Source organism: Nonomuraea composti (assembly GCF_012034275.1).
GTDB classification, from domain to species: Bacteria; Actinomycetota; Actinomycetes; order Streptosporangiales; family Streptosporangiaceae; genus Nonomuraea; species Nonomuraea composti.
Genome location: NZ_JAATEP010000002.1, coordinates 395319 through 449473, shown reverse-complemented (window position 1 = coordinate 449473; position 54155 = coordinate 395319). Strand labels below are relative to the sequence as shown.

At 73.4% G+C, this 54155-nt stretch carries 56 protein-coding genes and 1 pseudogene (2 of these 57 cut by a window edge); 25 read left to right on the top strand and 32 right to left on the bottom strand.

Translation table 11 applies throughout. The features are described 5' to 3' along the window. The 4 genes in view from HCN51_RS04895 to HCN51_RS04880 are tightly spaced (each overlapping or abutting the next) and all read left to right on the top strand, a layout consistent with a single transcriptional unit that may run on beyond the window. A protein-coding gene (locus HCN51_RS04895; RefSeq protein WP_168007168.1) for a phenylacetate--CoA ligase family protein crosses the window boundary here: on the top strand, positions 1-1513 show its 3' portion. It extends 26 nt beyond the left edge of the window; 1513 of the gene's 1539 nt are visible here — the last part of the coding sequence; the start codon falls outside the window, past its left edge; its stop codon occupies positions 1511-1513. Further along, positions 1510-1956 (top strand): DUF4188 domain-containing protein, encoded by a 447-nt coding sequence (locus HCN51_RS04890; protein WP_168007167.1) that lies wholly within the window; start codon positions 1510-1512, stop codon positions 1954-1956. The genes HCN51_RS04895 and HCN51_RS04890 overlap by 4 nt, the downstream gene beginning before the upstream one ends. Continuing rightward, a complete protein-coding gene (locus HCN51_RS04885; RefSeq protein WP_168007166.1) occupies positions 1953-3020 on the top strand; it encodes a hypothetical protein in 1068 nt (355 codons plus the stop codon). The genes HCN51_RS04890 and HCN51_RS04885 overlap by 4 nt, the downstream gene beginning before the upstream one ends. Further along, complete coding sequence (locus HCN51_RS04880) at positions 3017-3955, top strand: nitroreductase family protein (protein ID WP_168007165.1); 939 nt, start codon at positions 3017-3019, stop codon at positions 3953-3955. The genes HCN51_RS04885 and HCN51_RS04880 overlap by 4 nt, the downstream gene beginning before the upstream one ends. Positions 3956-4020: 65 nt before the next feature. Here HCN51_RS04880 and HCN51_RS04875 read toward each other — a convergent pair whose 3' ends face one another. After that, positions 4021-5700, bottom strand: a complete 1680-nt coding sequence (locus HCN51_RS04875) for an outer membrane protein assembly factor BamB family protein (RefSeq protein ID WP_168007164.1) — start codon at positions 5698-5700, stop codon at positions 4021-4023. A gap of 1 nt (position 5701) precedes the next feature. Beyond that, the gene (locus tag HCN51_RS04870) at positions 5702-6424 is read right to left on the bottom strand and encodes a hypothetical protein (protein WP_168006488.1); all 723 of its coding nucleotides are present in this window, start codon (positions 6422-6424) and stop codon (positions 5702-5704) included. Between the two features lie 352 nt (positions 6425-6776). Between HCN51_RS04870 and HCN51_RS04865 the strand changes: the two genes are divergently transcribed. Further along, entirely contained in the window at positions 6777-7559 is a 783-nt protein-coding gene (locus HCN51_RS04865; RefSeq protein WP_168007163.1) for a TIGR04222 domain-containing membrane protein, read from the top strand. Between the two features lie 6 nt (positions 7560-7565). Here the strand turns inward: HCN51_RS04865 and HCN51_RS04860 are convergent, their stop codons facing one another. Together HCN51_RS04860 and HCN51_RS04855 are read right to left on the bottom strand one after the other, a co-directional pair. Next, positions 7566-8465 carry an ABC transporter ATP-binding protein gene (locus HCN51_RS04860; RefSeq protein WP_168007162.1) on the bottom strand — a complete coding sequence of 300 codons (900 nt, stop codon included), beginning with the start codon at positions 8463-8465 and terminating at the stop codon, positions 7566-7568. Between the two features lie 70 nt (positions 8466-8535). Next, complete coding sequence (locus tag HCN51_RS04855; RefSeq protein ID WP_346433534.1) at positions 8536-9354, bottom strand: nucleotidyltransferase domain-containing protein; 819 nt, start codon at positions 9352-9354, stop codon at positions 8536-8538. Positions 9355-9573: 219 nt separating this feature from the next. Here HCN51_RS04855 and HCN51_RS04850 point away from each other — a divergent pair, with 219 nt between their 5' ends. The 4 genes from HCN51_RS04850 (at position 9574) to HCN51_RS04835 (ending at position 12790) form a co-directional block, all read left to right on the top strand. Further along, a complete protein-coding gene (locus HCN51_RS04850; protein WP_168007161.1) occupies positions 9574-10809 on the top strand; it encodes an RNA polymerase sigma factor in 1236 nt (411 codons plus the stop codon). Between the two features lie 31 nt (positions 10810-10840). Beyond that, positions 10841-11425, top strand: a complete 585-nt coding sequence (locus HCN51_RS04845) for an ArsR/SmtB family transcription factor (protein WP_206066545.1) — start codon at positions 10841-10843, stop codon at positions 11423-11425. Between the two features lie 2 nt (positions 11426-11427). Beyond that, positions 11428-12141, top strand: a complete 714-nt coding sequence (locus tag HCN51_RS04840) for an SRPBCC family protein (protein ID WP_168007160.1) — start codon at positions 11428-11430, stop codon at positions 12139-12141. A gap of 163 nt (positions 12142-12304) precedes the next feature. Next, positions 12305-12790, top strand: coding sequence for a YfcE family phosphodiesterase (locus tag HCN51_RS04835; RefSeq protein WP_168007159.1), 486 nt, complete (start codon positions 12305-12307; stop codon positions 12788-12790). Here HCN51_RS04835 and HCN51_RS04830 read toward each other — a convergent pair. After that, a complete protein-coding gene (locus HCN51_RS04830) occupies positions 12780-13814 on the bottom strand; it encodes an ABC transporter substrate-binding protein (protein ID WP_168007157.1) in 1035 nt (344 codons plus the stop codon). The two genes, HCN51_RS04835 and HCN51_RS04830, sit on opposite strands and share 11 nt — an antisense overlap. A gap of 269 nt (positions 13815-14083) precedes the next feature. Between HCN51_RS04830 and HCN51_RS04825 the strand changes: the two genes are divergently transcribed. Further along, entirely contained in the window at positions 14084-15382 is a 1299-nt protein-coding gene (locus tag HCN51_RS04825) for an FAD-binding oxidoreductase (RefSeq protein ID WP_168007155.1), read from the top strand. Here the strand turns inward: HCN51_RS04825 and HCN51_RS58995 are convergent. The 5 genes and pseudogenes from HCN51_RS58995 to HCN51_RS04805 form a co-directional block, all read right to left on the bottom strand. After that, positions 15334-15894 (bottom strand): hypothetical protein, encoded by a 561-nt coding sequence (locus HCN51_RS58995; RefSeq protein WP_240972400.1) that lies wholly within the window; start codon positions 15892-15894, stop codon positions 15334-15336. The genes HCN51_RS04825 and HCN51_RS58995 overlap by 49 nt on opposite strands. Positions 15895-15988: 94 nt before the next feature. Then, positions 15989-16354: pseudogene (locus HCN51_RS61085) on the bottom strand (nitric oxide synthase oxygenase); the annotation flags it as partial. Continuing rightward, positions 16249-17499, bottom strand: a complete 1251-nt coding sequence (locus HCN51_RS04815; protein WP_168007153.1) for an MFS transporter — start codon at positions 17497-17499, stop codon at positions 16249-16251. The gene HCN51_RS04815 and the pseudogene HCN51_RS61085, both read right to left, overlap by 106 nt. Before the next feature lie 220 nt (positions 17500-17719). Next, positions 17720-18877 (bottom strand): HesA/MoeB/ThiF family protein, encoded by a 1158-nt coding sequence (locus tag HCN51_RS04810; protein ID WP_168007151.1) that lies wholly within the window; start codon positions 18875-18877, stop codon positions 17720-17722. Positions 18878-18994: 117 nt separating this feature from the next. Continuing rightward, positions 18995-21055 carry a prolyl oligopeptidase family serine peptidase gene (locus HCN51_RS04805; RefSeq protein ID WP_240972399.1) on the bottom strand — a complete coding sequence of 687 codons (2061 nt, stop codon included), beginning with the start codon at positions 21053-21055 and terminating at the stop codon, positions 18995-18997. Between the two features lie 408 nt (positions 21056-21463). Here HCN51_RS04805 and HCN51_RS04800 point away from each other — a divergent pair, with 408 nt between their 5' ends. Beyond that, complete coding sequence (locus HCN51_RS04800; RefSeq protein ID WP_168007147.1) at positions 21464-23992, top strand: AfsR/SARP family transcriptional regulator; 2529 nt, start codon at positions 21464-21466, stop codon at positions 23990-23992. Between the two features lie 6 nt (positions 23993-23998). Here the strand turns inward: HCN51_RS04800 and aztD are convergent, their stop codons facing one another. The 9 genes from aztD to HCN51_RS04755 form a co-directional block, all read right to left on the bottom strand. Next, positions 23999-25195 carry a zinc metallochaperone AztD gene (gene aztD, locus HCN51_RS04795; RefSeq protein WP_168007145.1) on the bottom strand — a complete coding sequence of 399 codons (1197 nt, stop codon included), beginning with the start codon at positions 25193-25195 and terminating at the stop codon, positions 23999-24001. 27 nt (positions 25196-25222) lie between these two features. Continuing rightward, positions 25223-26131 (bottom strand): zinc ABC transporter substrate-binding protein AztC, encoded by a 909-nt coding sequence (gene aztC / locus HCN51_RS04790; protein WP_168007143.1) that lies wholly within the window; start codon positions 26129-26131, stop codon positions 25223-25225. Then, a complete protein-coding gene (locus tag HCN51_RS04785) occupies positions 26128-27276 on the bottom strand; it encodes a WD40 repeat domain-containing protein (RefSeq protein ID WP_168007141.1) in 1149 nt (382 codons plus the stop codon). The genes aztC and HCN51_RS04785 overlap by 4 nt, the downstream gene beginning before the upstream one ends. Then, the gene (gene aztB, locus HCN51_RS04780) at positions 27273-28106 is read right to left on the bottom strand and encodes a zinc ABC transporter permease AztB (protein WP_168007139.1); all 834 of its coding nucleotides are present in this window, start codon (positions 28104-28106) and stop codon (positions 27273-27275) included. Before aztB ends, HCN51_RS04785 begins: the two co-directional genes overlap by 4 nt. Positions 28107-28261: 155 nt before the next feature. Next, positions 28262-28879 (bottom strand): VOC family protein, encoded by a 618-nt coding sequence (locus HCN51_RS04775; protein ID WP_168007137.1) that lies wholly within the window; start codon positions 28877-28879, stop codon positions 28262-28264. Between the two features lie 36 nt (positions 28880-28915). Next, positions 28916-29545: a cysteine hydrolase family protein gene (locus HCN51_RS04770; RefSeq protein ID WP_168007402.1), complete on the bottom strand. Its 630-nt coding sequence runs from the start codon at positions 29543-29545 to the stop codon at positions 28916-28918. A 29-nt stretch (positions 29546-29574) separates the two neighbouring features. Then, complete coding sequence (locus tag HCN51_RS04765) at positions 29575-30447, bottom strand: aldo/keto reductase (protein ID WP_168007135.1); 873 nt, start codon at positions 30445-30447, stop codon at positions 29575-29577. A gap of 218 nt (positions 30448-30665) precedes the next feature. After that, positions 30666-30980, bottom strand: a complete 315-nt coding sequence (locus tag HCN51_RS04760; protein WP_168007133.1) for an SMR family transporter — start codon at positions 30978-30980, stop codon at positions 30666-30668. After that, a complete protein-coding gene (locus HCN51_RS04755; RefSeq protein ID WP_168007131.1) occupies positions 30977-31606 on the bottom strand; it encodes an FMN-dependent NADH-azoreductase in 630 nt (209 codons plus the stop codon). Before HCN51_RS04755 ends, HCN51_RS04760 begins: the two co-directional genes overlap by 4 nt. A gap of 79 nt (positions 31607-31685) precedes the next feature. Here HCN51_RS04755 and HCN51_RS04750 point away from each other — a divergent pair, with 79 nt between their 5' ends. Beyond that, the gene (locus HCN51_RS04750) at positions 31686-32237 is read left to right on the top strand and encodes a TetR/AcrR family transcriptional regulator (protein ID WP_080037784.1); all 552 of its coding nucleotides are present in this window, start codon (positions 31686-31688) and stop codon (positions 32235-32237) included. On the opposite strand, the gene HCN51_RS62120 is transcribed toward HCN51_RS04750, so the two are convergent. Then, positions 32215-33447 (bottom strand): cytochrome P450, encoded by a 1233-nt coding sequence (locus HCN51_RS62120; protein WP_168007129.1) that lies wholly within the window; start codon positions 33445-33447, stop codon positions 32215-32217. The two genes, HCN51_RS04750 and HCN51_RS62120, sit on opposite strands and share 23 nt — an antisense overlap. A 213-nt stretch (positions 33448-33660) precedes the next feature. Beyond that, entirely contained in the window at positions 33661-35058 is a 1398-nt protein-coding gene (locus HCN51_RS04740; RefSeq protein WP_168007127.1) for an aminotransferase-like domain-containing protein, read from the bottom strand. Here HCN51_RS04740 and HCN51_RS04735 point away from each other — a divergent pair. After that, positions 35057-36292: an aminotransferase class V-fold PLP-dependent enzyme gene (locus tag HCN51_RS04735; RefSeq protein WP_168007125.1), complete on the top strand. Its 1236-nt coding sequence runs from the start codon at positions 35057-35059 to the stop codon at positions 36290-36292. The two genes, HCN51_RS04740 and HCN51_RS04735, sit on opposite strands and share 2 nt — an antisense overlap. A gap of 49 nt (positions 36293-36341) precedes the next feature. On the opposite strand, the gene HCN51_RS04730 is transcribed toward HCN51_RS04735, so the two are convergent. Next, positions 36342-36896 (bottom strand): GNAT family N-acetyltransferase, encoded by a 555-nt coding sequence (locus HCN51_RS04730; protein ID WP_168007123.1) that lies wholly within the window; start codon positions 36894-36896, stop codon positions 36342-36344. Between the two features lie 68 nt (positions 36897-36964). Here HCN51_RS04730 and HCN51_RS04725 point away from each other — a divergent pair, with 68 nt between their 5' ends. The 5 genes from HCN51_RS04725 to HCN51_RS04705 all read left to right on the top strand — a co-directional run bounded on the left by HCN51_RS04725 (position 36965) and on the right by HCN51_RS04705 (position 42894). Further along, complete coding sequence (locus HCN51_RS04725) at positions 36965-37774, top strand: phosphotransferase (RefSeq protein ID WP_206066544.1); 810 nt, start codon at positions 36965-36967, stop codon at positions 37772-37774. Between the two features lie 174 nt (positions 37775-37948). Continuing rightward, a complete protein-coding gene (locus HCN51_RS04720; RefSeq protein WP_346433533.1) occupies positions 37949-38644 on the top strand; it encodes an LmbU family transcriptional regulator in 696 nt (231 codons plus the stop codon). A 214-nt stretch (positions 38645-38858) separates the two neighbouring features. Next, positions 38859-39341 (top strand): nitrile hydratase subunit alpha, encoded by a 483-nt coding sequence (locus HCN51_RS04715; protein ID WP_168007119.1) that lies wholly within the window; start codon positions 38859-38861, stop codon positions 39339-39341. A gap of 42 nt (positions 39342-39383) precedes the next feature. Next, complete coding sequence (locus HCN51_RS04710) at positions 39384-40841, top strand: radical SAM family RiPP maturation amino acid epimerase (RefSeq protein WP_168007117.1); 1458 nt, start codon at positions 39384-39386, stop codon at positions 40839-40841. A 19-nt stretch (positions 40842-40860) separates the two neighbouring features. Beyond that, positions 40861-42894 (top strand): RiPP maturation radical SAM C-methyltransferase, encoded by a 2034-nt coding sequence (locus HCN51_RS04705; protein ID WP_168007115.1) that lies wholly within the window; start codon positions 40861-40863, stop codon positions 42892-42894. Between the two features lie 6 nt (positions 42895-42900). Here HCN51_RS04705 and HCN51_RS04700 read toward each other — a convergent pair whose 3' ends face one another. The 3 genes from HCN51_RS04700 to HCN51_RS04690 are packed head-to-tail and all read right to left on the bottom strand — an operon-like array spanning position 42901 to position 44849. Continuing rightward, positions 42901-43116, bottom strand: a complete 216-nt coding sequence (locus HCN51_RS04700) for a hypothetical protein (RefSeq protein ID WP_080037775.1) — start codon at positions 43114-43116, stop codon at positions 42901-42903. A gap of 27 nt (positions 43117-43143) precedes the next feature. Further along, on the bottom strand, positions 43144-43950 hold the full coding sequence (locus HCN51_RS04695; RefSeq protein ID WP_168007113.1) for a hypothetical protein: 807 nt from the start codon (positions 43948-43950) through the stop codon (positions 43144-43146). Continuing rightward, entirely contained in the window at positions 43947-44849 is a 903-nt protein-coding gene (locus HCN51_RS04690; RefSeq protein WP_168007111.1) for an ABC transporter ATP-binding protein, read from the bottom strand. Before HCN51_RS04690 ends, HCN51_RS04695 begins: the two co-directional genes overlap by 4 nt. Positions 44850-44962: 113 nt before the next feature. Between HCN51_RS04690 and HCN51_RS61080 the strand changes: the two genes are divergently transcribed. Continuing rightward, positions 44963-46003, top strand: a complete 1041-nt coding sequence (locus HCN51_RS61080; protein WP_206066543.1) for a sulfotransferase — start codon at positions 44963-44965, stop codon at positions 46001-46003. Positions 46004-46060: 57 nt separating this feature from the next. Beyond that, a complete protein-coding gene (gene aztA, locus HCN51_RS04680) occupies positions 46061-46747 on the top strand; it encodes a zinc ABC transporter ATP-binding protein AztA (protein WP_168007107.1) in 687 nt (228 codons plus the stop codon). Positions 46748-46776: 29 nt separating this feature from the next. Here aztA and HCN51_RS04675 read toward each other — a convergent pair whose 3' ends face one another. From HCN51_RS04675 to HCN51_RS04655, 5 genes are all read right to left on the bottom strand, one after another. Then, positions 46777-47382, bottom strand: coding sequence for a TetR/AcrR family transcriptional regulator (locus HCN51_RS04675; protein ID WP_168007105.1), 606 nt, complete (start codon positions 47380-47382; stop codon positions 46777-46779). A gap of 1 nt (position 47383) precedes the next feature. Further along, positions 47384-47767 (bottom strand): hypothetical protein, encoded by a 384-nt coding sequence (locus HCN51_RS04670; protein ID WP_168007103.1) that lies wholly within the window; start codon positions 47765-47767, stop codon positions 47384-47386. A 118-nt stretch (positions 47768-47885) separates the two neighbouring features. Then, entirely contained in the window at positions 47886-48155 is a 270-nt protein-coding gene (locus tag HCN51_RS04665; RefSeq protein WP_080037769.1) for a WGxxGxxG family protein, read from the bottom strand. A 131-nt stretch (positions 48156-48286) separates the two neighbouring features. Further along, on the bottom strand, positions 48287-49147 hold the full coding sequence (locus HCN51_RS04660; protein ID WP_168007101.1) for a 1-acyl-sn-glycerol-3-phosphate acyltransferase: 861 nt from the start codon (positions 49145-49147) through the stop codon (positions 48287-48289). Continuing rightward, positions 49144-49878, bottom strand: coding sequence for a GNAT family N-acetyltransferase (locus HCN51_RS04655; protein WP_168007099.1), 735 nt, complete (start codon positions 49876-49878; stop codon positions 49144-49146). Before HCN51_RS04655 ends, HCN51_RS04660 begins: the two co-directional genes overlap by 4 nt. A gap of 33 nt (positions 49879-49911) precedes the next feature. Between HCN51_RS04655 and HCN51_RS04650 the strand changes: the two genes are divergently transcribed. After that, the gene (locus HCN51_RS04650; protein WP_168007097.1) at positions 49912-50124 is read left to right on the top strand and encodes a hypothetical protein; all 213 of its coding nucleotides are present in this window, start codon (positions 49912-49914) and stop codon (positions 50122-50124) included. A gap of 64 nt (positions 50125-50188) precedes the next feature. On the opposite strand, the gene HCN51_RS04645 is transcribed toward HCN51_RS04650, so the two are convergent. After that, complete coding sequence (locus tag HCN51_RS04645) at positions 50189-50710, bottom strand: DoxX family membrane protein (protein ID WP_168007095.1); 522 nt, start codon at positions 50708-50710, stop codon at positions 50189-50191. Between the two features lie 229 nt (positions 50711-50939). On the opposite strand from HCN51_RS04645, the gene HCN51_RS04640 reads away from it, so the two are divergent. After that, positions 50940-51893 carry an Acg family FMN-binding oxidoreductase gene (locus tag HCN51_RS04640; protein ID WP_168007093.1) on the top strand — a complete coding sequence of 318 codons (954 nt, stop codon included), beginning with the start codon at positions 50940-50942 and terminating at the stop codon, positions 51891-51893. 19 nt (positions 51894-51912) lie between these two features. On the opposite strand, the gene HCN51_RS04635 is transcribed toward HCN51_RS04640, so the two are convergent. Further along, positions 51913-52617 (bottom strand): universal stress protein, encoded by a 705-nt coding sequence (locus tag HCN51_RS04635; RefSeq protein ID WP_168007091.1) that lies wholly within the window; start codon positions 52615-52617, stop codon positions 51913-51915. Between the two features lie 214 nt (positions 52618-52831). On the opposite strand from HCN51_RS04635, the gene HCN51_RS04630 reads away from it, so the two are divergent. The 3 genes in view from HCN51_RS04630 to HCN51_RS04620 are tightly spaced (at most 2 nt apart) and all read left to right on the top strand, a layout consistent with a single transcriptional unit that may run on beyond the window. Continuing rightward, the gene (locus HCN51_RS04630) at positions 52832-53512 is read left to right on the top strand and encodes a CBS domain-containing protein (RefSeq protein WP_240972398.1); all 681 of its coding nucleotides are present in this window, start codon (positions 52832-52834) and stop codon (positions 53510-53512) included. Positions 53513-53514: 2 nt separating this feature from the next. After that, positions 53515-54120: a CBS domain-containing protein gene (locus HCN51_RS04625; RefSeq protein ID WP_168007088.1), complete on the top strand. Its 606-nt coding sequence runs from the start codon at positions 53515-53517 to the stop codon at positions 54118-54120. Next, positions 54117-54155: the beginning of a CBS domain-containing protein gene (locus tag HCN51_RS04620; RefSeq protein ID WP_168007086.1), read on the top strand. Its footprint extends 645 nt past the window's final position; the window shows 39 of its 684 coding nt (coding positions 1-39); the start codon lies at positions 54117-54119; the stop codon falls past the right edge of the window. Before HCN51_RS04625 ends, HCN51_RS04620 begins: the two co-directional genes overlap by 4 nt.

Genomic DNA, 54155 nt, shown 5'->3' with positions numbered 1-54155 from the left:
GCCGCTCACCCCCCGCCAGCGCTGGCGACGAGCCCGGCTCCAGGCCTACTCCTGGACCCTCACCGGCGCGTACCGGCTGGGCGCCCTGCATCCCGCCATCTGGCGGATGGTCGCCCGCGGCTACCATCCCGCGCTCGACTGGGTGGCGGCCCGCCATGCCCGAGTGGCCTGCCAGTTCGCGGCGGTGGACGTGCCCGCCTACCGCCACTTCCTGCGCGCGCACGGCGCCGAGCGGGCGCGCGGGCTGGCCGACTTCCCCGAGACGACGAAGCAGAACTACGCCGGCGCCTACGACGAGGCCAGCCGCTGCCAGGAGGGCCGGCTGCACCGTCCCGGCGTGATCGTGGACGAGTCGTCGGGGTCGAGCGGCAAGCCGTACAACTGGGTGCGCGGGCCGCGCGAGCTGAAGGGCATCTACCGCAACGCCGCCGGCTACATCGAGCTGGTCTTCCCGGGGAAGCGGCTGTTCGTGATCAACGCGTACTCGATGGGCGCCTGGGCCACCGGCACCACCACCGGCGCCGCCATGGCCCGCATCGCGATGGTCAAGAACACCGGCCCCGACCTGGAGAAGATCGCCGACACGCTGGAGCACTTCGGGCCCGGCTACGACTACGTGGTGGCGGCGTACCCGCCGTTCCTGAAGCATCTGCGCGACCGCCTCGACGAGGCGGGCTTCCCGTGGCGGGAGTACCGCATCCGGGGCATGGTCGGCGGCGAGGGCATGACGGAGGCGCTGCGCGACTACCTGGAGGAGCGCTTCGAGGAGGTCCGCTCGGGTTACGGCGCCAGCGACCTGACGATCGGGATGGGGGCGGAGAGCGGCTTCAGCGTACGGCTGCGCAAGCGCCTGGCCACCGACCAGCGGCTGCGCGACCTGCTGCTCGGGCCGGGCGAGCAGCGGCTGCCGATGATCTTCCACTACAACCCGCTGGAGACGTTCCTGGAGGTCAACGCCGACGGCGAGCTGCTGTGCACGATCAACACCAAGAGCTGCCTGCAGCCCAAGCTGCGCTACAACGTCGGCGACGAGGCGCGGCTGCGGACGCTCGCCGACGTGCGGCGGGCGCTCGGCGCGGACGAGTACGCGCGCATGTGGACCGACGAGCGGATGAACCTGCCGCTGCTGTTCCTGTTCGGCCGCAAGGACTCGACGATCTCCTACATGGGGGCGAACCTCTACCCGCAGGACGTCGAGTACGGCCTCTACCAGGGCAACCCGTACGCCGGCGCGATCCACCGCTTCTGCCTGTCGCTGGAGGAGCTGCCCGGCCTGGAGTACCGGCCGGTGATCAACCTGGAGGTACGCGGCGAGGTGGACGAGCGGGCGCTGGCCGAGATCTGCCGCAAGGGCGTCGTGGCGCACCTGAGCGCGCTCTCGCGCGACTTCGCCGAGTCGCTGAAGGAGGACCCGACGGCCGCCGACCTGCGGATCAGGGTGTTCGGGCCGGGCGAGGGGCCGTTCGCGGGGCTGACGAAGATGAAGAACGTCTATCTGGTGAAGGACGCATGAGGACCACCGATTTCAGCAGGACGCCGCCGCAGGGGCAGGCGACGGCGATGTTCGTCGGGGCGACGCGCTACCGGGGGCCGCTGTCGATCCTGACGCTCACGCTGACGTGGTTCCGGATGGTGCGCGACATGAAGCGCATGCGCGGCTACCGCTGGCACAAGATCTACTGGGAGTTCCCGTACACGCTGGGCACGCTGGCCTTCTTCGAGGACCGCGACGCGCTGCTGCGCTTCGCCCGCACCCGGCACCACCGCAGGCTCATGCAGTGGGTGACGGACGGCACGAAGAACGCGACCGGCGGCTACATCCGGCTCTACAACGCCGAGCCCGAGGGCTACAGCAACGGAATCTGGCGGGCCGAGGGCGGCGAGATGGCGCACATCGAGACGTTCACGCCGCTGTCCACCGAGCCGGGCGACGGCCCCGCGGTGCGGCGCCCATGATCCCCGTCGAGTCCCGGCGGGACCTGCGCGACTTCCTCACCTTCACCGACGAGCTGTACGCGGGCGAGGAGCGGTTCGTCCCGCCGCTGCGCGCCACCGTGCGCGGGTGGCACCGGCGCGGCGTGCGCCTGTTCGTGCTGCGGCGGGGCGGGCGGGTGGTCGCGCGGACGACGCTGCACACCGACGCCGCGTTGGATGCCCGGCTGGGGCGGGAGACGCAGTTGTTCGGGCTGACGGAGTTCGCCGAGGAGGCGGCGGAGGAGCTGTTCGACGGGATCTGCGCGGCGGGGGCGGCAGCGGGCAGGAAGGCGGTGTTCGGGCCGGTGTCGCTGCTGCCGAACCAGGCGGGCGGGGTGATCACCTCGGGGTTCGGGGAGCGGGGGTTCATCGACAGCGCCTGGAACCGGCCGTACTATCCGGCCGCCTACGAGGCGTACGGGTTCGGCCGGCGGTTCGAGTCCGACACGTGGATCTGCCCGGTGCCGCCGGAGCCGGTGTTCGCCTTCGACGACGCCCGCATGGAGGCCGAGGAGCTGCGGGTGCACCGGGGAGATCGGCGGCGGGTGCGCGAGCAGCTGCCGATCCTGCGGGAGATGCTGAACGCCAGCTTCGCCCAGCTCGGCTACTACACCGAGATCTCGGCCGGGCAGCTCGCCGAGCAGACGGACGGGCTGGCGTACCTGCTGGACGAGGCGCTGCTGCTGTACCTGACGAAGGCGGGACGGCCGGTCGCGTTCGTGCTGTGCCTCCCCGACATTTCGCGATTCATCGCGAAAATTCGTGGGAACCTGCACTTTTTCCACCAGCTCCAGCTGCTCGCCACCCGCTCCCGCTACCGCCGCGAGGCCGTGCTCATCGTCAAGGGCACCGTCCCCGGCGAGCAGGGGCACGGCTACATGCGGCTGCTGTCACGGGAGCTGCACGAAGGGCTGCGGCGCGGCGGCTACCACACGCTGCGCAGCACGTACGTGGAGCGCGACAACCCCGGCTCGGCCGCGCAGTACCTCGCGATGGGCGGGCGGCCCCTGCACGGCTACACCTTCTACGACAAGGACCTCCCGTGAGACAGCTCCGGGCACTGGAGCCCGACTTCTGGCGCGCCCCCAGCGCGCACAACACCCAGCCGTGGACGCTCACCTACGGCGACGGGCAGGCGGCCGTCGGCTGGGACCCGGCCAGGGCGCTGCCCATCAGCGACCCGACGGGCCGCGACCTGCGGCTCAGCCTGGGGGCGTTCATCGAGTGCTGCCTGATCGTGTGCGCCGACGCGGGCCTGCCCGTCGCCTACCGCCCCGACCCGGGGCCGCTGCGGGCAGGCTTCCTGTACGGGGCGGAGCGGCCGTACCAGACGCCCTTCACCACGGCGGACGTGCGGGCCCGCGGCGCCAACCGCGGCGAGTACCACGCCGGGCGGCTGCCGGACGAGGTGGCCGGCGCGCTGGAGGGGACGCGCCGGCTGCCCTGCCGCGACCTGGCGGACCTGCTGCACGCCGCCGACCTGCACCAGTTCGGGGACGGGGAGGTGACGCGGGAGCTGCGCGCCTGGCTGCGGCTGACCCGGCGGCACCGCCGCTACTTCCTCGACGGCCTCAGCGACCGGGCGCTGGCGCTCACCCGGCTGGAGGCGCTCGGGCTGCGGGCCTCGCTCGCCCTGTACCCGGCGCTGCGGCGGCTGGGGCTGCCCCGGGCGCTGGCCGGGGCGTCGCGGGGGCTGCTCGACTACGACGGGGACGTCCTCGTGCTGGTCGGGCCGGTGGAGGAGGAGGTCGAGATGGGGCGGCTGCTGATGCGGCACTGGCTGACGTTGTCGAACCTCGGATACACCACGCACCCGCTGAGCCAGATCATCGACTGCCCGGCCACCCGCCAGGAGCTGGCGCGGCGCCTCGGCGTGGCCGACCCGCGCACGCTGCTGCACGTCGCGCGGGTGGGCCGGCCCCGGGCGCCCGCCACGCCATCGGCCCGGCTCACCGACCGCGAAACGCCTGTGCAGTCGTGAGCACGAAGCCGGCCCGCGAGGCGCCTGCCCAGTCGTGAGCGCGAAGCCGTGCCGTCGTCGGCCGCTCATCCAGCCCGCAGGTGGTCGCGCAACCTGGGCGCCAGCAGCCGCACCGCCTGCGCGGTGGAGGCGTGGAGCGTGACGACGAACGGGCCCGCGCTGACGATGGCCGTATGACCCGTGCCGGCGGGATGGTCCGTCTCCCGATACCAGATGCCCGGCTCCGTGCCGATGGTCCGGTCGAGACCGTAGCGGACCTCCTCCTCGGCCGTCCGCCGGGCCTCGGCCTCGGACGCCGCTGCCCAGCCGATCGTCACGGAGACCACGTCGCCGTCGTCCGCCGGGGGGATCCAGTCGCAGGAGACGGGACGGGGCACCGGGGGGCGCGGGTGTGGCGACGTCAGGTATCCGTCGCCCAACAGGCGGAGGTCACGGTCGGCGAGCAGGGCACAGGCGTCCGGCCAGCCCGCCAGGGGAACGCCGCCCGGCCGCGCCCGGGGAGCGCGTACCAGGTGGTAGGCCGAGATGACGGTGGGCGCGCCCTCCACGGACGGGGTGCGCGTGATGACCAGCCCTCCCGCCTGCCCTTCGACGATCGTGGCACTGGCCGTCGCGTCCAGCGGGAGCCGGGTCGTCCGGCCGGTGAGCGCGTCCACCGCCTGGAGGTGGGCGACCAGCGGCCACGGCTCGGCATAGCTCAGCGGGCTGTCGCTGTAGCCGGGCACCCGCACGACCTGGCTTCCGATGGCGAGCAGCGCGGCCGTGTTCGCCGTCTCACCGGTCCACCGGACGTCACCGGTGCCCGGATCGAGGCCGCGCAGCTCGTACGGACCGAAGCTGCCCCGCGTCGTGGCGACGACCGGCACGCCCGCGCTCGTGACGATCGTCTGCCCGTAGGAGCACGGCCAGTCGAGCGTGCCGGGCAGCCGGGCGCCGTCCCACGTGAACAGGCGGACCGCGTCGCCGAGACAGGCGAGGACGGTCCCGTCCGCCGCGACCGCCACGGAAGTGCCCGGGGCGCGCTCCTCGTCTCCCGGCGGCCACTCCTGCGCGCGCGGGTAGGGCAGCTCCCGGCTCCAGCGGGGCCGGCCGGTCGCCGGGTCCACGGCCCTGATCTGTACGCTCCGGCCTGCGCACACGTCCAGCACGGCCACCCGCTCATCGGCGGCGGCCGCCGTCGCGGTGCAGCCGCGTTCGAGAGGTCTGGCCGCGATCGCCGCCCCCGTCCTGGCGTCCAGCAGCGTGACCTCGGACGCCGTCACGACCATGACGGCCCGCCGGCTCACCACCACCTCGCCGCCCGGCCTCGGGCCCCATGACCTGGCGCCCGTGACCAGGTCATAGCCGCTCAGCAGGCCGGCCTCCGCCGCCGCCTTCCGGAGGACGACGAGCGTCCCGCCGGCTTCCCAGATCCGGTCCGCCTCCCCTGCCCGCGCGTCCTCCTGGATCGTGGCTCGCACCCTTCCGGTGGCCGGATCGAGCACGAAGATCGGGCCCGGACCCCGCGCCACGGCGACGGCCCGCTCGGACAACCCGAGCACGTAGCCGGCGCCGAACCCGGCCGGCCCGAACGCCCGCTCGTCCAACGACCGCGACCAGACCTTCCGCCACGCCACAGCCTGCCGTGCCACTGAGGGGGCGTCGGACAGCACGATCATCCCCGTCACCAGCATGAGCACGCACAGCGGCAGGAGCGCGGCGCGCCGCCCGTCCCCACCACCGCCGCTTCGCGGGCGCGACCGCATGTCAGCACCCCCGCTTCGCGGGCGCCGGCGGCGAGGTGGGCCGCCAGCCGCCCAGCGGGTTCTCGCCGTAGACGCTGCGGTACTTCCGCGCGGGCCCGGTCAGCCGGAACGGCAGCCCGCCCGGCCTGCGGATCACCACCTGCTCGGTACGCCCGCCACTGACCACCGTCGCCACGAACTCGAACTCGTAGAACGCCTCACACGCGGTGAGCGTCATGGCCAGCGTCACCCGCTCGTCCCGCACCAGGTCGATCTGCTTGACCTGGAAGTACGGCGTCTTACGCCCCTTGACCGGCACGAACCGGGGAACCCGCTCGTCGAGATCGGCCGCCACCTCGATCGTGCCCGCCTCACCCGCGTGGGTCACCCGCAGCAGCGCACCGTCGGACACCGGCTCACGCTTGAGCACGCGCGGCCTGACGTCGGCGATCCGCAGCCCCGCCCGGTTCCCGCTCAGCACGGCAACGACCACCATGCTGCCGACACGGGCCGCGCGGTAGCGCTCCATGAACGACTCCTCCTGCGCGGCATCCGGCCTGCCCAGCAGGATCGCCCGGTCGTGCGGGGCGGTGACGCGCTCACGCAGGGCCAGATCGGGGCCGTCGTCGCCGATCGACACGTACGCGACCGTGAGCGGCTCCCGGCTGCCGAGACCGTCGAAGACACCGGTGCCGAGCGAGGTGAACCACCCGCTGAACACGACCCCACCCGCCGCCACGAGCACCGCACTGACAATCCCAGACCCCCACACCACCAGCCCCCGCCCACGCCGCGCACTGTCCTGCACGGACTCGGCGGGCCGGGAGGGTTGAGCGGACTCGGCGGGCGGGGCGGGTGCGGTGGTGGCCGGGCGAGTGGTGGCCGGCGGGGCGGCTGAGCGTTTGGAGCGTCGCGATCGCGGCACGGGCATCTCCTCCCCGCCCCATCATCACGCCCGCCGCCCCGATGGCCCAGCGGAACAGTGTGGCGACAAGGAGAGTCAAGGAGCGGGAACACCGGCTGTAAAGTGCGAGTGGCCGGCCGCTCCGCGTACCGGTGCCGGTGGCCCGGCCCCCGCCCTGTTCCAGGAGGTGGGCTTGGACGTCGCCTTGCTGCTCCTGTCCGGCATCGTGGCCTTGTTCACCGCCGTCACCGTCCACGACCTGGGGCGCGAGCGGCGCACCTGGGACGACGAGGTGCCGCCCCGCCACGGGCGGCCGCTCGGCCCGTACGAGCTGGCGTGCCTGGCGGGCGGCGCGGGGCGGGTGGCGGAGCTGGCCGTGGCCGTGCTCGCCGGCAGCGGCACGATCCGGCTCTCGCGCGGCGGTCACGCGCAACGGGCGGCCTCGCCGCTGCCGGGCGCCCGCCATCCCGTGGAGCGGGCGGTGCTGTCGTTCGTGAGGGGGCGGCGCGGCTCGTACCTGTACGAGATCAAGCGGGAGCTGCGCCGCAGCCCGGTGCTGGCCGAGCTGGAGGACGGCCTGACCCGCCTCGGGCTGCTGGTGCCCCTCGGTCCCGGCTTCGTCACCGACCTGCTCCTGTGGCTGCGCCGGCTGCGGACGGCCGCCCTGGTCTGCGCCCTGCTGGAGGTGGCCGCGATGTTCGTGCAGCGCACGTACTGGATCCCGGTGCTGGGGCTGGCCGTGCTGACGTTCACGCGCGTCGCCGCCCAGAGCGAGCTGCGGTGGTGGGGCGGCGTGTCGCGGCTGACGACCGCGTGGGCGCGGCAGGAGCTCGCGCGGGCGCGGGCGGCGCATCCACGCGGCGCCGCGACCGGGAGCCTGGCCGTCCCCATCGCGCTGTACGGCCTGGCGGAGCTGCGCGACCCCCTCCTGCTCGCGGCCATCTACCGCCTGGGCCCTGGCCAGGGCGGCAGCTGACGCGGCTCACGCGGAGACGGTCTCGTGTTCCTCGGAAACGCGGTCGCCGGGCGTGCTCGTGCCGGGGATGTGGTCGCCGGGCATGGTGACGGGTACGCGTTCGGCGCGGGCCGCCCAGCGGCCGTCGTCGCTGCGCACGAGGCGTACCGGATGATCGAAGCAGGTGCTGATCAGCTCGCTGGTCAGCACCTGCGCGACCGGCCCCGCCGCCAGGCACCGCCCGTCGCGCAGCAGCATCGCGTGCGTGGTGGTGGCGGGCAGTTCCTCCAGGTGGTGGGTGACGAGCACGGTGGCCAGCGAGGCGTGGCGGGCGCGCAGCGCGTCGATGCTGGCCAGCAGTTGCTCACGGGCGGCCAGGTCGAGGCCGGTCGCCGGCTCGTCGAGCAGGAGCAGCCGGGGCTGCGGCATGAGCGCGCGGGCGATGAGGGCCCTGCCGCGCTCGCCCTGCGACAGCGTGGGCCATGTGGCCTGCGCCCGGTGGCTCATGCCGAGCATGGCGATCAGTCTGTCGGCCCGCTCGGCCTCCTGCTCGGTGGGCGCCCATCGGGGCACGGGCGCGGCGGTGTTGGTGAGCCCGGTCAGCACGACGTCTCTGACGCGAAGCGGCCCGTCGGGGCTGTGGCGCGGGTTGACGTGCCCCAGGTACGACCGCAGCTCCCGGACGTCCACCCGGCCCATCGTCCGCCCCAGCACCTCGACCGTGCCCCGGCTGGGATGCGTCACGGCGCCCAGCAGGCTGAGCAGCGTGCTCTTGCCGGCACCGTTCGCCCCGAGCAGGGCCCAGTGCTCGCCGGGGCGTACGGTGAGCGAGATGCCCTGGAGCAGGTGGCGTCCGTCACGGATGAGCTCGACGGCTTCGGCCCGCAGCACGGGGCCGCTGTCGGCGGGGCGCGAGACAACGGTCATGCACCCAACTTATCAGGTCCTCAGACATCTGATGTCTCTCCAGCAAGGAAGCGCCCCCTCGGCGACGGGCTCAGGCGCCGCAGGCGGTGCGTACCTCGGCGAGCAGCTCGGCGGCCGTGTCGATGGTGCGGGTGATCTCCTCGGGCGTGCTCCCGGCGCCGGCCAGCAGCGCCTGTGCCCGCTCCCCGAACTTCTCCGGCGCCGACGGCAACCGGCCGGCGGAGGCCACCATGCCCTTCTCGTTGATCAGCCAGGCCCGGTCGGCGGCGTGCAGCGCGTGGCAGGCCACGCCGATCGCCCGGAAGAGCGCCCCGGCCGCGTACACCGGATCGTTCCCGGCGGCGCCGTATCGAGCCGTCGTCAGGGCGAAGTCGCACTCCCACAAGCCCGCGACCAGGGCGTCCCGCAGCGCCGGCGGGTACTGGGCGGTCGCCTCGCGCAACGCGGTGAGCTCGCCCGCCGGGTCGGCGAGCACCTGGCACAACGCCACCTCCCCGGCGTAGGCGTGGGAGTAGAAGCCCAGCGGGTGGCCGGCCTGGACGCCGATCTCGTAGCGGCCGGCCCGGCAGTCGCGCCAGACGCGGTGCACGCGGTCGAGGTCGCGGTAGATCCAGTCCACCCGCCACCCGTCGATCGTGAGCCAGCCGCCACCGTCCACCCACGGGCCCCAGCCGCCGGGCTCGGTCACGTCCGTCTCCTCGCCCGTCACCTCCCGGGCGAGCGCGCGCAGCCCGGCGACGTCGAGCTCGCCCCGGTAGTAGAGGCCGAGGTCGATGTCGCTGTCGGGGCGGTGGGTGCCGCGGGCCCGGCTGCCGCCGAGCGCGACGGCCACCACCCCGGGCACGGCGGCCAGCCGGGCGGCGATGGCGTGAAGATCGGGATTTCGCACGGTACGAGCCTACGACCGCGCGCACGCCCGACCCGCCCGGCACCGCCGGGCCCCGCCTCGACCCGCCCATCACCGCCCTGCCGCGCTATCCTCGGACTGGGCCGCTGAGCTGGTATTTCCCTCATATCCGGATCGGTGCACCCCTAGGATGTGGGACGTGACGTACATGCTGCTGATCCGCGCCACCCCCACGACGGTCATCGACGAGGTGGCGGGCTGATGCCGGCCAGCGTGGAGGGGCTGCTGCGGGAGCTGGCGCCCCAGGTGCTCGGCACGCTCGTACGGCGTTATGAGCAGTTCGACATGTGCGAGGACGCCGTGCAGGAGGCGCTGCTCGACGCCTCCGTGCAGTGGCCGCGGGACGGCGTGCCGGACAATCCGCGCGGCTGGCTGGTCACGGTGGCGGCGCGACGGGTCATCGATCATGTACGCAGTGAGCACGCGCGCCGGCGCCGCGAGGAGAGCGTGGCGGTGAGCACGGCGGCCGACGAGCTGGTGGTTCCGGCGCCCGGTGAGGATCGGGCCGGGGATCGGGATGACACGCTGACGTTGCTGTTCCTGTGCTGCCATCCGTCGTTGTCGGAGGCGTCGCAGCTCGCGCTGACGTTGCGGGCCGTGGGCGGGCTGACGACGGCGCAGATCGCGAGCGCGTTCCTGGTGCCCGAGGCGACGATGGGGCAGCGGATCAGCCGGGCCAAGCAGCGGATCAAGGCCAGCGGCGCGGAGTTCAGGCTGCCGCCGGAGGGCGAGCGGGAGGATCGGCTCCGGGTCGTGCTGCACGTGCTGTATCTGATCTTCAACGAGGGGTACACCGCAACCTCGGGGCCCGAGCTGCACCGGGCGGAGCTGACGGGGGAGGCGATCCGGCTGACCAGGGCGTTGTTGCGGCTGCTGCCCGACGACGGGGAGATCATGGGGCTGCTGGCGCTCATGCTGCTCACCGAGGCGCGCCGGCCCGCCCGTACGGACGGCGAGGGGCGGTTGATCCCGCTGGCGGAGCAGGATCGCGGGCTGTGGGATCGGCGGCTGATCGAGGAGGGCGTGGAGCTGGTGACGAAGGCGCTGTCCACGACCGCGGTCGGGCCGTACCAGCTGCAGGCGGCGATCGCGGCGGTGCACGACGAGGCGCCGACCGCCGCGGAGACGGACTGGCCGCAGATCCTGGCGTTGTACGGGGTGCTCGCGGGCGTGGAGGACAATCCGGTCGTCCGGCTGAACCAGGCGGTGGCCACGGCGATGGTGCACGGGCCGCGTGCCGGGCTGGGCCTGCTCGACGAGCTGGCCGCCGATGACCGGATGGCGGGGCATCACCGGCTGGCGGCGGTCCGGGCGCATCTGCTGGAGATGGACGGGGACGCGAAGGGGGCGGTGGCGGCCTACCGGGAGGCGGCGCGGCTGACGACGAGCCTGCCGGAGCGGCGTTACCTGGAGGACCGGGCATCCCGCCTGTCTTGACAAGGATTTTTTTCGGTGCCATCGTTCTCCCATGGACGAAGTGGCGGTGATCGAGGACGCCGCGGCCGCCGAGGCGTCGCTCGACCCCATGCGGTCGAGGCTGCTGGCCGAGCTGGTGGAGCCCGGCTCGGCGACCTCGCTGGCGGCGAAGGTCGGCCTGGCCCGGCAGAAGGTCAACTACCACCTGCGCACGCTGGAGCGGCACGGCCTGGTCGAGCTGGTCGAGGAGCGCAAGAAGGGCAACGTCACCGAGCGCGTGATGCGGGCCACGGCGGCCTCATTCGTGATCTCCCCCACCGCGCTGTCCGCCGTGCAGCCCGACCCGGCCCGCTCGCCCGACCGCCTGTCCGCCCGGTGGCTGCTGGCGCTGGCCGCGCAGCTCGTACGGGATGTCGGCACCCTCATCACCGGCGCCGCGAAGGCGCAGAAGCGGGTCGCGACGTTCGCCATCGACGGCGAGGTGCGCTTCGCGTCGGCGGCGGACCGGGCGGCGTTCGCCGAGGAGCTGGCACAGTGCGTCACCTCGCTGGTCAGCAAATATCATGACGAGTCCGCCGAGGGTGGGCGCGACCACCGGCTGATCGTGGCGGTCCATCCTTCAGTGAAGGAGCGTTAGCAGTGGGCCGCGACTTCGAGCTGCCGATGGAGGCCACCGTCGGAGCCACCCCCGAGGAGGTCTGGGAGGCCATCTCGACGGGGCCGGGCATCGACTCGTGGTTCATGGGCCGCACCGAGGTGGCCGGCGGGGTCGTCCGCACCGCGTTCGGGGGGTTCGACCTGCCGCCGTCCAGGGTCACCGGCGCCGAGCCCGGCCGGCACCTGGCCCACTCCAGCGACAAGGGCGACGACGGGCGCTTCGTCGCCTACGAGTTCATGATCGAGGGCCGGGAGCGGGGCAGCACGCTCGTCCGCATGGTGACCAGCGGGTTCCTGCCGGGCGACGACTGGCACGACGAGTTCGAGGCCATGTCCAAGGGTCTGGAGATGTACTTCGCGACGCTCGTGGAGTACCTCGGCCACTTCGCGGGGCGGGCCGCGACGCCGATCACGGAGTTCGGGCCGCCGGTCGCGGACTGGGCTGCTGCTTGGGAGCGTCTGTACGCGGCGATCGGCGGGGTGCCCGAGGTGGGCAACCGGGTCGAGGTCAACGGTGTCGAGGGCGTCGTGTACCACCGCAACTCCCAGACGGTCGGGCTGCGCTCCGGCACGGCCATGTACCGCTTCCTCCAGGGGTTCGGCGGCTCCATGATCGCCTCGCACCTGCTGTTCGAGGGCGGGGAGGAGCAGGGGGCGCGGTGGCGGGCGTGGCTGGAGCAGCTGTACGCCGGGTGAGCACAGGCTCCCCACACGGGGATCGGCCGCCGGGTCGCCTGTCCACCGCCGCCAGGAGCAGCCTCGGGGCGGTGGTCGCCGGAGCGGTCATCGCCACCTCCGAGCAGCGCGTCGGCCCGTCCTGATCATGTGAGGGCAGCGCGGGAGGGGGCATGAGGGTCGGGTGAACGTCGTCGCGATCTCCGACACGCACGCGCCCCGCCGCTGGCGCGCGTGCCCGCCCCGCGTGGCCGAGCACCTGCGGGGCGCCGACGTCATCCTGCACGCGGGTGACGTCTGCGTGCCGTTCGTGCTGGACGAGCTGGCCGCGTACGCGCCCGTGCACGTCGTGAAGGGCAACAACGACGGCCCGGACGTGGTGGCGCCGGAGACGCTGGAGCTGACGCTCGGCGGGCTGCGGGTCGGCATGATCCACGACAGCGGCCCGGCCAAGGGGCGGCTGGCGCGGATGCGGCGCCGGTTCCCGGAGGCGGAGCTGGTGGTGTTCGGGCACTCGCACATCCCGCTAGACGAGGAGGGTGACGGGCTGCGGATCTTCAACCCGGGCTCCCCCACCGATCGCCGCCGTCAGCCGCACGGCACGCTGGGGCTGCTGACGATCGAGGAGGGCGTGCTGGCCAGGGCGGAGATCGTGCCCGTCACTCCTTGACGACGTCGTCGCGCGCCTTGTCCAGGTTCGTCGTGAGCTCCTCCATGACCTTGGCGTAGCCGAGGTAGCTGTAGCGCTCGGCGGCGTGCCACGGGTAGAGCTGGCCGGCCTTGACGGCGGGCAGCTTGGCCCAGGTGGGCTTCTTGGCCATCTCCTCGATCTTCATGGACTGGGTGCGGGCGTCCACGAGGATCACGTCGGCCTGGTACTTGTCGGCGTTCTCCCAGCTCAGCACCTCCCAGAAGCCGCCCTCGCTCTCCGTCGGCCTTTCCGGGTGGACGATCTTCAGGCCGAGGTCCTCGCCCCAGTACTTGAGGTCGGGGTGGTCCGGCAGGTAGGCCACGTACAGGGAGTCGGGCGTGCCGGTGACGACCATGACGCTGAGGCCGGGCCGGTCGGCGGCGAGCCGCTTGAGGGCGGCGCTCGCGTCCTCGAAGCGCTTCTTGGCCTCGGCCACGGGCGCCGCGGTGAGGTCGGCGCCGAGTGCCTCGGCGAGCCGGCCGTACCTCTCGATGATCTGCACCAGGGGCTTGCCGCTGAGCTGCACGCCGACGGTGGGGGCGATCTGGTCGACGGCCGCGACGGACTGCTCGGGGACGTACCAGAGCGTGTCCTTCACGTACATGCCCGCCACCAGCAGGTCGGGCCGGAGCGCGGCGTACTTCTCGACGTTGAACTCGCCCCACACGTTCCCGATCGACTCCACCTTGGTGATGTCGACCTCGCCCACCTCGGGGTCGCGCCCGCCGTCCTTGAGCTTGTGCGGGCCGAACACGCCGACCGGCCGCACGCCGAAGTCCCACAGCGCGGCCGCGGCGGCCGACTGGGCCACCACCCGCTGGGGACGCCGCGGCAGGGTGATCTTCTTTCCGCGGTCGTCCTGCCAGGTCCACGAGCCGCCCTGGACGGACGACGCGGGCGGCGCGGACGACGCGGGCGACGCGGCCGTCCCGCCGCAGGCGCTGACGCCGAGCAGGGCGGCGGCAGCGAGGGCGACGAGGGCGCGTCGCGGGACATCGGCCATGGGTTCTCCTCCTGAGCCAAGCGGGGTGATCGAGATATTAGATTAGCCTTACCTAACTTTGAAAGTGCTCTCGGGGGAGTACGCGCCCACCCCCCGTACGACGGGCGGCGTAGCCGCAGCGGCGACCGGTGGCCGATGTGGCGAAGGCCCGGCGGCAAGATCCTGGAGACCTTAAGGGCGGCGGTAAGGCGACAGGAACGCGACCGTAAGCGCCCTCCAGCACTCTGATCCCAGATCGAGGAACAGAGCAGACCAGAAGGGCCAGACCGATGAGCCAGCCGTACAGCATCCAGGACGACCTCCGCCTCCCCGGCTTCACCGGCACCGTGCACCTGCCGGGCGAAGCCGGCTACGACGAGGCCCGCCGCTCACTGAACCCGGCCGTCGACTCCCGCCCGGCGCTGATCGCCGAGGCGCAGAGCGTCGCCGACCTGCGGATCGCGCTCCTGGCGGCGCGGACACACGGGCTGCCGTTCGCGGTGCAGTCCACCGGGCACGGCACGCACGCCCCGTGCGACGGCGGCATCCTCGTCAAGACCTCCTCGATGGCGTCCGTGCTGGTGGACCCGGCGCGCCGGATCGCCCACGTCGGGCCGGGCGCGCGCTGGGCCGACGTGATCGCCGCCGCCGCGCCGTTCGGGCTGGCGCCGCTGTCCGGCTCGGCGCCGTCGGTCGGCGTCACCGGCTACACCCTCGGCGGCGGGCTCGGGTGGCTGGCCCGCAAGCACGGGTTCGCGGCCGACAGCGTGCTGCGGGCCGAGGTGCTGCTCGCCGACGGCCGGCACGTGACCGCGAGCCCGGCCAGCCACCCCGAGCTGTTCTGGGCGCTGCGCGGCGGCGGTGGCGGGTTCGGCGTGGTGACCTCGCTGGAGTTCCGGCTCCACCCGGTCTCCGAGGTGTTCGCCGGGTTCGTCTCCTTCCCGATCGAGGTGGCGGAGCGGACGCTGGAGGCGTACCGGACGTGGATCGACGACGCCCCCGACGAGATCAGCACCGCGGTCGTGCTCAAGCGCATGCCCGGCGACGAGCAGACGCCGGCGGCGGTGCGCGGGCGGCACGTGGTCATGCTCAAGGTCCTGCACACCGGTACGGCCGAGGAGGCCAGGCGGCTGCTCGCGCCGCTGCTCGCGGCGGCCGGGCCGGCGCTGCTGGACGAGACGCGGACCACCACGTACGCCGCCACGTCGATGGGCGGGACGCCGAACCGGCACATGGACATGTTCGACACCGTGCCCGGCGAGGTCGTCTCCGCGCTGGTGCGGGCCGCGGAGCAGGCGCAGACGATCGAGATCCGGCACTGGGGCGGCGCCATGGGCCGGCCCGGGCCGGACGCCGGGCCGGTGAGCCACCGCGCCACCAAGCTGTCGGTGATCGTGGACACCGTGGTGCCGGGGCTGGCGGAGGAGCTGCGCCCGTACGCCAACGGCGGGACGTTCCTGAACTTCCTGGCCGACCCGGCGCGGACGGCGGCGGCGTTCACCGAGGCGGACTACCGGCGGCTGCGCGAGGTCAAGCGCGCCTACGACCCGGAAGGGTTCTTCCGCGTCGGCCACGTCGTGCCGGCCTGAGGTGCCCGGCCGCGTTCCCCCGCGCCGAAGACGTCGGTCAGCTTGTGCACCCGGTCAGGCGCGGGGCAGGGGGCGGGCCAGGAGACAACTGCATAGCGTTCGGTGGGGGTGAAGGCCGTTCCGTCCACGTTCGTGTCACGGCCGATCGCGTGCACGCGCAGACGGTAGAAACCCGGACCTTTCCACGCCAGGTTCGGCAGGTTCCTCGGCAGGTCCCCGTCGAGGCCGCACACGATGAGCGAGCCGAAGGTCGACTCGATCGAGATGTCGACGATCTCCTCCCAGGAGTCCAGGTCGAGGGGCGGGGCCTCCTCGGCGAGCCGCACCGTCATCTCCACCTGGCCCATCGCGATGCCGGTGAGGATGGTCGCGCCGTCGGGCTCCTCGTCGTCGAGGGCGACGAGGCCGTTGCCGAACGCCTTCGGATAGGCGGGGCCCGGCTCGTCGCGCGGGCGAATCTGGATCTGGTGGTACGACAGGTGAATGTTCTCCCGGAATAACTCGCCGATCATCCGAAAAAGGTACTACCGGGAGAAATTCGGTGACAGGATCGCGGGATCGTAAGAGTCGTGGAAGACCGGCGTGGCCGATCGCGCCGGGGTGGTGCAGCCTGCGGCACTCGCGCACCATGAGCGTCTTCCCGTACAGCTTGCCGATGCACCGGGTGTGGTTGCGCCAGGCGAGCTTCGCGCCGAGCACCAGCTCGGCGGGCGTGTGCCGGTAGGTGCCGGTGCGGGCGAGCTCGTTCAGGACGGCCGCGCGGCGGCGGGCGAGCCGCTCCCGGTCCCAGCCGAGCCCGTCGGCGCACAGGCCGAGGAACGACTCCGCATCCTGGGCGACGACGGCGGCCGTCGCGGTGCTGACGCTCAGGGATCCCCCGGGGTGGTGGGCGCGGGCACGGCCTCGTGGATGTCCCGCAGCGGTGACAGGGCGGTGGCGGCGGCGACGGCCGTCTGCACGAGTGCCGCGCACAGGAACAACGTCCGGACGGGCCCGCCCCAGGCGGCGAGCGCGCCGCCCGCCACCGCGCCGCCGGCCAGGGCGCCGACCGGGATCGTCGCGTACGCCGCCGCCCTGCTCACGGAGGCGACGCGGCCGATGGCGCCGGCGGGCACGACGGTCTGCCGGGCGGTGAACCAGGACACCACGATCACCGAGGTGGCCACGCCCTCCACGGCCCAGGCCGCCGCGATCACCCCGACGGCGGGCAGCGCCGCGGGCAGCGCCATGGCCAGCGCCGACAGCGCCATCCCGGACGCGAGCAGCCGGCCCGTCGGATACCTGTCGAGGAGCCGGGGCGCCACGACCGCGCCGAGCACCGCGCCCAGCCCCTGGGCGGCGAACACGGCGCCCAGCGCCACCGCCGGCAGGCCCTCCACCTGGAGGATGAGGTAGACGAGGTTGCCTTCGACGACGAAGCCGGCGAAGTTCGCGGCGGCCATGAGCAGGGTGCCCCACCAGACCGGCCTGATCGAGCGCAGGATGCGCAGCCCGGCCACGAAGTCCCTGCCCACGCCGGACAGCTCGGCGCGCACGCCCGCCGCGGGCTTCTCACGCGAAGACACGTGGGCGATCCGGTAGATGAGCAGCGCCGAGATCGCGAACGTCAGCGCGTTGACCAGCGTCGCCGGCGGCACGCCCAGCGCCGCGATGAACGCGGTGCCGACGACCGGCCCGACGAAGCCGAGCGAGCTGTCGACGGTCTGCGTCCAGGCGTTCATCCGGGACAGCCGCTCCTGCGGCACCGTGTCCACGATGAAGCCCTGGAAGGCGGGGAAGGCGAACGGCCGCACCGCGGCCAGCAGGAACGCGCACAGGTAGAGCAGCGCCACCGACGGCCGCTCCGCCGCCGCCACGGCCGCGATGACCAGCGCGATCGCGAAGGACAGGCAGTCGCAGGTGATGAGGATCCTGCGGCGGTCCCACCGGTCGGCGATGACGCCCGCGACCAGCCCGACGACGATGTACGGGATGAACTCCAGCACGTACGCCAGCGCCGCCGACAACGCCGAGCCCGTGATCTGCAGGATCAGGGTGGGCGCGGCGAACCGGTAGATCCAGTCGCCGATCGACGAGACGAGGAACGCGCTGCGCAGCCGGACGCCTCCCTGTGCCATGGCAGGGTTCTCCCAACGGACTGACGAGGGGTTCACCGGGACACTAACCGTGCGTGGCGCCGGCGGCGAGGGGGGTGGGGCGCCCGGAAACGCCCCACCCGGCCGGCGGAGGCTACGCCTTCTGCGTGCCACCGGCGATGCTGTAGCGCTTCGTCGACTTCTTGATCATGGCGTTTCACCTCCTTCCTGCTCTCGCTCGGCGTGCGTGTCGGGGTGGCGGTCAGAGGGGCAGCGGCCCGATGTCGCCGGCCAGCCACTCCAGGCTCGGCTTCGGCCGGGCGTCGCCGCACGTCGCGCAGCGCGGGTCGCGCTTCCACGTCTCGGCCTCGCGCAGGCGCGGATCGTGGAAGGTCATCTCCAGCATCCGGCCCACCGACAGCGGCGGGCAGACCCGGCTGGCGATCCGGACCATCTCCGCGACCAGGAAACCCGCGCCGAACAGCACCAGGCCGTTGAAGGCGGCGGTGTCCTCGCCGAACGTGCCGCCCTCCCGGTCGATCTCGTCCAGCACGTTCATCACGGCCAGGGACGTGGGGTCGGTGCCGCGCACCTGGTCGTACCAGCACTCGATGCAGCCGGACACGCCGGGCACGATCGTGTAGTGCAGGGCCCGCTGGGTGTCGACGCCGCCCACGATGAGGGCCGTGCCCGCGCGGACGCAGCCCTCGTTCAGCCAGTGGGCGATGTGCACCTTGGGGCGGTCCACCACGGCGATGACGATGTCGCGGTCGCGCACCACCTCGTACACGTCGTCGCCGGACATGAGCTTGCGCTGCACCGGGTCGATGCGCACGGCGCTGTTGAGCGCGCGCGCCCGCTCGGCGGCCACCTCCACCTTGACCCGGCCCACGTACGGCTCGCCGTAGAGGATCTGGCGGTTGAAGTTCGACAGCTCGATGCGGTCGAAGTCGACGATCCTGATGTCCTCGAAACCGATGGCGACCAGGTCGATCAGCGCGTGGCTGCCGATGCCGCCGACGCCCAGCACGGCCACGCGGGCGTCGCGGATGCGGCGCTGGAAATCGTACTTGGAGGCGTGCAGCGAGGCGTACGTCTCGAAGAACCCCAGATTGTTCGACCAGCGCTCACGGGCCGGGCCGTCGAAGTCGTCGCCGGCGTCGTCGGCGCTCTGGATCAGCCGCAGCGCGTCCAGCTCCTCGATGGCCTCGCGGACGTCGTCGGCCGTCACGTCGGGGTGCACGGCACGCAGGTCGCGGTGGACCTCCTCCGGGGTGCGCGTGCCGTCCAGCAGGGACAGCAGCCGGCTGACGCGGCCGTCCGCGTCCTCCAGCGAGGTCAGCTCGCCGCCCAGCCGGAAGTGCACCGACCCGTCGGCGATGAAGTAGGGGATGCTCGTCTTGAGCACGGGATGAGTCATGGCCTTCCTTCCAGGACGGGCGAGGGGTGGGGCGCCCCGTGAGAACACCCCACCCGCAACGGGATCAGCCCTTCTGGGCACCACCGGCGACGCTGTACCGCTTGGTCGACTTCTTGATCATGGAAGTTCACCTCCTCTCGGTTCCGTCGGGGTGATGCTCGCGAGGCCCAGCTCGTGGGCGAAGAACGCGAGCACGTCCGAGAAGTAGGACAACCGGCCCGTGCGTCCGCGCTCGCCGTGCCCCGCGCCCGCCTCGTGGCGCAGCAGCACCGGGCGCGGCGAGGTGGTGGCGAACTGCAGCGCGGCGGTCATCTTCCGCGCGTGCAGGGGATCGACGCGGGTGTCCTCCGCGAACGCCGACAGCAGGACGGCCGGGTACGGGGTGCCGGGCACGACCCGGTGATACGGCGAGTAGCCCAGCAGCCAGCCCAGTTCCTCCGGGTCCTCCCGGCTGCCGAACTCCTCGCGCCAGTACTCGCCGAGCCCCGTCAGCTCGTAGCGGGCCATGTCGAGCAGCGGCGCGGTGCACGCGACCGCCGCGAACAGCTCCGGCCGCTGCGTCATCGCCGCGCCCACGAGCAGGCCGCCCGCGCTGGTCCCGAACGCTCCCAGCGCGTCGCGGGTGCTGTGCCCGGCCGCCACCAGGTGGTCGGCGGCGGCGATGAAGTCGTCGATGCCGCGCTGCTTGTGCTCGCGGCGGCCGGCCTGGTGCCACGCCTCGCCGCCCTCGCCGCCGCCGCGCACGCACGCCACCGCGAACAGGCCGCCCCGCCCGGCCCACGCCAGGGCGGCGGCGTAGTAGTCGGCGACGCGCGGCTCCCCGAAGGCGCCGTACCCCTCCAGGATCGTGGGCAGCGGGCCCGCCCGGTGCCAGGAAGGGGCGAGCAGGAGGATCCGTACGGGGGTGCCGTCCGGTGCGCGGCAGACCGTCTCGGACGCGGTCACCGGCGGGGTGACCGGGGCGGGGCGGCGGCGCCACACCGTGCTCGCGCCGGTGGCGGCGTCGTAGCGGTAGACGGTCTCCGGCGTGACGCGATCGGAGTACTCGAACCACGCCTCGTCACCCTGGCCGCCGGGGGCCAGCTCGGTGACGATGCCGCGGCCCGGCAGCTCGACCTCGCCGAGGAGGCGGCCGGTGGCCGGGTCGTGGCGGGTCACGGTGGCGTGACCGGCGGTCGTCCAGTGGACCAGCAGCAGGCCGTCGAGCACCGCGAACCCGTCCAGCACCGCCTCGGGGTCCTCGGGGACCAGGGTGCGCGGCTGTTGCGTGTGCGGCTCCTGCGAGAGGTCGGTCACGAGGAGGCGGCCTCGGGGGGCGCCGGCGTCGGTCAGCAGGTACAGGCGGCCGTCCTGGGCCGGCCAGGCCGAGGTCCAGCCGTCCTCCGGCAGCGGCAGCCGGCGCAGGGCGGGCCGCTCGATCGGGCCCTCGCGCAGGTCGGCCACCCAGACGTCGTTGGCCGCCGACAGGCCCGAGGCCACCTGGACGACCAGCAGCCGCCCGTCCGCCCCCACCAGCGCGTCCACCTCAGCCGTGCGGTCGGCGCCGCCGCCGAGGACCACCGTGTCCGCGCCGGCCGGCTCCCCCACGCGGTGCAGGCAGAGCCGCGGGCCGGAGCGGTCGTCCTCGTCGTGGCGCGTGTAGTAGAACGCGTCCCTGCCCGGCAGCCACGCGACCGCCGAGTACCGGCAGCCCGTGATGGGTTCGTCCACGTTCGTACCGGTGTCCACGTCCAGGACCCGCAGCGTGAACCGCTCGGACCCGCCCACCGCCGTCTGGTAGGCCATCAGCCGGCCGTCGGCGGAGGCCGACCAGAACCCCAGCACCGTGCGCCGCTCCGGGTCCGCGGTGTCCGGCTCGAACAGCGCGCGGTCGCCTCCGGCGTCCCTGACCATGAGCGCGTGATGCTCCGCGCCGGGACGCAGGCACGTGTAGAAGGCGCGCCCGCCCCGCCACTGGGGCACCGACAGCCGCTCGAACGAGGTCAGCTGCCGCAGCTCGCGGAACCAGCCGCCGGCCGGCCAGCCGTCCCGCGCCCTGGCGAAGAGGTCGGCCTGCGCCGCCAGCCAGTCGCGGGTCTCCGGCGTGCCGGGCTCCTCCAGCCACCGGTACGGGTCGGCCACCTCACGGCCGCCGAGCACCTCCCGCACGTCGTCCCGCCGCGCCGGCACGATGCTCATGTCCATGACTCCCGAAGACCTCGCGACCTCGGACACTGTCCGGCTCCCTCCGTCGCCGTGCCGGCTGGGTGCGTCCCGCTGCCACCGAAGCTTCGCCGCGGGGTCTGGAACGGTCGCTGGACCCGCCGCTGGACGCCGCACCGGCCGTCATCCTGGAGCGCGTCCTGGAGTACGTCCTGGACCTGTCGCTGGAGGATTTCCTGGGGCATCGCGGGGGAAGGCGCTGGTCAAAGCGCTGGAAAGGGGCTCGGGGCTGGAAATTCCCGACATGTCATGAATTCGGACCGTCGTGCGTCATCCCCGTCCCGCCGCACGACGAATGAGGGAGCGTTCCCGGCGGATCAAGACCGGGACGGTCCGGCCACACCTCGCGGACAGCAACACTCGTGTTACTTCTGAGGAGGCGGGATGTCCGAAGGACATGGAGAGGATGTCCGATTCGAGGTGCTGGGGCCGCTGCGCGCGTGGCGGGCGCGCGACACCCTGACCCTGGGATCCGGCCGGCAGCGGGTCGCCCTGGCCGTCCTGCTGCTGCACGCCAACCGGCCGGTGAGCCGCGACAGGCTCATCGACGAGCTGTGGGGTGGCCGCGTCCCCGCGTACGCCGTGAACCTGCTGCAGAAGCACATGTCGAGCCTGCGCGCCGGGCTGGAGCCGGGCCGGCGCGGGCGGGCGCCGTCCGGGACGCTGGCCTGGACCGAGGCCGGGTACGTGCTGCGCGTGCCCTCGGGCGGGCTGGACCTGGAGGTGTTCGAGCAGGAGGTCCGCCGCGCCAGGCAGGCGCGCTGCGCCGGTGACCTACGGCTCGCCTCACACGCCTTCCACGAGGCGCTGCGGCTGTGGCGGGGGCCCGTGTGCGAGGGGCTGGGCAGCCCGTTCGTCGACATGGTGCGGGACCAGCTCGACGAGCGGCGGATCGGCGCGATCGAGGACTGCATGGAGGTGGACCTGGCGCTCGCGGGGCCCGGCACCCCGCTCGACACGGCGGTGGGCAGTCAGGCCGACCTCGTCGCCGAGCTGCGCTGGCTCGTGGCCCACCACCCGTTGCGCGAGCGGCTGCACGGCCTGCTCATGCTGGCCCTGTACCGGTCCGGGCGCCAGGGTGAGGCGCTGGCGGCCTTCCATGACGCGCGGCGGCGGCTGCGCGAGGAGCTGGGCGTCGAGCCGGGCGTCCTGCTCCAGGGCCTCCACCAGCGCATCCTCGCCGCCGACCCCGACCTCATGACCCTCCCCGCTCCCCCGTCCCCGCCGGACGTCCTCCCCGTCGTCTCGCCGCCGCGTCCCGTCCCGGCACCGCACCACCCGCCCGACGAGACACGGAAGCCCTCAGCAGGCCGCCGCCGCGCCGCTGCGCACAGCACGGCGGTGAACGGCACGGCGGTGAACGGCACGGCGGTGAACGGCACGGCGGTGCACGGCACGGCGGTGAACGGCACCGCGACCAGCGGCTCAGCAACCGGCGGCGCGGAGGCCGGTGCCGCGGGGAGGGGGCGGCGGGTGGCGCGTCAGTGGCTGACGCCCGCGCAGCTTCCGCACGACGTGCCGCGGTTCGTGGGCAGGGAGGCGGAGCTGGAGCGGCTGGACGCGTTGCTCGCCGACGGCCACGATCGCAGCGGCGCCGTGGTGCTCACCGGCATGGCGGGCGTCGGGAAGACCGCGCTGGCGCTGCACTGGGCGCACCGCATCCGCGACCGGTTCCCCGACGGTCAGCTGTACGCGAACCTGCGCGGCTTCGGCCCGACGTTGACGGCGATGGAGGCGGCGGAGGCGATCCAGGGGTTCCTGGAGGCGTTCGCGATCAAGCCGGACCAGGTCCCCGCAGGTCTGCACGCGCGGGCCGCGCTGCTCCGGAGCCTGCTGGCGGGCCGCCGGATGCTGATCGTGCTCGACAACGCCCTCGACGCCGAGCAGGTCCGCCCGCTGCTGCCCGGCGCGCCGGGCTGTCTCGCCGTGGTGACCAGCCGGGATCGGCTCACGGGCCTGGTGGCGGTCGAGGGCGCGCACGCGTTCGTCGTCGACCTGCTGCCGAAGGAGGCGGCCCGCCTGCTGCTCACCCGGCGCTCGTCCGCCGGCCGCGCGGGAGCCGACAAGCCCGCCGGATCGCCCGGGCGTGGTGTCCCGGCGGCGGACGGCGTCGCGTGCGGGGATGGGCGCCGGCCAGGGGGCGAGGAGGCGGCGCTGGACGAGATCGTCGCGTACTGCGGGCGCCTGCCGCTCGCCCTGTCCATCGCCGTCGCCCGCACCGCCACCGGCCCGTGCCTGCCGTTCGCCGCCCTGGCCGCCGAGCTGCGCGGGGCCCGCGCGCGGCTGGATCCGTTCGACGGGGGCGAGCAGGCGACGGACGTGCGGGCGGTGTTCTCCTGGTCCTACCGGCGGCTCACCCCGCCGGCGGCGCGCCTGTTCCGGCTGCTCGGGCTGCATCCGGGCCCCGACTTCACCCCGGCCGCCGCCGCGAGCCTGGCGGGGCTGCCGCCGCCGGACGCCCGCCCGCTGGTGGCGGAGCTGGCCAGGACGAGCATGGTCAGCGAGCGGGTGCCCGGCCGGTTCGCCTGCCACGGGCTGCTCCGCGCGTACGCGTGCGAGCTGAGCGACGCGCACGACAGCCGGGACGAGCGGCGGGCGACCCTGCACCGCCTGCTCGACCACTACCTGCACAGCGCCCACCAGGCGGGCCGGATCCTGCGGCCGGGGCGGGGCACCGACGACCTGCCCGCGGCCCTGCGCCCCGCCCTGCCGCTGGTGACGCCGGAGTCGCCGGCCGACCGGGGCGCGGCGCGGACGTGGTTCACGGCCGAGCACCTGGTGCTGCTGGCGGCGGCCCGCCGGGCGGCGGAGGCGGGCTTCGCCACGCACGCCAGGCAGCTGGCCCGGACGGTGGCGTCGTTTCTCGACCCGCGCGGGATCTGGCGCGTGCAGGTGGATCCCGCCTCCCCTTGAGGCGGGTCAGCTCGTGACGCCGGTGAGCTCGTTCGGGGGCTGCGGCAGGGACGTGCTCCTGGTGACCTTGCCGGAGGCGAAGTCGACGGCGTGCAGCTTCTTGCCCTCCGGGTCGCTGACGTAGACGACCTGGTCGCGGACGAAGATGTTCGGGCGGGGCCGCTGCCAGTCCAGGGGCTCCTTCCACGCGTCCAGCACCTTGATGGTCCTGACGACCTTGGCCGCGGCCGGGTCGATGACGTGGACGGCGCCGTCGGTGCCGAGGACGAGGGCTTCGCCGCGCGGGCCGCGGGCCAGGGAGCGGAAGGTGTAGCTGGTGCCCAGGTCGACCAGTTTGAGGGTGCCGGTCCTGGTGTCGATGAGGGAGATCCGGGTGGGGCGTTCCAGCTCGGCGTCCGGGTCCTTCTTGTAGTCGCCGAGGACGATCGGGGACAGGTCGGAGCCGGCCTGGTTGCCGATGCGGCCGTACTCGTCGGGACTGTCGATCTTGGTGATCTCGCCCTTCTTGTAGAGGAGAACCCCGTCCTCGCAGCCGAGCACGACGGCCTCGTCCTGGGCGGTGGCCTCGCCGTGCACGCCGGGGCAGTCCTCGCTGCGGGTGATCTCCTTGCGGTCCTTGTCCAGGACGAGGATGCCGGTGCGCTTCTCCTCGGTGCCGAGGGTGACGACGAGCTCGCCGTTCTCCAGCTGGATGGCGACGCCGTGGTGCGCCGTGGCGGCCCGGTACACCTCGCCCTTGGGCAGGCCGGCGGCCAGCTCGTCGGGGTCGAACAGGGTGACCTCGCCGGTGCCGTCGGCGAACAGGGCGGTGGTGCCGGCGTGCCGCACCACGTGGCCCGGCTTCGAGCCCTTGAACTCGTCGTTCTTGAGCGTGGCGGAGGCGGCGTCGAGGACGCGGAAGCCGGTCGCGGTGGAGACGAGCACGTGCCGGTCGTCCCCCGCCGGGTTGACGCGGTTGTATCCCGGCAGGGGGAGGTCCTTGACCAGCTCCAGGCTCTGCCCGTCGAGGACGTACAGGCCGCCGTCGTGGGTCAGCACGAGGGGGGCCGTCACCGTCGTCGAGGGCTGGGCGGCGGGCGCCGGCGTGGCAGGCTGGGCGGCGGGTACGGCCGCCCGCGTCGCGGGCTCCTGCCCGCTCCCGCAGGCGGTGAGCAGGAGGGCGGCGGCGAGCAGCGCCGCGGGGGCGGCGGCGGTCCGGGTCATGGTGTGGTGCGCCTTTCTGTTGCGGTTTCAGCGGCCGTCGAGGCCGTCGACGATGGCTCTGGTGTTGCTGCGGACCATCTCCAGGTACGTGGCCGCGCCCGGCGACCTGCGGCTCAGCGACTCCGAGAACAGCGGGACGACCTTGACGTCCACCCCCGCCTCCGAGGCGAGCACCTGGGCGAGCCGGTCGGGCTGGGCGGAGTCGGCGAAGACGGCCTTGACGCCGGTGCGCCGGATCGCGTCGCTGAGCGACTTCAGGTCCGACGCGCTGGGCGAGGCCAGCGTGGTGCCGCTGGGGATGACGGCGCCGACCACCTGGAAGCCGTAGCGGCGGGCGAAGTAGCCGAAGACGTGATGGTTGGTGACCAGGCGGCGGGCGTCGGCCGGGAGGGTGGCGACCTGCTGCCCGACCCAGGCGTCGAGCCGCTCGACCTGCTGCCGGTACGCGGCCGCGGAGGCCCGTACGGCGGCGGCGTCCACGCCGTCCACGTGCGCGACGACCTGGCCGGCGATGAGGTCCACGGCCTTGGCCATGCGGGCCGGATCGGTCCAGAAGTGCGGGTCGGGCTGCCCGGCCGTCTCGTCGGCGGTGAACGCGATCGGGTCGACGCCCTCCGCCACGGCCAGCGCGGGCACGCCGGCCCGCCGGGCGGCCTCGACGTTGCGCAGCACGCCTTCCTCCAGGCCGAGCCCGTTGTGGACGATCAGGTCGGCGGTCTCGATCCGGGCGGCCTCCCGCGCGGAGACGCCGAAGGAGTGTGGGTCGGAGTCGGGCCGCATCAGCACGGTCACCTCGGCCTGGCCGCCGACCACGGCCTTGGTGACGTCGCCGAGGATGTCGGTGGTGACCACCACCCGGGGCGGGGACGCGCCGGTGGCCGCGCAGCCGGTGGCCGCCAGGGCGAGCGCCGCCAGCAGGCCGAGCAGCGCCCTCATCGGCCGGTCTCCGTCAGGTGGGCGGGCGCGAGGTCCGTGGTGAGCGTTCTGGCGCGGCGCAGGCCGTCGTTGTAGTCGATCTCGTGGACGGCTTTGGCCGCCGGGTCGTTGACGTAGGCGCGGGCGGTGTCCACGTGGATGGCCGCCGTGGCCGCCGGTGCGGTGAGCAGCTTCGTCCTGGCGGTCTGCTTGCCGGTGCGCGGGTCGTGCGCGCGCAGGACGCCGTCCCTGGTGAGGGACAGGATCGGGGTGTCGTCGCCGGTGGCGTTCACCGCGAGGACGGGGCCCGTTCGCAGCAGCCGCCACGTCCCGGCGGTCACGTCGAGCACCCAGACGCCGTGGTCGCCGGCCTTCGCGGCCAGCGTGGAGCTGCCGGGGCGGTGCCGGAACGCCCGCGCGCGCCCGGCCTCCGTCGTCCCGTGCGGGTAGCGGATCTTCTCGCTCTCGAACGTGCCGTTGCGCTCGGTGACCAGGAGGGCGCCGTCGGCACAGCCGAGGACCGCGCCGCGCCGGGTGACCGCCGTTCCCGCCGGGTCCGCGCACGTCCCGACCTCGCTGCCGGGCTCACCTGTCCTGGCCCTGACCTGGACGGCGCCGTCCTGCGCGACCAGCAGCCGCTCCCCGTACGGGACGACGGCGTCGGCCGTCAACCGGCCCGTCTCGGCCCGTTCGCCCCGGTCCAGGCGGGTGCGGTCGAGCAGCGTGACCGTGCCGTCGCCGGAGCGGACGGCGATGATCGCCGCGTCACCGCTCACCTCGTACGGCGGGCGGCCGGTGATCGTGCCGAGGTCGCGGGCGGGGGCCCGGTAGTAGTGCACGTGGTCGCCGTGGTCGACGGTCCAGCCGCCGCTGTCGATCACCTGAAGGGCGCCCTGGGCCGTGGTGAGGAAGGCGTAGCGGCCGCTCCCCTCGATCGCCCGCACCTTCGCGGTGGGGAGCTTGGTGGTCCGGCCCGTCACCGGGTCGAGCACGTGGGCCTGGCCCGTCTCGCCGTCGGACAGGACGAGGCGGAGCTGCGGCTCGGCCGTCTCCTCGGCCCCCTCGACGTACCCGTGCGGCACCTGCGCCGGCTCGGCCGCGCCGCCTTTCTGCGCGCAGCCGGCCAGCAGGATCACCGCCGTGAGGATCGCGATCGCCCTGCTCACCGGGCCACCGCCAGGGGACGGCGGCGCAGGAAGTCGCCGAACGCCGACAGGAAGAACAACCCCACGGCCACGGCGGCGATGGTGGCGCCGGCGGCGGTGGCCGCGTACCAGGACACGATCAGCCCGGCCACGGTCGAGACGATGCCGAGCAGCGCCGCCCCCAGCATGATCGTCGGGATGCGCCGCGCCCACAGCGCGGCGGCGGCCGGCGGCCCGATCAGCAGGCCGAACACCAGCAGCGTCCCGACGATGTGGAACGACGCCACGATCGCCAGCGTGACCAGCCCCAGCAGCAGGACGTGCGCCACCCCCGGCCGCATCCCCAGCGTGTGCGCCTTGCGCGGGTCGAAGGCGAGCGCCACGAACGGCCGGTGCCCGAGCGCCGCGACCACGGCCGTGACCGCGAGCGCCACGCCGAGCCCCGCCAGGTCCTCCCCCGTGACCGCCAGCACGTCGCCGAACAGGAACCCGGTCAGGTCCACCGCGAACGACCGTGAGTGCGAGACCACGATGACGCCCAGGGACAACATCCCCGCGAACAGCAGCCCGATCCCGGTGTCCTGCGACAGGCGGGCGGAGCGGCCCAGGACGCTCACCCCGTACGCCATGCCGCCCGCGCTGAGCAGCGCGCCGATCAGGATGTTGACCCCCGCCATGGAGGCGAGCGCCACGCCGAGGAGCATCCCGTGCGACATCGCGTCGCCCAGGAAGGCCATGCCGCGCAGCACCACCCACGTGCCGGCGAGCGCGCACAGCAGCGACACGAGGACGCCGGCCCACAGCGCTTGCCGGACAAATGACACCTGAAAGGGATCGAACAACCAGTCCATGCGCCAGGACTCTACAATGAAAACCGTTGTCGTTTCCACTTGGAGTCATGCCAGGGTCACGTGCCCAGGAGAGCGCGGCGGGCCGGCGTGCCGGCTCGGTCAGAACGGCTCGGTCAGAACGGCTCGGTCAGGACGGCTCGGTCAGGACGGCTCGGTCAGGACGGCAGTTCGGCTCCGGCCTGCTCGCGCACCATGTAGTCGGCGTACCAGTCCGGCCAGCCGGGGTCCTCCGCGCCGAGGCGGGCCTCGTGCTCGCCGTGCGCCGCCGCCGCGCGGCGCAGCGCGCCCGCGAGATCCGCGGCCGAGGTGAACGCCGTCGCCGAGGGGTCCACCCGCCCCGGCAGCCTGGTGGTGACCTCCTGCAGCACCCAGCCGTTGCCGTCCGGATCGCTGAAGGACAGGAACGAGCCGTAACTGCCGCGCCGCGGGTCGGGGCCCGGCACCCTGGCGTCGGTGCCGGCGTGGTGGAAGACGCCGCCGGCGTCGTGGAAGACCTCGCCCGGGTTCGCCCCGAGCCGCTCGAGCTCGTCGTGCGCGGCCTCGATGTCCTCGACGACCAGGTGCAGGCCCTGCGCGGAGCCCGGCGCCTGCGAGGTGACCGAGGTGCCGAAGATGACCGAGGCGGGCGAGCCGGGCGGGGTCACCTGCACCACCCGGAAGTCCTCGCCGGTGGCGAGGTCGGCGTCGAGCCGCCAGCCGAGCGCCGTGTAGAAGTCCTTGGCCCGGTCGACGTCCGCGACCGGCACCACGACCACTTCGAGTTTCATGTCCATGGCGCGCCTCCTGCGCTTGTGCGGACGACCTTCTGTTCAGGCGGACGCTCTCCCGAACGCGGCGGTGAGCTCGTCCGTGGTGGTGATGGCGTGGGCGAAGGTGGGGCCGTTCAGCTCGTGGGCGGCGTGCATCATCTCGGGCAGGAACGCGGCGGTGGCGTCCCGCACGAGCGTGACGTGGTAGCCGAGCTCCATGGCGAACCGGCCGGTGGACTCGATGCAGGTGTTGGCCAGCAGGCCGATGAGCACGACGTGGCTGATGCCGTGCTGCTTGAGCTGGAAGTCCAGGTCGGTGTTGGCGAAGCCGCTCTGCGCCCAGTGCTCGCGGGCCACCACGTCGCCCGGCCGCGGCTGGAAGTCGGGGTGGAACTCGCCGCCCCAGGTGCCGCGGGCGAAGCTGTGCCGCTCCATGATGCCGCGCTGGGTGGGGTTCGGATGGTCCCACGTTTGGTAGTCGCCCGGCTCCCAGCGCCGGTGTGGCACGATCATCACCCGCAGGCCCGTCCCGCGCGCGGCGGCGACCACGGCACGCAGGTGGTCGAGCAGCCCGACCTGCTCGGCCACGGGCCGCACGCGCGGCCAGATCTTGCCGCCCTCGGACAGGAAGTCGTTGTACGGATCGACCAGCAGCACGGCCGTACGGGCGGGGTCGTACGCCTGGAACATCACGGGTGCTCCTCGTATGTAGGGAAAGGTCAGCTCGTCGAGGCCCCGGCCGCGGTCAGCTCGTCGAAGTCCTCGCCGGTCAGCTCCAGCCCCGCGGCGGCCACGTTCTGCTCCAGGTGGTCGACCGACGACGTACCGGGAATGGGCAGCATGACCGGCGAGCGGTGGAGCAGCCACGCGAGCGCGAGCTGCGACGGTGTCGCCGACCGCCGGGAGGCGACGGCTTCGAGCGGCCCGCCGGGCTTGGCCAGGCCGCCGGTGGCCAGCGGGAACCACGGGATGAAGGCGATCCGGTGCCGCTCGCAGTGGTCGAGCACGCTCTCGGCCGAGCGGTCGGCCAGGTTGTACAGGTTCTGCACCGACGCGATCGGGGCGACGGCGCGGGCCTGCTCGATCTGCTCGACGCTCACCTCCGACAGGCCGATGTGCGCGATCTTCCCCTCGTCCTTCAGCGCCCGCAGCTCGCCGACCTGGTCCTCGACGGGAACGTCCGGGTCGACGCGGTGCAGCTGGAACAGCGGGATCCGGTCGAGGCCGAGATTGCGCAGGCTCATCTCGCACTGCTGGCGCAGGTAGGCGGGCCGGCCGACAGGCGTCCACTGGTCGGGGCCCTGCCGGGTGAGGCCGGCCTTGGTGGCGATCACGATGTCGTCGCCGTACGGGGCGAGAGCGCGGCGCAGCAGCGGCTCGGCGACCCACGGGCCGTAGGAGTCGGCGGTGTCGAAGAGGGTGACGCCGAGCTCCGCCGCCCGGCGCAGCACCCGCACGGCCTCGTCCGGATCGGCCGGCGGCCCCCACACGCCGGGGCCGGTGAGCTGCATGGTCCCGTAGCCGAGGCGGTTGACGGGCAGGACGTCCTCGATCATGAACTGGCCGGATGCGGCAGCCGTCGCAGTGGTCATCACGGCTTCCCTTCTGTCCGCCTCCGGCTCGGGCCGGGGCGCGCTGGTGATGGAAGCCGGCGGGGACCGCTGAGGTGCCGCCGCCGGCGGCACACCACCCGCGCCTGCCCAGCGCCCCCGCGCCTTACCTCAACGTCCGGCAAAGCCCTGCGGACGTGCGGCCAAAGCCTGCGCGAGCGGCCAGGGCGCGCCCGGGCCGCGGCGGGCGCGCTCCGGGCTCAGGTGGTGATCCTGGCCAGCACGATGCCGCCGACGATCAGCACGAGCGCCGCCATCCTGCCCACCGAGACGGGGTCGTCGTTGACCACGATGCCCAGCGTGATCGCGCCGACCGCGCCGATGCCGGTGAAGACGGCGTACGCGGTGCCGACCGGCAGCGTGTTCATGGCCCGGGACAGCAGCCAGACGGCGACGGCCATCAGGGCCAGGGAGACGAGCGTGGGCAGCGGGCGGGTGAAGTTCTGCGTCGGTTTGATGCTCTGCGACCAGGCCACCTCGACGAGCCCGGCCAGCAGCAGGGTCAGCCAGCTCACTGCGCCGCCTCCTTGAGCGCCGCGGCCAGGGACTGCTCGTGCTGCTCGCGCAGGTGGGCCAGGGCCGGGTCGAGGCGGGCGTTGACCAGCTCGGCGTGGATGAAGGTCACGTCCTCCACGCGGAAGTGGCCCTTGAAGAAGTCGCGCAGGTAGCGCTCCTGGTGGTCGTACGGCTCGCGGGGCGTGCCGGGGCCGTACGCGCCGCCGCGCGCGCTGGTCACCACGAACCTGCGGCCTTCGAGCGACATCTTGGGGAAGGTGATCTGGTCGAGCCAGGCCTTGAGCGTCGAGGGGATCGAGTAGTTGTACATCGGGGTGCCGATGAGGATGACGTCCGCCGCGACCACCTCGTCCAGCAGCGGCTCCACGACGGCCCACGCGGCCTGCTGGGCGGGGGTGCGGGCCGCCTCCCGGTAGCGCGAGATGTCGGTGATCTCGTGCTCCAGGATGTGGTCGCACAGCTCGGTCCAGGCTTCGCCGATGTGCGGCACGGGGTACGCGGCCAGGTCGCGGTAGACGTAGCGGGCTCCGGGGTGGGCGGCCCGCCAGGTCTCGGCGTACAGGCTCGACAGTTTCCGTGAGAACGACGCGTGGCGGCGGGCGCTGGCGTCCAGGTGAAGCAGCATGATCTCTCCTCAGCACAGATATGTGGACACGCTGTCCAGATGACTATAAGCGGACATCACGTCCACATACAATGGGGGCATGGAGAGAGCCGACGCCGCACGCAACCGCGCACGGATCCTGGAGGCGGCCGCGCTGCTGTTCGCGGAGCGGTCCCCCCAGGACGTGACGATGGACGACATCGCCAAGAAGGCCGGAGTGGGCCGCGGCACCCTCTACCGCCGCTACCCCGACCGGGCGTCGATCGCCGTCGCGCTGCTTGACGAGCACGAGCGCGCCCTCCAGGAGCGCCTGCTGCGCGGCGAGCCGCCGCTCGGGCCGGGAGCGCCGCCCGCCGAACGGCTCGCGGCCTTCTACGCCGCCATGGTGCGCCTGCTGGAGGACCACTCCCACCTGGTGCTCGGCTCCGAGGTGGGCCGCTCACGCTTCGAGACCGGCGCGTACGGTTTCTGGCGCGCCCACGTGCGCGCGCTCCTCGTCGCCGCCGGCACGCCCGGCCGTGACGCGCTGGTCGACGTGCTGCTCGCTCCCCTGGCCCCCGAGGTGTACGACTACCAGCGCACCGTGCTCGGCCTCACCACCGAGCAGATCACCCGGGCACTGACCAGGCTCACGGCCGTTCTGGACGGGTGAGGCCCGGCCCGAAGCGCAGCGGAAGCGTCTCCGGCCCCTGGATGCCGAGCGGCCCCGGCCAGGCCGGCGGCTCCATGAGGGACGGCGGCCCCAGCCGCGCCGCCAGCACGGACAGCGCCTCCCCCACCTCGACCCGCGCCAGGGCCGCCCCCAGGCAGTGGTGCGGGCCCCCGCCGAACTGCAGCGACGGCAGCTCCCTGACCTCGGTGATGTCGAACCGTCCCGCGTTCTTGTACGCCCGCGGGTCACGCTGCGCGGCCTTCACGCACATGGTGAGGTACGTCCCTTTCTCTACCGCGAGCCCCTTGTAGGTGAAATCCTCGGCGGCGAAGCGGTAGATGCTGGTCGACGACGGCTGCCAGCGCATCACCTCCTCCACGGCCTGCGACGCCAGCTCCGGCCGCCGCCCCAGGAGCGCCCACTGGCCGGGGTGCCGCGCGAAGACGACCATGGCGTTGGCGAGCTGGTGGCGGGTCGTGTCGTGGGCGGCGAAGACGAGGGTGACCAGGAGGTTGCGCAGCTCCTCCCGGCTGACCTGGCCGTCACCCGCCTGGTAGGCCGCCACCAGGTCGGAGCTGAGATCGTCGGACGGCCGGACGAGCTTGTCGTCGATCAGGTGGTCGGCGTAGTCGTTCAGGCCGTCGACCGCGTGCTCCAGCCGGGCCACGACGTCGCCGCCGCCCGACAGGCTGAAGATCAGGCCGAGGTCGGCCGTCCAGGTGCCGAACAGGTCGTAGTCCTCCGGCCGGACGCCGAGCAGCCGGCACATGACCGCCAGCGGCAGCCGGATCCCGAACTCGGCGACGAAGTCGTGCGTGCCGCCGTCGTCCAGGCCGTCGGTCAGCTCCTCGGCCCGCTCCCGCACGAACGGCCGCAACCGGGTGATCCGGCGGGCCGTGAACGCCTTGTTCATCAGGCCGCGCAGGCGGCGGTGCACCTCGCCGTCATGGTTGACGATCATCGGCACGAACCAGTCGTGGATCGGGCCGCGGGTGATGCCGTGCATCTCCAGGTAGCGCCGGCCATCATGGGTCAGCCGCCGGTCGCGCAGCAGATCACTGGCCTCCTCGTAGCGGAGCACGAGCAGGCCGAAGGGGCTGTCGGCGTACCAGCTCTCCGCCTGCGCCGCGTAGACCTCCGGGGCGTCGAAATCGAACGCGGGGTCCAGGACGTCGAGGAACGGGACGTTCGGGGCTGCGGGTGTCGTCACGCCATCCTCCCGGCGGGATCGTCTCCTGCGTCGATGCGTGCCCCTCCAGGGTCTTCCGGCATCGCCCGCCGGGAAAGTGACGCTTCACTGGCTCCGTGAGCGCCGGTCAGGTGCGCGGTGAATTCACGGCCGGCATGCCCCGGTGGTCGCGTTCCGGGGTCGCGGCGCCCACCGGCACAACGAGCCGGTGCCGGTGACCGTCCGTGACCGGGATCAGGGCGAGGTGGCGGCGGCGAGGCGGTGGGCGGCCTCGACCAGCTCGCCGCGGTCGGCGGCGGCGGCGAAGCTGAGGCGGAGGTAGGCGGCCGGGAGCTCGGTGGCGAAGTAGCGGTCGCCCGCGCTGACGGCGACGCCGTACCGGAGCGCCGCGTCGGCGACGGTACCCGCGCCGGCGCCGTGCGGGAGGCGGGCCCACAGGTGGAGCCCGCCCCTGGGCGGCCCGGTGAGGGTCCAGTGGGGCAGCTCGCGCGAGAGGGCGCCGGCCAGGGTGGCGCAGCGCTCGCGCAGGGCCGCCGCGAGGGAGCGGACGTGCCGGTCCCAGGCGGGCGAGCTGAGGAGCTCGAGCGCCGTCTCCTGCAGCGGGCGGGTGACGAAGAAGTCGTCGACGAGGCGGATGGCGCGCAGGCGCTCCATGACGGGGCCGCGGGCGGCGATGGCGCCGATGCGCAGGCTGGGCGCCGCCGGTTTGGTGAGCGAGGTCAGGTGGATCACGGTGCCGTGACGGTCGTCGGCCAGGAGGGGGCGCGGCATGGGGGTGCCGTGGCCGAGGTGGCGGGCGAAGTCGTCCTCGATGACGAACGCGCCGGCCGCCCGGGCGGCGTCGATGACCTGCGGGCGGCGTTCCGGCGCGAGGACGGCGCCGGTCGGGTTGTGGTGGGTGGGCTGGCAGTAGAGGAGGCGGGCGCGGGTCAGGGCGAACGCGTCGGCGAGGAGGTCGGGGCGCAGGCCGTCGGCGTCCATGGGGACGGGCACGGGGCGCAGGCCGGCGGCGCGGGCGGCGGCGAGCGCGCCGGGGTAGGTGGGCGACTCGACGAGGACGGGGTCGCCCGGCGCGGCGATGGCGCGGAACGCCATGGACAGGGCGCTCTGCCCGCCGGAGGTGATCAGGAGGTCGTCGGCGGTCAGGCCGCCGCCGATCATGGCGGCGAAGACGCTGCGCAGGGCCTCCAGGCCGGTGGCGGGGGCGCGGTCCCAGGCGTCGGGGCGGCGGGCGGCGCGGGCCAGCGCGGCGGTGAGGATCCGGGTGGGCTGCAGCGAGCGGTGCAGGTAGCCGCCGTCGAGCAGGATCGTGCCCGCGGGCGCCGTGCCGGCGGTGCCGGTGAGCAGCCGGGTGTCCACGCTGCGGTCGGCGAGCGTGACCGTCTGCCAGGCGGTGTCGGCCACGTCGGTACGCCGCCGCGCGCGGGCCGTCACGTACGTGCCGCTGCCCGAACGGGTCACGACCAGGCCCTCGGCGGCGAGCATGGCGATGGCCCGCGCCACGGTGCCGGGGCCGACCTGGTAGCGCCGGATCAGCTCGCGGCTGCTGGGCAGGCGGTCGCCCGGCGCCAGCCGGTCGATCATCGCCCGCATCGCGACGGCCAGCTCCGCCGAACTGCTACTATCCGACATGAGTGACGATAATAGCGCTTCCGTAATTTCGGCAGAATCGCTTCTGGACCTCGCGGCCCTGCGGGCCGACACCCCGGGCGCCGAGCAGGTGGTGCACTTCAACAACGCCGGCTGCGGCCTCCTGGCCGCGCCCGTGCTGGCGGCGATGGTGGAGCACCTGCAGCTTGAGGCGAGCATGGGCGGCTACGAGGCGGCGGCCGCCCGCGCCGGGCAGGTCCGCAGGTTCTACACCGAGCTGGCCGCGCTGATCAACTGCGCTCCCGGCAACATCGCCTTCGCCGGTAGCGCCACCCATGCCTTCTCCACCGCGCTGTCGGCGATCCCGTTCGAGGCCGGCGACGTCATCCTGACGACCCGCAACGACTTCATCTCCAACCAGATCGCCTTCCTGTCCCTGGGCAAGAGGCTCGGCGTGCGGGTCGTGCACGCCCCCGACCTGCCGGAGGGCGGGGTGGACGTGGCGGCCATGGCGCGGCTGATGCGCGAGCACCGCCCGCGGCTGGTGGCGGCCACGCACATCCCCACCAACTCCGGCCTGGTGCAGCCGGTCGCGGAGATCGGCCGGCACTGCCGCGAGCTGGGCCTGCTGTACCTGGTGGACGCCTGCCAGTCGGTCGGCCAGTACCCGATCGACGTCGCGGAGATCGGCTGCGACCTGCTCACCGCCACCTGCCGCAAGTTCCTGCGCGGGCCGCGCGGCTCGGGCTTCCTGTACGTCTCCGACCGCGTCCTGCGCGAGGGGTACGAGCCGCTGTTCATCGACATGTACGGTGCCCGGTGGGTCGCGCTGGACCGCTACCAGCCGGTCGAGACGGCCGCCCGGTTCGAGGACTGGGAGTTCCCGTACGCCATCGTGCTGGGCTGCGCGGCTGCCGCCCGTTATGCCCGGCAGGTCGGCATGGACGCCATCGCCCGCCGCACCCCCGCCCTGGCCGCCGGGCTGCGTGACAGGCTCGCCGGGCTGCCCGGGGTGCGCGTGCTCGACCGGGGCCGGCAATTGGGGGCGCTCGTCACGTTCGCCGTGGACGGGTGGGAGGCGGAGCCGTTCAAGGCCGCCATGGACGCGCGCCGGATCAACTCGGCGCTCAGCTTCCGCCACTTCGCGCAGTTCGACTTCGGCGACAAGGACGTGGACTGGTGCCTGCGCCTGTCACCGCACTACTACAACACCGAGCAGGAGGTGGACCAGGTCGTCGAGGCGGTCGCGGATCTCGTCGCGGGACGGCGGCCTTGACGCGTTGCCGCCCCCAGGTCGCCGGCCCCGGGCCACGGGCCCGGTAGCCCTAGGAGGACCACAGGGAGAGCGGGGCGGTGCAGAGGGCCTGCGCGGCGCCGTACTCCTCGAACGTGCGGACCGGCCGGAAGCCCAGGCGGGCGGCGAGCTTCATGGAGCGTTCGTTCGCGGTCTGCGTGACGAGCACGACCGGCTGGCCGGGCAGCTCGCCGGCGGCGGCGCGCAGCGCGGCCGTCGCCGCCTCGAACGCGAGCCCGGCGCCCCAGGCGCTGCGCCGCAGGACGTAGCCCAGCTCCAGCTCCTCGCCGGCCCGCCCGGCATCGTCGGACGGCCGGTGGGCGAGCATCAGCGTGCCGAGGAAGCGGTCCGTCGCCCGGTCGGCGATGGCGTAGTTGCCGGGCCTGGCCTCCCCGCTGCCGGCCAGGACCTGCTCGAAGCGCTGCTCGACCTCGCTCCGGGGACGGGGGCCGCCCAGGTAGGACTGCACGTCGGGATCGGTCGACAGCTCGACGAACGCCTCCCGGTCATTGGCGCGCAACGCTCTGCGCAGCAGGAGCCGTTCCGAGGGGATCTCCGCGGCGGAAAGCGTGCGCGAGTGACTCATAGGCCCGTGATCATAGAACATGGGCCCAAGGTCCGGGGATGGCCGATCCCCGCCGCGGAGGTGGTCCAGTGACGGATGACGGCGTGGAGGTGCCGCTGGCCGGCGCCCGGGGCGTGGTCAGCCGCCGGGGCGGCACGGTGCTGCGCGCGGCGGGCCCCTGGTCGGCCACGGTGCAGGCGTTGCTGCGGCACTTGGAGGAGGCCGGGTTCGAGGGGGCGCCGCGTGTGGCCGGCAGCGGCTTCGAGCCCGGGTCCGGGCGTGAGACGCTCACCTTCGTCGAGGGCGGCTTCGTCCGGCTGGGGCAGTGGAGCGACGAGGCGGCCCACGCGCTCGGCCGGCTGCTGCGCGACCTGCACACCGCCACCGCCACCTTCGCCGAGCCCGGCGACGCGACCTGGCAGCCCTGGCACGGCCGCGATCTCGGGCGGCGCCCGCGCGTGATCGGCCACTGCGACACCGGCCCCTGGAACGTCGTGGTCCGTGGCGGCCTGCCGGTGGCGTTCATCGACTGGGAGGTGGCGGGGCCCGTCGATCCGCTGGTCGAGGTGGCGCAGCTCTGCTGGCTGAACAGCCACCTGCACGACGACGAGGTGGCCGCGCTGGCCGGCCTGCGCCCGCTCGCCGAGCGGCTGCACGTGCTGCGCCTGATGATCGAGGGGTACGGGCTCGCCGACAGGGATCGTGCGGACCTGGTCGAGCACATGATCCTGGTCGCCGTGCAGGACGCCGCCGCCCTGGCGCCCGTCACGGTCGCGCCCCAGACCGGCGGCGACCCTGGGCCGTCGCGGAGCTTGGTGCACGGCATGGCGTGGCGCCTGCGCAGCGCCGCCTGGATGCAGCGGCACCGGGACGTCCTGGAGCGCGCCGTCCGCACCTGAACCCTCACATGCTGAAATCCGCATGGAAAAGGCACGTTCCACAACTGGTCAAGGCGCTCAGGAAACCGCCATGAATAACCGGGCGCAATTCAGTGGATCTCCGTGTGGCGGGGTTCCGGTCGCCGTGCCACACTGACAGTGACGACAAGTCAATGCCGTCTCAGGGAGCACGAGGTGATACAACGGCAAATAAACGCGGACGGCAGCCGGAGAATTGCGCAGCGTGATCGTTCGGGCGGTATCAACGGTCAGCTCACACTGGGCTCCGACACGGTTCCAGGACGCCTCAGCCTGCGTTTACCGGAAAACACGCAATTGTCGACGTGGAGCCAGATCGGCCAGCGGATCCTGCTCATCGGCAACTCCACCGCCTGGTGGCTGGGCGACTGGCTCATATTCGGCCAGGACAAGTTTCCCAAGCGTTACCAGCGGGCGATCCAGGAGACGTCGCTCGACTATCAGACATTACGGAACTACGCGTGGGTGGCGCGCCGGTTCCCGGTGTCCCGTCGACGGGACACGGTGAGCTTCCAGCACCACGCGGCGGTGGCCGCCCTTCCCGAGGCCGAGCAGGACCTCTGGCTCGACCGGGCCACGGCGTTCGGGTGGTCGCTGCGGGAGCTCAGGAAACAGCTCAGGTCGGCCCGCGCGGGCAACGGCGCGGCGGCCAATAACGTGGAGGCGACGCTCCGCCTGAAGGTCAGCCAGGAAAAGGTGAAGACCTGGCAGGCGGCCGCGGCGGCGGTGCACCAGGACGTCCTGGAATGGATGGTGGCCGTCATGGACCGGGCCGCCGGCGACGCGATCGACCCGCCGGATTCCGCGGCCCCGGAAAATGAATATCCGCCGGTCGGCGCCGCCGAGGATTGACAGGGTATTCCCGGATATTCATAATCGCTCGCAAGTTCACCGTGGTCCGCGGAGGTCCTCGGCCGCACATCCCCGGCCCCGTCGCATTTCGGGCGAGCGCGCCAGGCAAAAGCCGACGGCCTCCGGTCGCCGGTGCCGCCGATTTCCGCGATTGCCCGGAATCGGTCGCATCCCCGTTTCATGGAGCATGGCTCGAGAGCAGAGGAGAATGCGTATGACCGCGACGACGGACCGGGTGCTGGACGGAGACCGCGCCGCCACGATCATGGCGATGGTCACCGCGCGCGCCTGGCGGGATCCCGAGTACAAGGACCGGTTGCTGCGCGAGCCGGCCGCGGTCCTCACCGAAGAGGGCCTCGACGTGCCCGAGGGGATCGAGCTGCGCGTGCTGGAGGACACGCCGGCGGTGCGGCACGTCAACCTGGCCCGCGAGGCGGGCGACGTCCGGCAGGTGATCGGCGGCCTGCCGGGCGCGCTCGAGGTGCCCGAGGGCGGCGAGCTGCGGATGGTCAGGAACTCCGAGCACGTCCGCTACATCGTCCTGCGGACGCCGCCGGCGGGGATCGACCCGGCCATGACCTCCGAGGCGACGCTCAGCCACCACACCGCGCCCTTCATCTGGGCGGTCGAGGCGGTCGTCGTCGGGTCGACCGTGAGCATCGTGGCCGAGGTGGTCGGCGCCGTCGTCCTGACCTGACCCCGCCCCACCGAGCAGAGGCTCGACGAGAGAGAAGGAAGAATGGCGCGAGAACCGCTGGACACCGTCTTTCCCCTGCTCGGTGAGCTCTCGGACGTCCCGGCGAGCTACCTGCGGGACGTCGCCCACACCAAGCGGGCCCTCGAACGCTGGACCATGGATCCGGCCTTCCGCGCGGCGTTCGAGGCCGACCCCGAGGCCGCGCTCAAGGAGCTGGGCAGCCCGCTGCGTCCCGGCGAGGTGACGCCCTTCCTCGACCCGGCCGGGAAGGCCGCGATCAACGGGCCGCGCCGGTCCGAGTACCCCGCGTCGGTGCTGCGGTACTGCGCGTACATCCAGGAGAAGATCTCCCACCGGGAACGGCTGCGCCGCGAGGGCGAGCCCGCGAACCGGACCATGGCGGCCTGGCGGCGGCGGCAGATCAACCGGTGCCGCGGCGAGCTCGGCGCGCACCGCGCGGACGCCATCGTGCACGCGCCCGCCGCCTTCGAGCTGTCGAAGGGCTGCACCGTCGGCTGCTGGTTCTGCGGCGTGGCCGCTCCCCGGTTCGACCACACCTGGCCCTACACCGAGCCGAACGCGGCGCTGTGGCGGGGCGTGCTCGGCGCCCTGCGGGAGGTGGTGGGCGACTGCGCCGCGCAGAGCTTCCTGTACTGGGCGACCGACCCGCTGGACAATCCCGACTACGAGCGGTTCCTGGTGGACTTCCACGAGGTCATGGGCCGCTGCCCGCAGACGACGACCGCGCTGGCGCACGCCGATGTGGAGCGGACGCGGCGGCTGCTGCGCCTGACGAGCTCGATGGGCTCCACCATCGACCGCTTCTCGATCATCTCGATCAACTGGCTCAACCGCGTCCACGAGTCGTTCAGCCCCGAGGAGCTGCTGCGCGTGGAGTGCATCCCGCAGAACCGGGAGGCGGCCATCCCGCAGGTGAAGGCGAACGCGGGCCGGGCCCGCAGGTTCTCCCGCAAGCGCGGCGACGAGCTGGTGCCGCCCGGCGAGGGCTCGACCATCGCATGCGTGTCGGGCTTCCTGTTCAACCTGGTCGAGCGGTCCGTGCGGCTCATCACGCCCTGCGACGCCACCGACCGCTGGCCGCTCGGCTACTGGGTGCTCGACCAGGCGGAGTTCGGCACGCCGGGCGAGCTGCGGGACGTCCTGCAGTCGATGATCTCCACGCACATGCGGCCGGCGCTGCGCGTCGAGGACACCGTGCGGCTGCGTCCCGGCCTCCTGCCCGAGGTCGAGGACGGCGAGCTGCGGCTGACCTCGCGCGGCAACCGGGTGGTCATCCGCGACCAGCCCGGCCCCGGCGACCTGGCCGCCCTGTTCACCGGCGGGTCGTGCACCGCCGCGGAGCTGGCCCGGAGCAGGCGGCGCGCCGCCGGCGTGCCGATGGAGGAGACGTTCGCCCTGCTGGACTTCCTGTTCGCGGAGGGCTGCCTGGACGAGGAGCCCTCGCCCGAGACCGACCCGGCCGTGTACGCGGTCCGGTAGAGCGCTGGGAGACCCTGCCGTGGACGTATGCCTCGTTTCGATGCCGTACGCCGGGCTGCCCCGCCCGTCCATGGGGCTGAGCCTGCTCAAGGGCATCCTGATCGCCGAGGGCATCGAGACCGTCGTCGCCAACGCCAACCTCTGGTTCGCCGAGAGCGTCGGCCTGGAGCTCTACCACCTGTGCGCCAACCACGCGCCGACCGAGTTCCTGATGGGCGAGTGGACGTTCGCCGGCGTGGCCTTCCCCGAGGCGGAGTATCCCGGCGCGCGGGACGGCGACGAGCAGTACCTCGCGCAGATCGCCGACTCCTGCGGCAGGTTCTTCGGCGCCTATGGCCGTGACGGCGGTGACCGGCTGGTCGCGGACCTGGTGTCGTTGCGCGAGATGGCGACGAAGTTCGTCGACGAGGCCGCGCGCCGGGTGCTGGCGAGCGGGGCGCGGGTGGTCGGTTGCACGTCCACGTTCGAGCAGCACGCCGCCTCGCTGGCCCTGCTGCGGCGGGTCCGCGAGCTGGACCCGGCCGTGATCACGATGATGGGCGGGGCCAACTGCGAGACCGTGATGGGCGAGGCCACCCACCGGTGCTTCCCGTGGGTGGACTACGTCGTCTCGGGCGAGGCGGACGGCCTGATCACCGGCCTGTGCCGCCTGGTGCTCGCGCAGGGCCGCGACGTCCCGCCGGAACAGCTGCCGCCCGGCGTCCTCGGCCCCCGTTCGCGGGAGGGCGGCGGGGCCGGCTTCCGTGCGCGCGGGCCCGGCGTCCTCGGCCTCCACGGACACAGGCCCCGCGGCAAGGCGCTCCCCCGTGCCCTGTTCCGCGACCTGGACAGCCTGCCGGTGCCGGAGTTCGACGACTACTTCGCGGAGGTCGCGGCCTCGCCGCTGCGTCCCAACATCCGGCCGGGCCTGCCGCTGGAGACCTCGCGCGGCTGCTGGTGGGGCGACGTGCACCAGTGCACGTTCTGCGGGCTGAACGGCAGCAGCATGGCCTTCCGCTCCAAGTCGCCCGAGCGGGTGCTGGCCGAGGTGCGCGAGCTGGAGCGGCGCCACGGCATCAGCGACTTCGAGGTCGTGGACAACATCCTCGACATGGCCTACTTCCGTACGGTGCTGCCGCGGCTCGCCGCCGACGACCGGCCGCGCCGGCTCTTCTACGAGGTCAAGGCGAACCTCACCCGCAAGCAGGTGGAGCTGCTGGTGCGGGCGGGGGTGACGTGGGTCCAGCCCGGCATCGAGAGCCTGCACAGCGAGGTGCTGGCCCTCATGGACAAGGGCGTGCGGGGCTGGCAGAACGTGCAGCTGCTCAAGTGGGCCCGCGAGCTGGGGCTGCGCCTCTCGTGGTCGCTGCTGTGGGGTTTCCCGGGCGAGCACGACCACTACTACCGGACCATGGCGGGCTGGCTGCCGCTGCTGGAGCACCTCCAGGCCCCGAACGGCCTGTCCAGGCTGCGCTACGACCGCTACAGCGTCTACCACCAGCGGGCCGGGCAGCTGGGGCTCACGCTGACGCCGATCTCGGCGATGGCGCACGTCTACCCGTTGGATCGGGCGGACCTGGACGACCTGACCTACTTCTTCACCGCCGAGCCCGAGTCGGACACGCTCGACCTGGCCGCCTTCAGCCGGGCCGACGTGCGGGAGCGGCCGGGCACCGTGGCGGTGTACGAGGCGGTGCGCGAGTGGCGGGCGGCCTTCCGCCGGCACCTGCCGCCCATCCTGTCGCTGGTGGACCGCGACGGCGTCCTGGACATCATGGACTCGCGCGGCTGCGCCCGCCGGTGGCGGACGACGCTGAGCGGCCTGGCCCGCGCGGTGTACCTGGCGGCGGACGCGGCGCCGCGCGCCGACCGGATCGCCGACGCCGTCAACCGCGACCTCGACGTGCGGGCTTCGGAGGACGAGGTCCGGGCCGTGGTGGACGAGCTGGTGGCCGACCGGCTGGTGCTGCCGATCGACGGCCGGCTCGTGGCGCTGGCGGTGAAGGGGGACCTGCCCGCCCTGCCGCAGCACACGGAGTTCCCCGGCGGGCACGTCAGCGCGGACCCGTCCTGACAGGGATCACTGCAGGCCCGCGTGGTGGCGTTTCGCCTCCTCGATCTCGGCCTCGGTGAGGTCGCGCGGCTCGACCGTGGTGACCAGCCGCCAGCGGCCGTCGACCGGGCAGCGGGCGAAGCGCCGGGAGCCGAGCCGCACGGCGCGCAGGGAGAAGAACGGCGCCCACTGCGCCGTGTAGAGGTGCCCGTCGGAACAACGGACGATACGATCCGGAATCATTCCCATGTCATTTTCTCCAGGAAATCGTCAGGAGTCGAGCACCGTTTCCGGCCGGAATTTCCCGGCGACGATCGCCACCGCCGCGACGGTAATGACCACGGTCGCCCCACCGGCCATGAGAAAGAGTTTCACCGGCCCCAGGGAAACCGTGCCGTAAAGCAGCGCCAGCAACGTGCCGAGGGCCGGCAGCAATGCCAGGCCGTTGCCGAGACTGCCGCCCGCGACATTCACGCCCGCGCCCAATTGGGTCAGGCGCGGAAAGAGCAGGCTGACCATCAGGGTCAGCCCGGCGCTCGCCCACGCGCACAGCAGGGGCAGCAGCAGCGCGAGCGTCAGGTATCCGGCGTCGAGCGTGAGCCGCGCGCCGCTCAGGAGCAGCACGACGGTGATCGCCAGCGCGCCGGCGGCGGTCATGACGGCCCAGAAGCCGGTGGCCACGACCAGGGCGTAGCCGAGCACGGCGGCGGCGATGCCGCCCGGCGTGTACGGCGCGCTCAGCAGCTCCTCCATGCCGCCCCTGCTCACCTCGGAGCCGACCAGCCCCTGCACGGAGCGGGTGACGCCGATGGCGCCGAACAGGGCCGCGAGCCCGGGCGTGATGAGCAGCAGCAGCCCGACGACGACCACGTTCGCGTCGGCGCCGTAGCGGGCGCCGACGGCGGCGGCCACGGCCGCGCCCTTGATCCCGTGCCCGGCGACCAGCGGCAGCACGCTGAGCACGACGAGGAGCACGACGAACGGCACGACGGCGGACAGCAGGTCGCGCACGCCCTCCCTGCGCACCCGCCACAGGATCGCCCCGCACAGCGCGAACGCGCCCGGCACCCCGCTCACCCCTGAAGGTGCAGGTAGACGTCCTGCAACGGGTTTCCGGCCGCCGTGGCCTCGCGGATCCCGACCCCGTCGCGCACCAGCGCCGCCACCAGCGTCTCCGTCTCCTCCTCGCCCGCCACCTGGACGGTCGCCCCGTCGTGCCCGTGCGCCTCGGGCGCGTAGCCGAGCCGCCGCAGCGCGCCCAGCAGGTCGCCGTGGCCGCGCACGCGCAGCCGGTAGCCCTGGCCGACCAGCCGCTGCCGCAGCTCGCCCGGCTCGCCGCGGGCCACCACCCGCCCCTGATGCAGGACGGTCACGTCGTCGGCCAGCTCGCTCGCCTCGGCCAGCTCGTGCGTGGAGACGACGATGGTGCGCCCGGCGTCGGCCAGCAGGCGCAGCCGCTCGCGCAGCCCGGCCGCCATGCCCGGGTCGAGCCCGGCGGTGGGCTCGTCGAGCAGCAGCACGGGCGGGTCGCCGAGCAGCGCCTTGGCCACGCCCACCCGCTGCGCCTGCCCCCTGCTCAGCGAGCCCGCCTTCTGGCCCGCGATGCCGGTGAGCCGCATGGTGTCGATGACCTGCTCGACGCGCCGCTGCCGCGTGGGGGCGGGCAGGCGCAGCACCCGCGCCCAGTAGCCGAGGTTGTCGGCGACGCTCAGCCGGGGCGCCAGCGCCGCCCGGTGCGCCGCCATGCCGACGAGCAGCTTGGCCATGGCGTCGGTGTGCGGGTCGGCGCCGTCGACCAGCACGCCGCCCGCGCGCGGCGGCAGCACTCCCGACAACACCCTGAACAGGGTCGTCTTACCGGCGCCGTTAGGGCCGAGTAAAACATGGAGCCCGGGGTCATAATCGAGCCGCACTTCATGCAGGACGGCCGGGCCGCGGTAACCGGCGGACAGGCCCGCGGCGCTGAGCACAGCCATAAAACTCACTCTACCAAGAACGGCCGCTGGGCAGCCGATGAACGCCTTGCTAAGGTAATGGCAATTTCTCCCGCACGCCCGCGTACGAAAAACACGTGAGAAGGAGGCGGCCGGTGGATCTCACCATTGTCGTGGGCACCGGGCGGTGCGGCTCGACATTGTTGTCCCGCATCCTGCGCGAGCATCCCGACGTGCTGAGCGTCAGCGAGTTCTTCTCCACGCTGGGCGTCGGCCGGAAACTCCCGACCGGGGAGCTGGACGGCGCGGAGCTGTGGGGCCTGCTGTCGGCGCCCGCGACCTTCCTCGACGCCCTGATCAGGGACGGGCTGAAGCCGCCCGAGCTGTACTACCCGTACGGGAAGGGCCGCTTCGACCCGGCGACCGGCGTGCCGGTGATCTGCCACAGCGTGCTGCCGCTGCTCACCGACGACCCCGACGGCCTGTTCGACCGGCTGGCCGCCGAGATCCCCGCCTGGCCCCGGCGTCCGGCCGCCGACCAGTACCGGCACGTCTTCCGCCTGCTCGCCGGCCTGTACGGGCGGCGCTTCGTGGTCGAGCGCTCCGGCGCCTCGCTCGTCATGGTGGAGCGGCTGCGGCGGCTGTTCCCCGAGGCGCGCTTCGTGCACCTGCACCGCGACGGCCCCGACTGCGCGCTGTCGATGAGCCGGCACCCGTCCTTCCGCTGGCAGACGCTGGCCATCTCGGCGGTGCGCGCCGCCGGGCTGCCGCCGACCGCCACGCTGGAGGAGGTGGAGGCGGCGCTGCCCGCGCGGTTCCGCGGCCTGATCTGCCCGCCCTACAACGCCGATCTGCTGATGGGCTATCCCATCCCGGTGCACGTGTTCGGCGCGCAGTGGTGGTCGGCGATGGTGTGCGACGGGGTGGCGTCCCTGCGCGAGCTGCCCCGGGAGGCGTGGATCTCGATGAGCTACGAGGCCCTGCTGCGCGGGCCCGAGGCGGAGCTGCGGCGGCTGGCGGAGTTCGCCGGCCTGCCGGTGCCGGCGCGGTGGCTGGAGGCGGCGCGCCGCCTGGTCGATCCGGGCCGTGCGGGCCGGGCGCGGGCCGAGCTCGACGCCGAGTCGCTGGCGGCACTGCGTGCGGCGTGCGAGCCGGGCGCGGCCGCGATCGCCGCGGCGGAGCACTCGCTGTCCTGACCGCATCTCCTTGACCCTCTACAATGAAAACCGTTGTCAGTTTCAGGTGGAGGGCGCATGAAGGTCACCGACGCGGTCGTGCTCAGCGAGGTCACCGCCGGCTACGGCCGCAGGACGGTCCTGCGCGGCCTGTCGGCCCGGCTGCCCCGCCCGGGCGTCACCACGGTCGTCGGCCCCAACGGCTCCGGCAAGTCCACCCTGCTCGGCGTGCTGGCCGGGATCATCCGCCCGGCGGGCGGCACGGTCGACCTGGGCGGCGCCGGCCGGATCGGGTACGTGGCGCAGCGCGACGCGGTCTCCGACGCGCTGCCGATCACCGTACGGGAGGCGGTGTCGATGGGCCGCTGGGCGTCGCGCGGCCCGTGGCGGCGGCTGACCGCGTACGACCGGGCGGTCGTGGAGACCTGCATGGCGGCGCTCGACCTGGCGCCGCTGGCCGCGCACCGCCTGAGCACGCTGTCGGGCGGCCAGCGCCAGCGCGTGCTCCTGGCTCAGGGGCTCGCGCAGGAGCCCGACCTGCTCCTGCTGGACGAGCCCATGACCGGCCTCGACGCCACCGCCGCCCGGCAGATCGCCGGCGTGCTCGACCAGGAGCGGGCCTGTGGCGTGACGATCGTGCACGTCACGCACGACCCGGCGGCGGCCCTGCGCGCCGATCACTGCCTGCTGCTCGACGGCGGCCGGCTGCTGGCCCAGGGCCCGCCCGCCACCGTGCTGCACCGCTCGGACCGGCTGGCCGGGTGACAACTCGGACCGGCCGCCCGAGTGACGGCTCAGACCGGCCGGCCGGGTGACGGATCGGCGCGGGTGGCGCGGTCGAACAGCTCGACGAGCTCGTCCGCGCAGGCGTCGGCGTCGAGCCCGTCGGCCACCCGCTCGGCCATCGTGTCGAGGCAGGCGCGCAGGGCCGCCGCCATCACCACGGGGTCGAACGGGCGGAAGGCCCCCGTGCGCTGCCCGTCGGCGAGCAGCCCGGCCAGCCGGGAGATGGCGGCGTCACGCTCCTGCCCGCCGACGGGCGCCTGGTTGAAGGCGATCTGCCGCACCGCGCGCACGTGCCCGGGATGGCGGGCGACGAAGGCGAGGTTCGCTCTGATGAACGCCTCAAGCTGGGCGCGGGCGCCGGCGGCGGCGTCCAGCGCGGGGCGCATGAAGGCCGCGGCGTCGGCGACGACCTGCTCCACGACGGCTTCGAGCAGCCGGTCCTTGCTGGCGAAGTGGTAGGTGATGAGGCGTTTGCTGCTGAGCCCGGCCCGCTCGCAGATGGCCTCGAACGTGGTCTCCGCGTAGCCGCGCTCGGCGAGCACGGCGATCGCGGCGGAGGCGATCTGCGCCCTGCGCGCCGCGGTGGCCGCCTGACGGGTCCCGGAGCTTCTCATGTCACCCCAGCTTGCCACCTTTGGGGTACGCCTCCCGCACGGCCCGCTGGTTGACGATCAGCGCGACGGCGGCGACGAGGACGCCGACCACGGCCTGCTCCGCCTTCATCCAGCCGGGGTAGCCGCTGTCGGGGGCGAGCAGGATGAGCACGATCCCGAGGGGCGCGGCGAGGCTGACGAAGCGGATGCGTACGTAGGCGGCCCTCCTGCCCCGGGCTGCCTGCCGGGTCAGGGCGACGAGCCAGACGGAGGCGGCGGCCACGGCGGCGGCGCGCAGCCACATGACCCAGTTGCCGCCGACGAGGGCGGTGACGCCGAGCGTCGCGACGGAGATGACGAGGACGGCGACGAAGAGCGCCCGCACGGACGCCCATTTCTTATCCATGCGGATAAAGTTATCCGGCTGGATAAGAAACCGCAAGACGTGGCGACACGGCCGACCTGCCGGCGGCCGTGTCACCTAGTGAACGTTCACCCCGGCGCGGGGCCGGGGCGCGGCCCTCTTACGGCCGCGTGGAGCGGTGCTGCATGTGCTCGGCGGTGCCTACGTGGTCGCGCTGCTTCCGCATGCCGGCCATGCCCAGCAGGCCGAGCAGGCCCAGCAGCCCCCACAGCCCGGCGTTGCCGCCACCGTCGTCCCTGTTGTTGTCCTGTGGTGCGGGCGTCACCTGGCTCTGAGCGACCGGCTGGACCGGTGTGTCGGCGGTCGCTGCGGCGGCTGGTGCCAGCGTCAAGAAGAACGCCAGGCCCAGCCCGGTGAGCGTCTTGCGCATTGGGTTCCCCCGATCCGGCGGTCTCGGCAACCGCGGAGACCGCCTATCACGCCTTCTCCGACGAAGGCTTCCGATAGCGGGGCGATCTCCAGATCCCCTGCTAAAAGCCCCCTACCATCGTCCCGGCCGCATCAAACGCCTTCTCCCGGCAGGTGGCGGCCGGGCACGCCCGCACGTACGCGGGACTCGGCGATCGCGGCCAGCTCCGCTCTCGCGGACGGGCCGCCGGAGCCGGGCCGGGGCGTCACGGGAGGCAGCAGCGTCACCTCCACGACCAGGTCACGGGTGGCGGCCACCCGCAGCAGCGACGCCAGCAGCGAGTCGTCCCCCACGAAGCAGGCGCGGGTGGAGGGCCGCGGCCCCTCGCGGTAGCGCAGCGTGGCGGGCCGGACGACGGCCCCCGCGTCGATCGCCGCCTGGAACACCGCCGGGCGGAACCCGCCCATCCCCCGCCCGCACCACGTGGTGCCCTCGGGGAAGGCGACCACCGTGTCCCCCGCCCGCAGCGCCTCCGCCACGGCCGCCACGGCGCCGGGCAGCGCCATGAGCCGCTCCCTGTCGATGAACAGCGCCCCGGCCCCCGCCACCAGCGTCCCGATGACGGGCCAGCCGGCGACCTCCCGCTTGGCGAGTGGCCTGGACGGCACCGTGGCGGCCACCACGAGGGGGTCGAGCCAGGAGATGTGGTTGGCCACCACGAGCGCTCCCGTACCGCAGGCATCAAGAGCCCCGCGCACCTCCAGACGGATGCCCAGCACCCGCAGCAACAGCTGTGCCCACAGCCGCGTGGGCCGCACCCGCGGCAGCATGCGGCAGGCCAGGGCCACCGGCACGCCGCCCAGCACCACCGCCACGACGCCCAGGAGGCGCGCCAGGCGCCGGACGGGGCCCACCGCGACGGCGGGATCCCCGACGCAGGTCGCGGGCGTGCACGGCCCCAGCGGGCGCCACGGGTTGAGCCGCGTCGCCGGTGGCGGCAGGACGGCGCTCACAGGGGCTCGCCGAGGAAGAAGCGCAGGTAGCGGGCGTTGACGTTGGCCATCGACAGCAGCATGAAGAAGTCGGCCGTGCCGAAGTCCCGGTCGTGCGCGGGCGCCCCGCACACCCACGACCCCAGCCGCAGGTAGCCGCGCAGCAGCGGCGGCGGCACGAACCGGTCGGGCAGCGCCACCCCGGCCGGCCGCCGCCACGGCGTGCGCGGCCGCACCCGGTGCTCCTCCGGGCCGAGCGGCACCCGCTCCATCACGGCGGCGGCCACCGCGCCCCCGTCGTCGAGCGGCACCGAGCAGCAGCCCGCCAGCCACTGGTGGCCGCCCGCGACCATGTAACGGGCGATCCCCGCCCACATCAGCGCGACCACCGCACCGTCCCGGTGGTCCGGGTGGACGCAGGTGCGGCCCGCCTCCACCAGGCCCTTCCTGAGGGGCCTGAGCGCCGCGAGGTCGAACTCGCCGTCGGAGTAGAGCCGGTCCGTACGTCCCGGCGGCAGCAGCCGGTACGTCCCCACGACCTCGTCGCCGGCCCGGACGAGCAGGTGGTCGCAGTAGGCGTCGAACCGGTCGGCGTCGAGGCCGGAGACCGGGCTGTCGAGCCGCGCCCCCATCTCCCCGGCGAAGACCGTGTACCGCAGCCGCTGGGCCGCCTGGAGGTCGGCGGGGGTGGTGGCCATGCCGACCGTGTAGCTACCGGTGTCGAGAGAGCCAGGGTCGAGAGAGATCGTCATGGGCGCGTCCTTCCCTGAAGGGTTCTCGCGCCTATGTCGACATGCGGACATGACCGGCACGTCTCACGACGGCGGCAGCCAGGCGACCGAGAGAAAAAATCCGACTTCTTCGCCACGTCCGTGCAGGCGGGCGACCCGCTCCTGCCCGGGGCGTTCTGGATGTGCGTGAGCGCGGCCCCCGGCGACGTGGTCTCGCGCGTCCCCGTGCACTACAGGCTGTTCCTCGGCAACGGCCTGCCCGCCTGAGCGGGCTCCGGACGGCGGAACGCCCACCCCCTTCGCGGTGGGGGTGGGCGGCGGCCGTGAGGGGTCACTTGAGCCAGGCGTTGCGTTGCACGACGGGCAGGTTGCCGAGCCCGAACGTGGTGCCGGCGCCGGCGAGGGCCAGGCCGATGAGGACGATCGCGTAGACGAGGTGCTCGTCCATGAAGGGGTTGTTGGCCAGGGGCAGCTCGGCGGCCCACATGAGGACCAGCATGAGCGTGCCGGCGCCGGCGGCGACGCGGGTGCCGATGCCGAGGATCAGGGCCAGGCCGATGCCGAGCAGGCCGGCCATGAACAGCCAGTCCACCCACGCCTGTCCGGCCAGCCCGCCGAAGAAGCCGCCCAGCGCGTTCTCGCCGGTGCCCTTCAGGAAGCCGGTCGTCGGGCTGCCGCCCGCGACCCACGCCTTGGCCGCCGGGGTGGCGAACCCCCAGCCGAAGGTCTTGTCCAGGAACGCCCACAGGAAGATCCAGCCGATCGAGATCCGGGCGGCGGCCCAGACGTAGTCGGCGGGAAGGCGGGCGGCGAGCTCTCCGGTCCCCGCCGGCTTGTGGATGGTGGTGGCCATGACGAGCCTCCCTTGTCAGCTCCGTCGTGCAGTCCTTGTCACACCCCCATCACACCGTCCGCCACCTCTGACGCTCAGTGCCGTACGGCCCTGCGCCGCCGGACATTGGTCCTTACTCCAGGACCTCCGGCAGCGGGGGCGGGCAGGGACCTTTGGCACCGGGCAGGAGGCCGTCCGGCACTCACCGCGGGCGGTCCCGTGCGGAAGCGTCGATCGCAGGAGGTGTGCGATGTCCGCTTCACTCGCTACCGAGCTCGGCGTCCGGCGGCTGCTGGTCGCGGCCGGGCAGGCGCCGTCCGTGCTCAACACCCAGCCCTGGCGCTTCCGCGTGGTGCGTCAGGAGTACGTCGAGGTGCTCGCCGACCCTGACCGGCGCCTGCGCGTCAGCGACCCGAACGGCCGCAACCAGTACGTGTCCTGCGGGGCGGCGCTGTTCAACCTGCGCCTGGCCGTGCGGACGGCGGGGCGGCGGCCGCTGGTGTGGCTGCTGCCGTCGCCGGAGGAGGAGCCCGGGCTGCTGGCGGCCGTGCGGGCGGGCGGGGCGCTGGCCGTTCCCGGCGAGTATCGGGAGCTGTACGACCTCATCCCGGTGCGCCGCACGAGCCGGGTGCCGTTCCTGGAGCGGGGTGTGCCGCGCTCGGTGATGTCCGCGCTGCGGCGGGCCGCCTCCCGCGAGGGCGCCGCCCTCGTGCCGCTCGACCGGCACGCCACCGCCGACATGCTCGACTACGTGGCCATCGCCGAGGACGAGCTGGCCCGCGACCACGACTACCGGGCGGAGCTGGCCGCCTGGACGATGCCGGGCGCGCGCTACGACGGCATGCCCGGCTACGTGCACGGGCCGCACCCGCTGAGGGACCCCGCGCCGGTGCGGGACTTCGGGCGGCACGAAGGGCAGGCGCGCTTCGAGGAGCGGCCGCAGCTCGCGGTGCTGACCACGATGGGCGACCGCCCCGCCGACTGGCTGCGGGCCGGTCAGGCGCTGCAGCGGGTGCTCTTGGTCGCCGCGCGGCACGACGTGTCGGCGTCGTTCCTGAACCAGCCGCTCGACCTGCGGGACATGCGCCACCGCCGCGACCCGCACCACCGGCGCGGCCACCCGCAGATGATCATGCGGTTGGGTTACGGCCCGTACGTGGCCCGCAGCCCGCGCCGCCCGGCGGCCGAGCTGGTCAGCACGTGACACGCAGGACGATGCCGGCTCATCCCACCACGGCGACGGGGCAGGGAGCGTGCTGGAGCAGGAACGCGGCGATGCCGGCGCGGGTGGCCCGCCGGCGGCCGACGACCATGAGGGAGGCGGCCCCGTGGTCGGCGACCGGCTGCAGCCGCACGCCGGGGTGGCGCGCCGCCCACCCGCTCGACGCGGACGTGGCCGACACCGACAGGGGCAGCCGGCGCAGCGCGGCCTCCTCGGAGGCGAACTCCAGCACGGCGGCGTCCGGCGCCGGCTCGGCCACCACGACCGGGCCGGGCCTGGTCGCGGCGGGCAGCGGCCCCGGCCCGCGCACGACGATCACGGGGCAGCCGGCGTGGGCGGCGACGTACTCGGCCACCGAGCCGACGACCGCCCTGGACAGGGCGCTGAGCCCGCGCGAGCCGACCACGACGAGCGCGGCGTCCTGGGAGAGCTTCACAAGGCGCTCGGCGGCGGGCCCCTCGTGCAGGTCCGTCTCGACGGCCACGCCGGAGCTGGTCCGGCGGGCGCAGTCGGCGCCGTGCCAGAGCACGTGCTCGGCCGCCTTGCGCAGGTGGGCCTTGGCCTCCTCCTCCGCCTGACCGTAGGGCCACTGCCAGGCGTGGGCGACGGTCAGGGGCAGCTTCCTGAGCTCGGCCTCGTCCAGCGCCCAGTCGAGCGCCTGGACGGAGAAGTCCGATCCGTCATAACCCAGCACGATCTGCTTCATGCCGTCAGCGTCACTCCTGCTCCGGCCCGCCGGGCAGGGACTTTCGGCCCTCGTGCCGGGGTCGTCCGGCACTGCCTGCCCGGCGGGCCCGCCCGCCCTCACCGCGCCCACGCTGACCAACGACTGTCCCGTTCGGGACCTTCGCCTCTGAATCGCGCGCCGTTCGGGAGATGTGATGAAGGCGACCGACACAAGGGCGACAAGGAGGAACGCCATGCGCATGACCGTCGCGGACGTGATGACGGCCAAGGTCGTCACGGTCACCGCCACCACTCCGTTCAAGGAGATCGCCGAAGCGCTCATCTCCGGCGGCATCAGCGCCGTCCCGGTCACCGACGGCCACGACCGGGTGCTCGGCATGGTGTCGGAGGCCGATCTGCTGCGCAAGGAGGAGTTCCGGGAGCAGTACTACCGCGAGGGCTACCGGCCGCCGCTGCGCGCCCGGCTGCGCCATCCGAAGGGGCGGCAGAAGGCCGCGGGCGACACCGCCGCCGAGCTGATGACCAGCCCGGCCGTCTGCGTCTCCCCCGAGGCGTCCGCCGTCGAGGCGGCCCGCCTCATGGACGTCCACGACGTCAAGCGGCTGGCGGTCGTCGACCACGACGGGCGGCTGGCCGGCATCGTCAGCCGCCGCGACCTGGTCAAGCTCTTCCTGCGCGCGGACGACGACATCGCCGCCGAGGTGCGCGACGACGTCCTCGACCGCACCTTGTGGGTCGAGACCGGCGGGGTGCGCGTCGAGGCGCACCAGGGCGTCGTGACGCTGTCGGGCTGGATGGAGCGCCGCACCGAGGCCGCCATCGCCGTCCGCATGACGCGCCGCGTCAACGGCGTCGTCGACGTGATCGACCGGCTCACCTGGAAGACCGACGACTCCAAGTGGGAGGCCAGGTAGCCATGCTCGTCCGCGAGGTCATGAGCAGCCCGGTGATCACCGTCCGCCGCACCGACCCGGTGCGGCGGGCGATCCGGACGCTCTACGACCACGACATCACCGCCGCCCCCGTCGTGGACGACTCCGGCCGGCTGGTCGGCGTCGTCAGCGAGCTGGACCTGCTGCGCGGGGAGTTCGGGCCCGACCCGCGCGCCTCCGTCCTGCCGCCGCACGCGGCGCAGGAGCCGCCGCCCCGGCGGGTCATGGAGGTCATGGCCCGCGAGGCCGTCACCGTCACCGAGACCACCGACGTCACCACCGTCATCGACCTCATGGTGGGCAAGCGGATCAAGAGCCTGCCCGTGGTCCGCGGCGAGGAGATCGTCGGCATGATCAGCCGCCGCGACCTGATGGCCATGCTGGCCCGTCCCGACGGCGAGCTGCGCGCCGCGGTCGAGGCCGCGCTGCGCGAGCACTACCCGTTCGGGCCGAGCTGGGACGTCGCCGTGCACGACGGCGTCGCCGAGCTGAGCGGGCCGCCGCACGAGCACGCCGACCACATCGCCGACCTGCTCGCCCGCACCGTGCCCGGCATCGTCCGGGTCAAGCACCTGAGGAGAGCGCCATGAGAAGCACCGTCGAGAACGTGATGACCACCGAGGTC

Excerpts from the sequence above, each read along its gene's own strand:
- HCN51_RS04750 (WP_080037784.1), top strand. The coding sequence starts at position 31,686 with ATGGAGAGAGCCGACGCCGCACGCAACCGCGCACGGATCCTGGAGGCG.
- HCN51_RS04650 (WP_168007097.1), top strand. The coding sequence starts at position 49,912 with ATGTCGACATGCGGACATGACCGGCACGTCTCACGACGGCGGCAGCCA.
- HCN51_RS04825 (WP_168007155.1), top strand. The coding sequence starts at position 14,084 with ATGAGCCAGCCGTACAGCATCCAGGACGACCTCCGCCTCCCCGGCTTC.
- HCN51_RS04635 (WP_168007091.1), bottom strand. The coding sequence starts at position 52,617 with ATGAAGCAGATCGTGCTGGGTTATGACGGATCGGACTTCTCCGTCCAG.
- HCN51_RS04805 (WP_240972399.1), bottom strand. The coding sequence starts at position 21,055 with ATGAGCATCGTGCCGGCGCGGCGGGACGACGTGCGGGAGGTGCTCGGC.
- HCN51_RS04640 (WP_168007093.1), top strand. The coding sequence starts at position 50,940 with ATGTCCGCTTCACTCGCTACCGAGCTCGGCGTCCGGCGGCTGCTGGTC.
- HCN51_RS04655 (WP_168007099.1), bottom strand. The coding sequence starts at position 49,878 with ATGACGATCTCTCTCGACCCTGGCTCTCTCGACACCGGTAGCTACACG.
- HCN51_RS04885 (WP_168007166.1), top strand. The coding sequence starts at position 1,953 with ATGATCCCCGTCGAGTCCCGGCGGGACCTGCGCGACTTCCTCACCTTC.
- HCN51_RS04775 (WP_168007137.1), bottom strand. The coding sequence starts at position 28,879 with ATGGACATGAAACTCGAAGTGGTCGTGGTGCCGGTCGCGGACGTCGAC.
- HCN51_RS04890 (WP_168007167.1), top strand. The coding sequence starts at position 1,510 with ATGAGGACCACCGATTTCAGCAGGACGCCGCCGCAGGGGCAGGCGACG.
- HCN51_RS04700 (WP_080037775.1), bottom strand. The coding sequence starts at position 43,116 with ATGATTCCGGATCGTATCGTCCGTTGTTCCGACGGGCACCTCTACACG.
- HCN51_RS04690 (WP_168007111.1), bottom strand. The coding sequence starts at position 44,849 with ATGGCTGTGCTCAGCGCCGCGGGCCTGTCCGCCGGTTACCGCGGCCCG.
- HCN51_RS04860 (WP_168007162.1), bottom strand. The coding sequence starts at position 8,465 with ATGACCGTTGTCTCGCGCCCCGCCGACAGCGGCCCCGTGCTGCGGGCC.
- HCN51_RS04755 (WP_168007131.1), bottom strand. The coding sequence starts at position 31,606 with ATGCTGCTTCACCTGGACGCCAGCGCCCGCCGCCACGCGTCGTTCTCA.
- aztC (WP_168007143.1), bottom strand. The coding sequence starts at position 26,131 with ATGAGGGCGCTGCTCGGCCTGCTGGCGGCGCTCGCCCTGGCGGCCACC.
- HCN51_RS04845 (WP_206066545.1), top strand. The coding sequence starts at position 10,841 with ATGGACGAAGTGGCGGTGATCGAGGACGCCGCGGCCGCCGAGGCGTCG.
- HCN51_RS04770 (WP_168007402.1), bottom strand. The coding sequence starts at position 29,545 with ATGTTCCAGGCGTACGACCCCGCCCGTACGGCCGTGCTGCTGGTCGAT.
- HCN51_RS04645 (WP_168007095.1), bottom strand. The coding sequence starts at position 50,710 with ATGGCCACCACCATCCACAAGCCGGCGGGGACCGGAGAGCTCGCCGCC.
- HCN51_RS04675 (WP_168007105.1), bottom strand. The coding sequence starts at position 47,382 with ATGAGAAGCTCCGGGACCCGTCAGGCGGCCACCGCGGCGCGCAGGGCG.
- HCN51_RS04730 (WP_168007123.1), bottom strand. The coding sequence starts at position 36,896 with ATGAGTCACTCGCGCACGCTTTCCGCCGCGGAGATCCCCTCGGAACGG.
- HCN51_RS04735 (WP_168007125.1), top strand. The coding sequence starts at position 35,057 with ATGAGTGACGATAATAGCGCTTCCGTAATTTCGGCAGAATCGCTTCTG.
- HCN51_RS04630 (WP_240972398.1), top strand. The coding sequence starts at position 52,832 with ATGCGCATGACCGTCGCGGACGTGATGACGGCCAAGGTCGTCACGGTC.
- aztB (WP_168007139.1), bottom strand. The coding sequence starts at position 28,106 with ATGGACTGGTTGTTCGATCCCTTTCAGGTGTCATTTGTCCGGCAAGCG.
- HCN51_RS04715 (WP_168007119.1), top strand. The coding sequence starts at position 38,859 with ATGACCGCGACGACGGACCGGGTGCTGGACGGAGACCGCGCCGCCACG.
- HCN51_RS04740 (WP_168007127.1), bottom strand. The coding sequence starts at position 35,058 with ATGTCGGATAGTAGCAGTTCGGCGGAGCTGGCCGTCGCGATGCGGGCG.
- aztD (WP_168007145.1), bottom strand. The coding sequence starts at position 25,195 with ATGACCCGGACCGCCGCCGCCCCCGCGGCGCTGCTCGCCGCCGCCCTC.
- HCN51_RS04850 (WP_168007161.1), top strand. The coding sequence starts at position 9,574 with ATGCCGGCCAGCGTGGAGGGGCTGCTGCGGGAGCTGGCGCCCCAGGTG.
- HCN51_RS04710 (WP_168007117.1), top strand. The coding sequence starts at position 39,384 with ATGGCGCGAGAACCGCTGGACACCGTCTTTCCCCTGCTCGGTGAGCTC.
- HCN51_RS04800 (WP_168007147.1), top strand. The coding sequence starts at position 21,464 with ATGTCCGAAGGACATGGAGAGGATGTCCGATTCGAGGTGCTGGGGCCG.
- HCN51_RS04810 (WP_168007151.1), bottom strand. The coding sequence starts at position 18,877 with ATGACTCATCCCGTGCTCAAGACGAGCATCCCCTACTTCATCGCCGAC.
- HCN51_RS04765 (WP_168007135.1), bottom strand. The coding sequence starts at position 30,447 with ATGACCACTGCGACGGCTGCCGCATCCGGCCAGTTCATGATCGAGGAC.
- HCN51_RS04875 (WP_168007164.1), bottom strand. The coding sequence starts at position 5,700 with ATGCGGTCGCGCCCGCGAAGCGGCGGTGGTGGGGACGGGCGGCGCGCC.
- HCN51_RS04830 (WP_168007157.1), bottom strand. The coding sequence starts at position 13,814 with ATGGCCGATGTCCCGCGACGCGCCCTCGTCGCCCTCGCTGCCGCCGCC.
- aztA (WP_168007107.1), top strand. The coding sequence starts at position 46,061 with ATGAAGGTCACCGACGCGGTCGTGCTCAGCGAGGTCACCGCCGGCTAC.
- HCN51_RS04815 (WP_168007153.1), bottom strand. The coding sequence starts at position 17,499 with ATGGCACAGGGAGGCGTCCGGCTGCGCAGCGCGTTCCTCGTCTCGTCG.
- HCN51_RS58995 (WP_240972400.1), bottom strand. The coding sequence starts at position 15,894 with ATGATCGGCGAGTTATTCCGGGAGAACATTCACCTGTCGTACCACCAG.
- HCN51_RS04670 (WP_168007103.1), bottom strand. The coding sequence starts at position 47,767 with ATGGATAAGAAATGGGCGTCCGTGCGGGCGCTCTTCGTCGCCGTCCTC.
- HCN51_RS04665 (WP_080037769.1), bottom strand. The coding sequence starts at position 48,155 with ATGCGCAAGACGCTCACCGGGCTGGGCCTGGCGTTCTTCTTGACGCTG.
- HCN51_RS04625 (WP_168007088.1), top strand. The coding sequence starts at position 53,515 with ATGCTCGTCCGCGAGGTCATGAGCAGCCCGGTGATCACCGTCCGCCGC.